The organism is Shinella sedimenti (assembly GCF_022601905.1).
GTDB classification, from domain to species: domain Bacteria; phylum Pseudomonadota; class Alphaproteobacteria; order Rhizobiales; family Rhizobiaceae; genus Shinella; species Shinella sedimenti.
Genome location: NZ_JAKVIN010000009.1, coordinates 57,672 through 112,235, shown reverse-complemented (window position 1 = coordinate 112,235; position 54,564 = coordinate 57,672). Strand labels below are relative to the sequence as shown.

Sequence of the window (54,564 nt, the reverse complement as noted above, 5' to 3'; positions counted from 1 at the left end):
CGAGTAACGTTCCGGCACGGTTTCATCCTGTTTCGGGGCGACGTGAAAAGGGCTTACGTATTGTTTTCGCACGTTAACCAGGTCTCGTAAGGTTAATTCCGCATTTATCGCTGTGCTGCGCTGGCGCGTGTTGTGCCCGCGCGTGGGACCACCGATCTTGAGGGCATGGCCGCCATGAGGGCGGATTGCAATGCGCCTGCGCTGATCGGAGTACCACCATGGCCTCGCTCGACCTCGACCATATCCGCACCATCGTCGTGACGGGTGGCGCCGGCTTTGTCGGCTCCCATGTCGTCGATGACCTTCTGGCCCATTGTCCGATGGCGCGCATCCGCGTGCTCGATGCTTTCACCTATGCCGCAGATATGTCGCATCTCGATGCTGCCCTGCGCTCCGGACGGGTGACGATCCAGCAAGGCGACGTCTGCAATCTCGACCTGGTGACGGAGGTCCTGAAAGGGGCCGATCTGGTGGTGCATGCCGCCGCCGAAAGCCATGTCGAACGCGCCTTTTCCGTTCCCGAGCGCTTCACGCTCGCCAACGCGCTGGGCACGCAGGTGCTGGTGGAGGCCATGGGACGACGCAGCGTACCGCTGATGATCCATATCAGTTCGGCCGAAGTCTATGGATCGGGCGAGAACGCCCCGGCCGGTGAGCGTTCGCCGCTGATGCCCGACAATCCCTATGGCGCCTCCAAGGCCGCGGCCGAGATGCTGATCGCCGGCCTCACCCGCTCGTTCGGCGTCGATATCCGTGTGCTGCGGCCTGTCAATCTGATCGGTACGCGCCAGAACGTGGAGAAGCTGTTGCCGCGCTTCCTGGAACTGGCGGCCGTGGGTCGCCCGCTGCCGGTGCATGGCGACGGCCTGCAACGCCGCAGCTTCCTGCCGATCGCGGATTTCTGCACGGCGCTGCGCACCGTCGTCACGAACGGGGCGGAAAACGCCACCTACAATGTCGCCGGTGAAGATCCCGTCGATATTCTCAACGTCGCGCGCATGGTGCTGGAGACGGTTCAGGACCCGGTCGCCGGCGTGAGCTTCGTTGCCGGCCGCCCGAAGAATGTCAGCCGGCCGCCGCTCGATACGACCGCGCTGAAGGCGCTCGGCTGGCGGGCGAGGGGGTCGCTTCGCGGAGAACTGCCGGCGCTCGCCGCCTGGTATGGCGCGCGCATTCCCGGCGGCGCCCGCCGCCGCCTCGCACAGGTGCCCGACCTGGCACCGCAACGCGTGCAGGTCGTCACGCAGACGGCCGGGTCGGGTCTCTTCCGCTCGCTGGAGCGGCATTGAAAGGGAGGCGGTAGGCAATAGGATTTAGGCAGTAGGGTTTAAGGGGAGTTGTACAAGTCTTTGCCCGACGATTTACACCTACTGCCTAAATCCTATTGCCTACTGCCTACTGCCTACCGCCTAATTCCTCTTTCCCTTGACCCTTCCGGCGCATCGTGGCACCAGTCCGCCAGCTTCTATGAATGTCCGGACATGACCGATGACCTCTGCCGCCCTGCCTGATCACATGAACCCGACCCGCTCCTTTCAGGCGCTGATCCTGACCCTGCATAACTACTGGGCGGACAAGGGTTGCGCGGTGCTCCAGCCCTATGACATGGAAGTGGGTGCGGGAACGTTCCATCCGGCAACCACGCTGCGCGCGCTCGGGCCGCGCCCGTGGCGGGCCGCCTATGTGCAGCCCTCGCGCCGCCCGTCGGATGGCCGCTATGGCGAGAACCCGAATCGCCTCCAGCACTATTACCAGTATCAGGTCATCCTGAAGCCGAACCCGTCGAACCTTCAGGAACTCTATCTCGGCTCGCTCGCCGCCATCGGCCTCGATCCGCTGCTGCATGATGTGCGCTTCGTCGAGGACGACTGGGAGAGCCCGACGCTGGGGGCCTGGGGCCTCGGCTGGGAATGCTGGTGCGACGGCATGGAAGTCTCGCAGTTCACCTATTTTCAGCAGGTCTGCGGCATCGAATGCGCGCCGGTCGCCGGCGAACTGACCTACGGCCTCGAACGCCTCGCCATGTATGTGCAGGGCGTCGACAACGTCTACGACCTGAACTTCAATGGCCGCGAGGGCGACGAGAAGATCACCTATGGCGATGTCTTCCTGCAGGCCGAGCAGGAATATTCCCGCCACAACTTCGAATATGCCGACACGGCCATGCTGCACCGCCACTTCATCGATGCGGAGAAGGAGTGCCAGGCCCTGCTCGCCGCCGGTGCGCCGGGCGATAGCGACGCCCTGCACAAATGCGTGCTGCCGGCCTATGACCAGTGCATCAAGGCTAGCCACGTCTTCAACCTGCTCGATGCCCGCGGTGTGATCTCCGTCACCGAGCGCCAGAGCTATATCCTGCGCGTGCGCACGCTCGCGAAGGCCTGCGGCGAAGCCTTCCTGCTGACGGATGCCGGCGGGGCAAACTGGAACAAGGACGCGGCCTGAGGGTCGGTCTTTCTGTTGCCGGCGCCACCGTACGTCTCCTCCGTCATCCTCGGGCTTGACCCGAGGATGACGACAGAGGGGATACGCCGTCCGGGCGACACCCAAAATGCACTACCTAGCAAAAAGCCATCCGCCAGGCCGGATGGCTTTTTTCTTTGGGCTCAGGCGACGGTCGTGACCTTCACGCCCAGTTCCCAGACCGGCTTGAGCGTCGGGAAGGCGCCGGTCGGCAGCTGGCCGGCATAGGTCTGGAGCGCGCGGCGCACACCCGTCGGCCGGTCGATCGCGGCACCCATCGTGTAGGCGAGGAAGAGAGCGGTGAAGCCGAGGACGTTGAGCGTGAGGGCGAGGGCTTTCATGGCGGCGGCTTCAAGGCTCGGTTGGCGATGAAGCGACTATCGGTCAAAGCGCGGCCGCGCGCGGTTCCCCCGGTGACAAGGCCGCCGGCATTGCCCGCAAGGGGCTTTCCAGCCGCGCTTTCAATGCTAAGGTCGCCGCAAACGCCAAGAAGGAGCGGAGAAGCCCATGATCGGTCTGGCAATTGCGGCGGTGGTCGTCATCTACGCCATCGTCATCTACAACGGCCTCGTGCGCGCGCGGCAGGTGAAGGAAGAGGCCTGGTCGGGCATCGACGTGCAGCTGAAGCGCCGCGCCGATCTCATCCCCAACCTTCTTGAAACCGTGAAAGGCTATGCCGCGCACGAGAAGGAAACGCTGGAGAAGGTTGTGGAACTGCGCAACCGCGCGCAGGCCGTGCCCGCCGGTGATGTCGCCGGCCGCGCCCAGGCCGAGGGGATGCTGAGCCAGGCGCTTGGCCGCGTCTTCGCGCTGGCCGAAGCCTATCCCGACCTCAAGGCCAACCAGAACTTCGCCGAATTGCAGCAGACGCTGGAGACCATCGAAGGCGAGATCCAGATGTCGCGGCGCTACTACAATGGCGCGGCGCGCGATCTCAACGTCAAGGTCGAGAGCTTCCCCTCCAATCTCGTGGCCAGCGTCTTCAAATTCGCCAAGGCGCCCTATTTCGAGATCGACAATCCTGCCGACAGGGCCGTGCCCAGCGTGAAGTTCTGATACCGGAGACCCCCATGACGCGGATCGCGGCTTTCCTGACGTTGTGGCTGTGCCTCCTGGTCGGGAGCGCCGCGCAGGCGGAAGAGTATTTCGACCGCTACCATTCCGACATCACTGTGGCGAAGAATGGCGTCCTGACCGTGACGGAGACGATGCGGGTCCATGCCGAGGGCGATAAAATTCGCCGGGGAATCTATCGCGATTTCCCGCTCACCTTCACCGATGAGGCTGGCCGCGAGCGCGAGGTCGGCTTCAAGGTGCTGAGCGTCGAGCGTGACGGCCAGCCCGAGCCCTATCGCACGGAAAACATCCGCCGGGGCGTACGCATCTATTTCGGCTCGAGCGACAGGCTTCTGTCGCCGGGCTTTCACGAATACCGGCTGACCTACGAGACGACGCGGCAGATCCGCTTCTTCGATACCCACGACGAGCTCTACTGGAACGTGACCGGCACGGAATGGGCCTTCCCGATCCGCGCGGCAAGCGCCATCGTCACGCTGCCGACCGGGGTGAGCGCCGAGGAGTTGACCGTCTTTACCGGCGAGTTCGGCTCTGGCGAGAAGAATGCGCGCGCGGAAAACCGCGGCAACCGCGCGTTGTTCGAAACGACGCGTGCGCTCGCGCCCCACGCGGGGCTGACGATTGCGGTGAAGATGCCGGTCGGCAGTATCGACAAGCCGACGCCAGAGGAGGAACGCGCGCTGTTCTTCCGTGACAACCGCGATCTGTTCCTCTCCTTCGGCGGGTTCGTGCTTGTCATCGGTTATTATCTCTGGGCGTGGCTGTCCGTAGGCCGCGACCCGCCGGAAGGCGTCATGGTGCCACGCTGGGATGCGCCGGAGGGCATTTCGCCCGCACTCGTCAACTATATCGATGGCAAGGGGTTCGGCGGGCAGGGCTGGACGGCCGTCGCCGCCGCCTTCCTCAGCCTTGCCGTCAAGGGTCTCGTCGAGCTGAAGGATCTCAAGAAATCCATCGTCGTCAGCCGCACGGGCAAATCGCCTTCCGGCGCGCTGCCCACCGGCGAGGCCGTACTGTTTGCCGCGCTGCCGGCGGATGGCGGCGATTTCGTCATCGAGAAGGCGAATGGCAAGCGGGTGCAGACGCTCGGCGGCAGTTTCCGCGATGCGATGGAAAAGGAGCACCGCCACAAATATTATCTGGCGAACTGGCCGCAGGTCATCGGCGGCATCCTTCTCTCGCTCGCCTGCCTTGCCGCGCTGCTGATCTTCGGTTCCCTGCCTGAGGAGGGCGGCGCCCTCATCATCCTGCCGGTCTTCGCCGCCGTCTTCGTGTCGATCTTCGCCATGGCGCTCGGGCGCAGCCTTCGGCGGGCGAGAACGCTCGGCGCGCGCATCTTCGCCGTGGCCATGATCGCCTTTGTCAGCTTCGTCTTCCTGACCGTGTTCGGCGGCATAGCGCTTGCCGTCTTCGCCGAGGCGGAGGCGGCCGGCGAGATGCCGCTCTTCGTCGCCGTCGGCGGCATCGTCGTCGCCAATATCGTTTTCTTCTTCCTGATGGGCGCGCCCACACCGCTTGGACGCAGGATGATGGATGGCATCGATGGGCTGCGCCAGTATCTCACGCTGGCCGAGAAGGACCGCATGAACATGGCCGGCGCGCCGGAAATGTCGCCCCGTCATTTCGAGACGCTGCTGCCCTATGCGGTGGCGCTCGGCGTGGAAAAACCCTGGTCGCAGACCTTCGACCGCTGGCTGCTTTCGGCCGCGGCAGCGGGCGCGGCGGCTGCCGCCTACCAGCCCGGCTGGTATCATGGCGATGGTTTCTCATCCGGCAGCTTCTCCGACCGGATGGGTGATTTCGCCGGTTCGATGGCCGGCACCATGCAGTCCTCGCTGCCGGATCCGCCGAAAAGCTCGTCCTCCGGTTTCTCGTCGGGCGGTGGTTTTTCCGGCGGCGGTGGCGGCGGCGGTGGTGGCGGCGGCTGGTAGCTCAGAGGTCCTGATAGTTCAGCGGCGTGACTTCGACCAGACGATGCCCGGGCTTGGCCGTGACGGCGGCTGCGGCGGCAAGACCTGCTTTCGCCTCGCCCGCCACCGTAATGGAGAAGGTGGCCGCCGTGCCGCTGGCAAGTGTCATGACACCGCTGGTCTGCGCTAGCGTGCCCGCCGACACGGCGACCTCGGCCGTGGCCTTGAGCATGCTTGCGGCGGGGATCGAAGCGGTCAGGATGTCGTCGACGGGTTCGAAAGGCTTTTCCGGCAGCAGGCTGCCGAAGGCCCAGACGGCTTTCAGCTCCGCCTTCGTCCTCGGCGCGACATTGACGTCGATGTCGTTCAGCGCGCCCTTCACCCGGTAGGGGCAGCGCCGTTTCGTGCAGTTGGCGGCGGCCGAGAACTGCCAGAGCGCATAGTTGTCCCAGTTGCCCATCGGGAAGCTGCCGGTAATGCCGGGCTTGTAGCGGGCATACCAGAGCGGCAGGCGTGAAAGGATGCGGTAGCGGTCGCGGTTGGCGGCGATATGGAGCGCCGTGATGTGATTGGTGTAGAGCACGGGGTAACGGCCCGTGCGCGTGCGGACATGGCCGGCGAAGACCTGGGCGTCATCGAGCGACATGTAGCGGTCCGGATCGAGCCCCTCAATATCGAGCACCATCATCTCGTCGTCCTGCGGATTGGCATAGTCGAGAAAATGGTTTGCTTGCTCGATCGGGTTGCCCGGGCGGGCAAGGTGATAGGCGCCCCAGAGCAGGCCCTTGGAGCGGGCCAGCAACCGCCGCGTCTCGTAGAGTTCGCGGCTCACGGCATATTTGCGCCACATGGTCTTGCAGTGCGCGAAGGTGTCGCCGCTGTGGTCGCCCTTGCAGCTGTAGCTTTCCGGCAGACCATCAGAGGCCTTCGAGATGAATCCGGCGATACGCTTGTCCGTGAGCATGTCGGACCAGTCGATCTCGTTCAATTCATAGGCGTCGATGACGATGGCATTCTCCGGCTTCTTCCACGGCTCGACGTCGGCGGCCACCGCGGCAAGCGGGAGAGCCGTCGAAAGGAGAAGGGCGGCAAGGCCTGAAAACTGCACGGAATGCATGGACGCTCCTTCGCGAATCGCTGATTTTTCGCGAAGCCCGATGCTGCGGCAGACATGGTTAAGGAACGTTGAAACCGCGGGGCGGGAACAATCGCCGGCCTTTCCCGTTTCGCTGGCAATCGCGCCGGCATGGTATGCCTGGCGATATCAGGGAGAAATGCCATGAGATTGATCAGCAAGTGCCTTGTCGTTGCGCTTTCGGCACTCTTTGCCGCGACGCCCGTCGTGCCGGCGAGTGCGATGCCCTTGCCGGTCGTGAAGGTCCAGCCGGCAGAAACCAGCACCGGCGCCCAGTTGGTCGATCACCGCGCCTATCCGCGCCGCCACTGGCGAGGCAATCGCCACTGGCGCGGCGACCGTCAATGGCGCGGCAATCGCGGCTGGGGTCGCCATCACGGTCGTCACTATCGTGACCGCTGGCATGATCGCCGTCGTTACGGCGGCTACTATCGCCACCGTGACAATGCCTGGGTTCCCCTTGCGATCCTCGGAATGGGAGCCGTCATCGGCAATTCCGTCGCGCGCGACCGGCGCGTCTATTCCGGCGGCCGCAGCCATGTGAGCTGGTGCGCCAACCGCTACCGTTCGTATCGCGCCTACGACAACACGTTCCAGCCCTACAACGGCCCGCGCCGCCAGTGCTATTCGCCCTATCGCTGAGACAGTTCAGCTTGAAGGCATGCAGACAAAGGCTGACCGGCATCCATCGGTCAGCCTTTTCTTTTGCCGATGTGTTCCCTTGTCGCTTGCGTCAAAGATTGACGTTTACGTAAAAATCAATAATCTTCGCGCCAGAAAAGCCGCGCTTCGGCTGAGCGCGCGCAGAGGAGGATAGAGATGTACAAGGCGCCGGTCGAGGAGATTGCGTTCACCCTCAAGCATGTGGCGGGCCTCGCGCCTGCGCTCGACGGCGGCTATCTCGGCGACCTCACTGACGATCTCGTCGATGCCATCCTTGCCGAAGCCGGCCGCTTCGCGAGCGAGGAGATCGCCCCGCTCGGCGCCATCGGCGACATCGAGGGCGCCCGCTTCGCCGATGGCGCGGTGAAGATGCCCGATGGCTGGCCGGCACTCTACAAGGCGTGGGCGGAAGGCGGCTGGAACTCGCTCACGGCCTCGCCGGACTTTGGCGGGCAGGGGCTGCCGCACATGCTGCATGTCGCGGCGCTGGAAATGTGGAACAGCGGCTCCATGGCGTTCGCCATCGGCCCTACGTTGACCATCGGCGCCATCGAGGCCCTGACGGCGCATGGTTCCGACCACCTGAAGAACACCTATCTGCCGAAAATGGTCTCGGGAGAATGGATGGGGTCGATGAACCTCACCGAGCCGCATGCCGGTTCCGACCTCGGCGTCATGAAGACCCGTGCCGAGCGCCGCGACGACGGCACCTATCGCCTGTTCGGCCAGAAGATTTTCATCACCTATGGCGAGCACGATTTCACCGACAATATCGTGCATCTCGTCCTGGCGCGCCTGCCGGATGCGCCGGCCGGCACACGCGGCATCTCGCTGTTCCTAGTGCCAAAGTTTCTGGTCAATGAGGATGGTTCGCTGGGCCCGCGCAACGACGCCTATTGCCATTCCATCGAACACAAGCTCGGCATCCACGGCTCTCCCACCTGCACCATGATCTATGGCGACGGCCGCTTCGGCGAAGAGCCGGGCGCGATCGGCTGGCTAGTCGGCGAGGAGAATCGCGGCCTCGCCTGCATGTTCACCATGATGAACAATGCGCGCCTGGCCGTCGGCATGCAGGGCGTGGCCATCGCCGAAGCCGCCACCCAGAAGGCCATCGCCTATGCGAAGGAGCGCACACAGGGAAAAGCGCCTGGCTGGCAAGGCTCGGGCATGAGCCCGATCATCGAGCACCCCGATGTCGCTCGCATGCTGCTGACCATGAAGGTGCTCACACAGGGCGCGCGGGCCATCACCTATGCCTGCGCCCACGCCGTCGACATGGCCCATGGCGAGGATGCCAGGCATTGGGCGGAACGCGCGAGCCTCCTGACACCCGTCGCCAAGAGCTTCGCCACCGATGCCGGCGTGGACGTGGCCTCGCTCGGCATTCAGGTGCATGGCGGCATGGGCTTCATCGAGGAAACGGGTGCCGCCCGCCTTTACCGCGATGCGCGCATCGCGCCGATCTACGAGGGAACCAACGGCATCCAGGCCATCGATCTCGTGACGCGCAAGCTGCCGCTGTCGGAGGGAAACCACATCCGCGGCTTCATCGCCGAATTGCGGGATATCGCCGCGAAGGCGGCTGCCAGCAACATGCCGGCGCTGGGCGAGACCGGCGAACGGCTTACCGCCAGCATTGCCGACCTGGAAATCGCCACCGAATGGCTGCTCGCCGCGGTCTCCGAGGGCCGGCAGGTCGAGGCGCTCGCCGGCGCCACGCCCTATCAGCGCCTCTTCGGCCTGGTGCTGACTGGCGCCTTCCTCGCCAAGGGCGCGCTTGCCGATGGCGGCGATGGCCGCAACGAGGAGCGCGCGGCGCTCTGCCGCTTTGCGGCGGAGAATGTCATCGGCGAGACTGCCGCGCTGCGCGAGCGGGTGATCGGCGGGGCGCCGAGCCTTGCGGCCGCGCGCGCCGTTCTGGGCTGAGGGGGAAGAGCATGACCGACCATATCCTGATCGAGCGTCCTGAGGCCGCACCGGGGGTGCAGGTGATCCGCTTCAATCGCGCGGACAAGAAGAACGCCATTACCCGCGCCATGTATGAGGCCATGACAGCGGCGCTGAAGGCGGGCGATGCGGACGAGGGCGTGCGCGCCACCGTCTTCCTCGGTTCCGAGGGCTGCTTTTCCGCCGGCAACGACCTCACCGATTTCATGGCCGTCGCGATGGGCGGCGTCATGGCGCGCGAGGCCGTCGATTTTCTCTATGCGCTCGCCACCCACAGCAAGCCGCTCGTGTCTGGTGTGGACGGCCTTGCCATCGGCATCGGCACGACCATCCAACTTCATTGCGACCTGACCTATGCTTCGGACCGCACGCAGTTCCGCACGCCTTTCGTGGACCTGGCGCTGGTGCCGGAAGCAGCCTCCAGCCTGCTTGCGCCGCGCGTGATGGGCCATCAGCGCGCCTTCGCGCTGCTCGCGGCCGGCGATGTTTTCTCCGCAAGCTCGGCTAAGGAGGCAGGCCTCATCTATGCGGTCGTCGAACCCGGTGCCGTCGAACGCGAAACGCTCGCCGCGGCGAGCCGCCTTGCCGCCAAGCCGCCAAAGGCGCTGGCCATTGCCCGCAACCTCGTTCGCGGCGACCGGTCGGATGTGCTCGCGCGCATCGACGAGGAACTCGGCCATTTCTCCGCACAGCTGAAAAGCCCGGAGGCGCGCGCCGCCTTCGAGGCGTTCATGACGCGGCGTTGAGCGGAGTCTATTTCTCCAAGACCGCAATCGCTTCCACATGGGCCGACCAGAGGAACTGGTCGATGGGTGTCACGAGGCGGATCCGGTAGCCGGCGGCGGTGAGGATTGAAAGATCGCGGGCAAGGCTGACGGGATTGCACGACACGGCGATAATGGTCTTCACACCGGAACGGGCAAGTTCCTTGCACTGGTCTTCGGCACCCGCGCGCGGCGGATCGAAGACCACGGCATCGTAGACCTTCAGTTCGGAAGCCATAAGCGGGCGGCGGAAGAGGTCGCGTCGTTCCACCGTCACGGGCTTGAGGCCCTGCGTGTTGCGCGCGGCATGGTCCAGCGCCTTGATCGCCTTTTCCTCGCCTTCCACCGCATGCACCTTGGCCTGGCGCGCGATGCGCAGCGCAAAGGTGCCAGAGCCGGCAAAGAGGTCGGCGACACGCTTGGCCTTGCCGAGCGCGGTCAGCACGAGTTCGGCCATGGCCTCCTCGGCGGGTTTCGTCGCCTGCGTGAAGCCGCCGGATGGCGGGGAGACACGCACGCCGCCGAACTCGATTTCCGGCTTCATCGGCTCGATCAGGATTTCGCCGTCGCTGGTCACGCGCGCGATGCCTCGCAGCGCCAGCACACTTTCGGTCACGGCATGGCGTTCCCGGGTGCCGACCTTCTTTACCCCTTCGAAGGCGAGGTCGAGGCCGGTCAGGGTCTCCAGCACGGTCACGCGGAAAGGCTCGGCCGAGGTGGCGATGGCTGCCGCGACCTGGCGGATCGCATCCAGCCGAGAGACGATGCCGTCGCTGGCGATGGGACAGTGCTCGACGGAAACGATGTGGTGGCTGCCAGCCTGGTTGAAGCCGAGCAGCATGCCCTTTTCCGTCTTGCGCGCGGTAAAGGTGACGCGGCGGCGTTCGCCGGGCGCGGCCGTGACGAGCGGCGCCACATCGGGCGTCAGTCCCTTGGATTTCAGGGCGTTGACAACGAGCGAGCGCTTGAAACCATGATAGAGCGCGTCGCCTGCATGCTGCAGCGTGCAGCCCCCGCAGGTGCCGTTCTTGCCATCAGGGCCGAAATGCACGCAGGCGGGCGCGATCCGCTCCGGAGATGCGACCGACATCGACATGACGGTCCCGTGGTTCTTGACGCGCGCGACCGCGACGGTCTCGCCGGGCAGGGTGAAGGGCACATAGACCGGGCCGGCGGACGTGTCGGTAATGCCGTCGCCGCCGCTGCCGAGCCGCGCAATGGTGAGCGTCTCGGTCGTCATGGCTTCACGCCTCCCAGCAGGAACTCGACATTGCCGTCGCCGCCGGCAATCGGCGAGGGGATGAGACCAAGGCTCTTCCAGCCCATATCCTCCACCAGCCAGCGTTCCAGCTCGGAAGCGACTGCGGGCGCGCTGTCGGGGTCTTTCAGAAGCCCCGCCTTGCTGATCGCGTCGCGGCCCGCTTCGAATTGCGGCTTGACGAGAAGCACGCAGAAAGCGCCGGCTTCCGCGAAGGAGAGTGCCGGCGGCAATGCGAGCTTCAGCGAGATGAAGGACACGTCCGAGACGATGCAGCCGAACGGCCTGTCTTCGATATCGTCGCGGGTCAGCGCACGCGCATTGAGGCCTTCGAGGTTGGTGACACGGCGATCGGCGCGCAGCTTCGGGTGCATCTGGTCGTGGCCGACATCGATGGCGACGACATGGGCGGCACCCCGCTCCAGCAGCACCTGCGTGAACCCGCCGGTCGAAGCGCCGATATCGAGACAGTCGAGGCCGGCTGGGTCGAGGCGGAAATGGTCGAGCGCTGCCGTCAGCTTGAGCGCGGCGCGCGAAACGTAGTCCTGCGCGGGATCATCGATAGCGATGACGGCGGAGGCGGGAAAGCAGGAACTCGGCTTGGTGACGACGCGGCCGTTGACGGTCACGGTGCCGCGCGCGATGGAATCGCGCGCCCGCGAGCGGCTGGGCACGAGGCCGGCATTCAGCAGGAGCTGGTCGAGGCGGATGGTTTCGGTGGGTTCGGACATCGCCTCTCATGACGCCTTGCGCGGCAAGAGGCAAGCCCCGGAATTACAGCCAGATGATACGGCCGGGAAAGGCGCGCGCCGAATCGAGATCGATCAATGCCGAAATACCCTGCACCGCTGCCTGCGGTGGCTCGCGGCGAACGATTACAGGTTCCTCACCGATATCGTGCGACTTGCGGATATCCGGCAGCTTCTTCTGGAGGATGGCGATCGCCGCGGCCTCGATTGCCGGGTCATGTGCAGGCCGCTCGTCGGCCGCGGCCAGCGGCTCATGGCAAAGGGTGGCGGCGAGAGCCGCAAGAAGCGCGTAGCGCATGGAGAAAATCCCTGTCCGGTCTTTTTTGTCTTTGACGGGACGCTAGCAGCCGGAGGTTTCGGAACGGCCAAGGGATGTGGTTACGCGGTTGCAAAACCGCATGGTTGAGAAAAGGTGACGCACGGGAAAGCGTGCGTCACGGTCTCGCCAAGGGCAGGCAGGGGCCGGTCAGCCGGCCGCACCGACCCCGATGGCCTTCTGGCCGAGCGCCTTGAAGACCGTCGAAACGATCCCCGCACGGTCGAGGCCGGCCTTGGCATACATCGCGTCAGGTTTGGCCTGCTCCATCCAGATATCGGGCAGCACCAGCGGGCGCACCTTCAGCCCGTGGTCGAGGAGCCCTTCCATGGCGAGGAACTGCAGCACATGGCTGCCGAAACCGCCCACGGCACCTTCCTCGATGGTGATCAGCACCTCGTGGTGGCGGGCAAGCTGGCGGATCAGGTCATGATCGAGCGGCTTGGCGAAGCGCGCATCGGCAACCGTCGTGGAAAGCCCGGCGGCGTCGAGGTCCTCGGCGGCCAGCAAACAGTCGGCCAGGCGGGTGCCGAAGGAAAGAAGCGCTACCTTGGAGCCCTGCTTGACGAGGCGCCCCTTGCCGATTTCGAGGATCTCGCCCCGCGCCGGCATCTCGACGCCCACGCCCTCGCCACGCGGATAGCGGAAGGAGATCGGGCCGGCGTCATAGGCGGCGGCGGTGCGCACCATGTGCTTCAGCTCCGCCTCGTCGGCGGCCGCCATTACCACGAAGCCCGGAAGCGTCGCGAGATAGGTCGTGTCGAACGAGCCGGCATGGGTCGGCCCGTCGGCGCCGACGAAACCGGCGCGGTCGATGGGAAAGCGCACCGGCAGGCCCTGGATGGCCACGTCGTGCACCACCTGGTCATAACCGCGCTGGAGGAAGGTGGAATAAAGCGCGCAGAACGGCTTGTAGCCCTCGGCGGCAAGGCCGGCGGCGAAGGTCACCGCGTGTTGTTCGGCGATGCCCACGTCGAATGTGCGCATCGGATAGGCGGCGGCCAGCTTGTCGAGGCCGGTGCCGGCAGGCATGGCCGCGGTGACACCGACGATCTTCTCATCGAAGCCTGCTTCCTGCACGAGCGCTTCCGCGAATACCGAGGTATAGGCCGGCGCATTCGGTTTCGCCTTGGCCTGCGCGCCGGTGATCACGTCGAAGGTGTTGACGCCGTGGTACTTATCGGCTGCGGCCTCCGCCGGCGGATAGCCCTTGCCCTTCTGCGTCACGACATGGATCAGCACGGGACCCTTGGCATTGTCGCGCACATTGCGCAGCACCGGCAGCAGGTGATCGAAGGAATGACCGTCGATCGGGCCGATATGGTAGAAGCCCATCTCCTCGAAGAGCGTGCCGCCGGTGACATAGCCGCGCGCATGCTCGACGGCGCGGGTGATCGCACGGTCGACCGTCTTGCCGAGATAGGCCGTCAGCTTCTTGCCGAGTTCGCGGAAGCCCATATAGGTGCGGCCCGAGGCGAGGCGCGCGAGATAGGCGCTCATCGCGCCCGTCGGCGGGGCTATCGACATATCGTTGTCGTTGAGGATCACGATGAGGCGCGCGTCGAGTGCGCCGGCATTGTTCAGCGCCTCATAGGCCATGCCGGCCGACATCGCGCCGTCGCCGATGACGGCAATGACATTGCGATGCTCACCCGCAAGATCAGCCGCGACCGCCATGCCGAGGCCGGCGGAAATCGATGTCGAGGAGTGGGCGGCGCCGAAGGGGTCGTATTCGCTTTCCGCGCGGCGCGTGAAGCCCGACAGGCCGTCTTCCTGACGCAGCGTGCGGATGCGGTCGCGCCGGCCGGTCAGGATCTTGTGCGGGTAACACTGGTGGCCGACATCGAAGATCAGCCGGTCCTTGGGCGTATCGAAAACCTTGTGGATGGCGATGGTGAGTTCCACCACGCCGAGGCCAGCGCCCAGATGCCCGCCGGTGCGCGAGACGGCGTCGATCATGTCCGAACGCAGTTCGCTGGCGAGCTGCGGCAGGTCGCGATCGTCCACGGCCTTCAGGTCTGCGGGGATGCTTACCTGGTCGAGCAGGGGGGTGGCTGGCGTCTGTGTCACTCTCGTGCCTCGTTGTCGCGCCCGCCGGCCAGACCTCCCTCACGGAGGCACGGCCCGGGCGTGCGGCTTTGCAACCGCGCTTGCTTGTCACATGCAGAATGCCGAGCGCGATTTCAACCTTTTCGGCAAGTCTAGATTGGTTTTCGGCGGATTGATACCGCTCAATCCGTCACAGGCGCGGACTCTCTGCACCCATTGGGGCATTTTGCAGACACTGCCCTGCCGCACTCACCGCTTTTTTGCGCTGCGCGCCGCCCGATTGAGCGCGATGGCCGCGCGGACCAGGCCCTTCAGAGCTTCCTCGCGGATCGCGTCGCCCTCGCGCAGATCGATGGCGCGGCGCTTATTGCCCTCCAGGCTGGCGTTGAACAGGCCTTGCGGGTCTTCCAGAGCCGCGCCCTTCGCAAAGGTGAGCTTGACCACGGCCTTGTAGGTCTCGCCCGTGCAGATGATGCCGCCATGTTCCCAGACCGGCACGCCGCGCCATTTCCATTCCTCGACGACGTCAGGGTCGGTCTCGCGGATCAGCTCTCGCACCTTCGCCAGCGTTTCACCGCGCCAGTCCGCCAGTTCGGAAATCCGGCGGTCGATCAGTACGGAAGGCGATTCGGCTCCTTTCTGTTCCTCGGTCATCGCATTGTCCTCGATATGGCGTTACAGGCGCTCGCCGGGAAGCGCGCTTGCCTGGCTAATCCAGGCCGCAAGCTGTCGCTCGTCCAGCGCCTCGCCCTCATGGATATGGAAATAGCGCGTCTCGTTCGTCTTGGAAGACACCGGCGGAACAGGATCGAGCGACGTGCCGCGAAAGAAGGTCAGCTTTATGTATTTCGCAAAGCAGTGATAGCTGAGGAACCAGCCTTTGCCCTCCACGCCATAGAAGGGTGAGTTCCACTTCACCGCCTTGCGGACACCCGGTACGGTCTTTTCGATGAGAGCGTCGAGCTTGCGGCCGATGTCGCTCTTCCAGCCTGGCATGGCCGCGATGTAGGCCTTTACCGGCGCGTCACCTTCTCCCTTGGCGATCTGCGGGTTTCCGCCTGAGAGAAGGACGACCCCTTCCGCATTTGTTGTCTTGTCAGCCATGCATCTCCTCCCGTTGCGCCTGGCACTCTTGCAATCGAATCTGTCAGCCTGCGGGCAGCGGCACGAATTCCTCCTCGTCGCCGGGCACGATGTCGAAACGGCCGGTGCGCCATTCCTCCTTGGCCTGCTCGATGCGCTCCTTCGAGGAGGATACGAAGTTCCACCAGATATAGCGCTTGGAGCCCAGCGCCGCGCCGCCGAACAGCATGATGTGACAGCCCTGCGGGCCGGCTTGCAGCGTGATCGCATCGCCGGCGCGGAAAACCAGAAGCTGGTCGGCCGCAAAGACATCGCCTGCCACGTCGAGCGTGCCCGAAAGCACGTAGACCGCACGCTCCTCCCAGTCCGCGGCAAGCGGCGCCGAAGCGCCCGGAGCAAGCGTCAGGTCCGTATAGAGCGTGTCGGTCGGCACACTGACGGGCGAGGCATGGCCCTCGTAGCGGCCGATGATCGTGCGGCCGGTAATGCCGTCGGCGGAGAAGGCCGGAAGCTCGGCCTTGGTGGTGTGAGCGAAGACCGGAGCGGCCTCTTCCAGATGGTCCGGCAAGGCAAGCCAGGTCTGCAGACCCGAGATCGACTGCGGCCTGCCGCGCAGGTTTTCCGGCGAACGCTCCGAATGCACGATGCCGCGTCCGGCCGTCATCAGGTTCACATCGCCGGGCGCGATGACCATTTCGGTGCCGAGGCTGTCGCGATGCTTGATTTCGCCGTCGAACAGATAGGTAACGGTGGAAAGGCCGATATGCGGGTGCGGCTTCACGTCAATCGCCTCACCGGCGCGCAACAGCGCCGGTCCCATACGGTCGAAGAAGATGAACGGGCCAACGAGCCGGCGCTTGGCCGTCGGCAGGGCGCGCCGCACCTCCAGCCCGCCGATATCGCTGGTGCGCGGAATGATCAGCAGGTCCAGCGCGTCGCAGGCCGGCGCATCACCGGCCTCAGGGTCCTGTCCGGGAAAAAAGCTCATGGCACCCTCCTGTCATCGGTTGTGGCCCGTATGCTAGCGGGCAGGGCGGAGCGTGGATAGGGCTGCGGATGTGGACGGTGTGTCGTCGGCTGGAGATGTCAGGTGTCGTCCGGAAGATTTGCTGCGGCGTTTCGCGCATCAATGATCAAAGCGGGCAACTGTTTGGTTACGATCGACCAGACGACTTCCTCATCGACGCTGTCGTAGGCATGACGAAGGATGTTGCCCAAGTCACGAATGTGCCGCCAGGGGTGGTGTGGCAGAAGCGTCTCGGCGGTGGAACCAAGCTTACTCGCGGCTTCGGATATCCGTTCCAGGCATCTCTCCACCGCATCGCGGATCAGCCTATTGCCACTGAAAGCCTGCCGATCCAGGCCGGCGGTGTAGTCGAGGATGCTTGTAGCATTCTCGACGATATCCAAAAGCCTTGCCTTAGGCCGTTTAGAAGGCAATGACCCGCTCCCGCTCGACATTTTTACGGAGTTTGTCTTTCCGGATCGGCTCGGGAAGAACATCGACCGCGCGCCCGGTGAACTTTTCGATCATGCTTTTGAGATCGGCAAGCACGCCGAAATAACCGAAACCCGATTGCCGGACCGGTTCCGAGAGCTTGATCAGCACGTCGACATCAGACTCCTTCGTATCACCGCCCCGCGCCACCGAACCGAACAGCGAAACGTGCTCCGCCCCCGCCGCCTCAAGTTCGGCACGGTGCTCCACAAGCTTGGCGATGATCTCGTCTCTGGTCATGGCTGAATTCTACCACAAGGCGAAACGACCGTCGAGATTGGCCCTTACGCGCCGTCGAGCGGTTCGGTGCCCTGCGGCTTGCCGGCGCGGTCGAGACGAATCTTCTCGATGCGGTTTTCAGCGGCTGAAAGCAGCGTTTCGCAATGTTTCTTCAGCGCTTCACCGCGCTCATAGATCTCGATGGATCGATCGAGCGGCACGTCGCCGCGCTCGAGCGCCGCGACGATCTTTTCCAGTTCCTCGACGGCCTGCTCGAAGGACAGCGCCGAGACATCGGTGGCGGGGGCAGGGTTGTTCATGGTTAGCCTCTCATCAGGCGAAAGATATGGGTGGCAGCGGATTCGGCAAGGCCCTCGAGGTCGTAGCCGCCTTCCAGCAGGCTGACGACGCGATGATTGGCCGACTTTTCCGAGAGTTCCATCAGTCTTGCCGTCGCCCAGTCGAAATCGTCGGCGACGAGATTGATCTGCGCCAGCGGGTCGCGGTGGTGCGCATCGAAGCCGGCGGAGATGATGATCAGGTCCGGCCTGAAATCGGCGACACGCGGCAGCACGCGCGACTTGAAGGCCTCGCGGAAATGGTCGCTGCCGTCGTTCGGCGAGAGCGGTGCATTGACGATGTTGCCAGCACCCGTCTCATCCTTCGCGCCGGTACCGGGATAGAGCGGCATCTGGTGTGTCGAACAGAACAGCACCGAGGGATCGTTGAAGAAGATATCCTGCGTGCCGTTGCCGTGGTGCACGTCCCAATCCACGATAGCGACACGCTCGGCGCCATGGACCTTCTGCGCATGGCGGGCGGCGATTGCGGCATTGTTGAAGAAGCAGAAGCCCATCGCCTTTTCACGCTCGGCATGGTGGCCGGGGGGACGGGATGCGACGAAGGCATTGTCCGCCTTGCCTGAAAAGACCGCGTCGACAGCCGCCACCGCGCCGCCGACGCCGGTGAGCGCCGCCTGTAGGCTTGCGGGACTGGCATGGGTGTCGGCCTCGAAGTGGTTGATGCCCTCCTCGGGGATCACGTCCATCACCGCGCGCAGATGGCTTTCGGGATGAGCAAGCAGCACGAAATCCTCGTTCGCCTGCGGTGCCTTTTCGCGCACCAGCGGCGCGAAACGCTCATGCTCCAGCGCAAGGTTGAGCGCCCGGATGCGGTCGGACCGCTCCGGGTGGCCCTCGGGCGTGTGATGCTCAAGGAAGATCGGGTTCTCGAAAAGGAACGTCGTCATGGCCGGAAGCTATCCATTGCGGTTGGCGCGGTCCACGGGAAATGGGCCGGTGTCCACGCCTTTTCAACGGTCATGGCGCAAGAAGCACCTTGCCGGTGCGCGCCGGGTCGTCCTCATGAGCAAGTGCAGCGGCGAGCTCCGAGAGCGCGTAGACCCCATCGACAGCGGAACCGAGTATGCCGGCGCGAATGCCCGTAAAGCTGCGTGCGAAGGCGCCTTCGATATCGGCGCGCGGGGCGGCATGCACCCAGTTGCGCAGCCAGAGGAAGGAGAACGCCACCGCCTCGCGCCTTTCCGTCACCAGCGCCGGGTCGAGCTGCGCACCGGAAAGCGCGCCGTACTGGATGAACGCGCCGCCGGCCCTGACCTGCCGGAACAGCTCATTGCCAGCCTCGCCGCCGACCGCATCGAGCACGGCATCGAGATCGGGCGCCACCCTTACGGCGATCTCTCCGGCGAAGGTTTCGGCAAGACGTTCGGCGGTCGCAGCACTGCGCACGAGAGCGACGGGATGGAACCCGGCCTCGGCCAGCAGGACGAGCAGCATGCGACCGATGGCGGATGCTGCGGCGGTCACGCCGACGCGCCGGACGCCAGCCTTGCCGAAATGCGCCTGCACGGCGTCGATAAGCCGGAAGGCCGTGAGCGGGTTCACATAGGCCATGGCGGCCTGATCGTCGGAAAGGTCATCCGGCACGGCAAAGCACCAGTTCGCCGGGCGCACGAGCCGCTGCTGCCAGAGCCCGCTCGCGCCGATCGGCAGCACGCGCTGGCCGATGGACAATCCGGTGACGTCGGTGCCGAGGCTCATGATTTCACCCACGCCCTCGAAGCCCGGCACGAAGGGCAGGACGGTACGGCTGCGATAGGCGCCGGTGACGGGGATGAGATCGGAGGGATTGATCGCCGCGCGATGGATTCGGATTTCCACATCGCCCGGGCCGGGAGCGACGGGATCGGCCTCTTCGAGGTCGATCACTTGCCGGGGGTCGCCGAAGGCTCTAACAACGGCACGAAGCATGGTCTAACCCCGGGATACGACGTGGAACAGGCGGCAGACATCACGGCCAGCGATATCAGGATACCGTTCCGCGATATAGACATGCACGGCCACATGCACAATGCCGCCTATTATGCCCATGCCGAAGTGGCGGTCGCGGGCCTGTGGCGTCACCGGCCCGAAGACGCGGGCGATCCTGTCTATCTCGTGCGCAAGTCCGGCTGCACCTTCCATCGGGGCTTGAAACTGGACGATCTCGCGCGCTTCAAGGTCTCGGTCACGCGCATCGGCGCAACCTCGCTCACCTTTGCCGTGGCTGTTTCATCCGAAGGGCGCCCTGTCGCGGATCTCGAGATCGTCTGGGTCGCCGTCGATCCCGCTGGCCGTCAGCCGGTCAATGTTCCGCAGCCGGTGCGCGACTGGCTGAAGTTATTCCTCGCCTGAGGCCGTCTCCACGTAAAGCCAGTCCGGCCGGCAATCCTCGAAGGAATGGTACTGCGGCGCAAGCGCAGGATCGCGCGGATCGTCGAAGCCGCCGATGAGGAGCGCCACGACCGGATCGTCGTCGAGGGCGCCGAGCGAGCTGCCGCAGGTCGGGCAGAAGGCGCGGCTGGAATAATCCGAGGAACGCCAGGTCGACGGCTTTCCGCCCTTGCCCGTCCATGCCACGCGCTCGGCCGGAAACTCTACCCAGGCGGCGGTCGGTGCGCCGGTATGCTGCTGGCAGAACCGGCAGGAGCAGGTGTGCGGCTTTTCCGCGGGCGCCGTTGCCTCGAAGCGGATCGCGCCGCACAGGCAGCCGCCGGAATAGATCGTCTTGCGCATGTCGGTCCTCATGCCTTCCGGAAAAGCGTGGCGATGCCCATGCCGCCGCCGATGCCCATCATCGCCAAACCCGCGGTGCCTTCGGCGGCATCGCGCATCTGCGCGAAAAGCCGTGTGATGAGAATGGCCCCTGACGCGCCATAGGGATGGCCGAGCGCCAGCGCCCCGCCATCGCGATTGACGGCGGCAGGATCGATGCCGAGGGAATCCAGGCAGGCCAGCACCTGCGCGGCGAAGGCTTCATTAAACTCGAGAAAGGGCACGCTTACGGCATCGAGGCCGGGATTGCGTGCCGCAAGCTTGTGCACGGCCGGCACGGGACCAAGCCCCAGCAGGTTCGGATCGACGCCGACGGTGACGCTGTCCACGATCTCCATGAGAACGGTCAGGCCGAGCGCTCGCGCACCCGCAAGCGACGTGACGAGCACGACCGACGCCCCGTCATTGACCGGGCAGGCATTGCCCGCGGTCACGGTGCCATCCGGCCGGAAGGCGGGTTTCAAGCCGGCAAGTTTTTCAAGCGAGGTGTTTTCGCGCGGGCATTCGTCCCGCGTGACGAGGCCGGCGGGCGTCTCGATCGGCACGATCTCGCCATCGAACCGCCCGGCCTTCCGGGCCGCCACCGCCCGGCGATGGCTTTCGAGCGCGAAGGCATCCTGCCGCGCGCGGCTGATGCCGGCATGGGCGGCGACGTTTTCGGCGGCGATCCCCATGTCGGGGTCGCCAATGGAATCCGGCGCCATACGGGCGCGCGGCACGGGTTCAGGCGCCCCGCCGGGCACCATCGGCGGGCGCAGCCGCAGATGCGCGCGGCTGGTGCTTTCCGTGCCGCCGGCCAGGTAGAAGCGCCCGGCGCCTGCCTGGACGAGCCGTGCAGCCAGCGCGATCGCCTCCAGCCCCGAGCCGCACTGGCGGTCCACCGTCAGGCCGGGCACGGCGACCGGCAGCCCGGCCTCCAGCCCGGCGAGGCGCGCGAGGTTACCGGCACTATTGGCGGCATTGCCGAGGATCACGTCATCCACCGCATCGGGTGCAAGGCCCGTTTCGGTCAGGATCCGGCGGATGAGCGGTGCGGCCAGGCTTGCCGGCTCGATGGCGGCCAGCATGCCATTGATGCGGCCGATCGGTGTGCGCAACGCCGCTGCGACGACGGGGATGCGGTCGGGATCAGAAGAGGCGTTCGAGCGCATCGTTGTCCTCCGCAACCCACTGCCGCACGGTCTTGGCCGCCACCTTGCCGGAGGGCGTGACCGGCATCGTCTGGCACTGCCAGATCCGGCGCGGCTGTTTGTAGCGCGGCAGCACCGCGGCCATGGCGGCCTGCAGGTCTTCTGCCGCAAGACCGGCTTCCGACGGCTCGATCACGGCAACGAGTTCGCTGCCGAGATCGGCGTGGTCGCAGCCGAAGACATGGGCAGCGCGCACGCAGGCAAGGCCAAGCAGGGCCGCTTCCACCTCGGACGGGTAGATGTTGTTGCCGCCTGAAAGCACCATGCCGCCGGACCGGCCGAGCAGGTGCAGCGTGCCATCAGCGTCGAGAAAGCCGAGGTCGCCGACGGTCGCGAGCGCACCGAAACGCTTGAGCCCCGTGCCATCGCCCGCACCGAGATAACCCGTGGCAACCAGCGGGCTTTGCACGAAGATTGTGCCCGTTTCGCCTGCCGTCACGGGAGCGCCGTCCTCATCGAGAACCGAGACAATGACACCTGGAAAGGCATGACCGACGGCCGTCGATGATGCCGCGGCATCCGGTTGCGTGACGGTAATGAAGCCCAGTTCGGAAGCCCCGTAATATTCGCGCAGGTCTGCCTTCGGGAAGTGTTTTCGGCTGAGCACATGGTCGCCCGCGGTCAGCTTGGCGCCCGCCACGGTGATGGCCTCGACGCTCGCAACCGGCGGCCCCTCGCAGAGCCGGCGCAGCATGGTCGGCACCAGAACGAGGCGGCGAACGGTCGCCGTGCGCATCGTCTCGCGGGCGCTGACCGCATCGAAATGCGTGGCCGAATGGAAGGTCGCGCCGCCAAGCAGCGTTTCGGTCATCGCATAGAGCGCAAGCCCATGGGCGAGGGGGCCGGGGGCATAACTGTGGGTTTCGATATCGATGCCGAAGAACGGTGCGCCTGCCGAAAGGCTGATGCGCCATGAGCGGCGGTCGCGGATGATCGGTTTCGGATCGGCCGTGGTGCCGGACGTGAAGACGATGAGGAATGGATCGTCGTCGTGGCCCTCGGGCAGCGGCGGCGCGTCGGTGGTCGCGCATTCGGCGAGGCGCTGCGACCCGCCCGTGCGGGGAGCACTGGCGAGAAGACCGTCGCCTTCCGCCGTCACCAAGGTATCGGGCGCGAGCTTCTCCAGCATCCGGCCGCGCATCGCGTCCGGCAGATGTGGATCGATCAGCGCCACGCAATTGTTGCCGGCCGTTGCGGCAACGAAGGCGGCTGGGAAGAGCAGGTGGTTGCCGCAAACGAGCGCGATCAGGCGTGTCTTGCGGCCGATGACACTCCGGCCTTCCGGGGCAAGCCTCGTGAAGGCGGTATGGCACGTCCGCGCCGTGGCGGCCAGCGCCCCGTAGGAAAGAACCCGGTCCTCCAGATGGAAAGCCGGGTTCTGCGGATTGCGTACGGCGTGTCGTTCGATGGCGCCGGAAAGCGGCATCGGCTCAGGCGCGCTGCGGCAGAAGCGGATAGCCGGCAAGCACCGCGCGGGCGGCAAGCATGGCGACGAACGCCTTGATCAGGTCGCCCGGCAGGAAAACCAGCGATGCGGCAGCCGTTTCGAAAAAGACCTTGCCGCTCATATAGGCGAGCCAGGGCATGCCAAAGAGATAGACGATGCCGATGCCGCCGATCACCGAAGCCACAAGGAAGGAAATGAACTGCGAGAGTTCCGACTGGTCTTCCCTCACGAGGCGTTCGGCGATCAGGCCGCAGACAAACGCACCGACCACCCAGCCGACGATATAGCCGGCGGTCGGTCCGGCAAAGATCGCCAGCCCGCCGCGACCGCCGGAAAGGACCGGAAGACCTATCGCGACGAGCAGGAGTACAAGCAACATGGCGGCGGCACCGCGCCGTGCGCCGAGAATGCAGCCGGCAAGCATGACGCCGAGCGATTGCGCCGTGATCGGCACGGGAATGAAGCCGAGCGTGATCGGCGGCAACAGGCCCAGAACCACCATGATGGCGGCGAAGAGGGCAACAAGCACGATGTCTCTTGTGGTCACGTCTGAATCCCCAAAAACAGTAAAGAGAGGGTTTAGTGCCGCCGAAAACCGCGGGCGTCAATCGCCATGGCGATCGTGTCGGCATCCTTCAATGTCAGGATGATGAGCGGAACGAGCATCGTGAGTGGCCGCACACGCAGGCCGCGCGCCCTGTGCGCGTCGGCAATCTCGCCGTAACGCGCAAAGATCTCGGGTACGAAGCGAATGACGAGACCGACCGCCAGGCTGACATCCGCCGCCCGCACGAAGCCGAACCGTTCGAGCGGGGTGATCAGCCGCGTAATCTCGTCCATGAAGGCGGAAATGCCCGTCGTCGCGGTCACGGCAGCGGCCAGCAGCACCAGTGCCGACAGCCGGCAAAATACGACGAGCGCCTCGTGTACCGTATGGAACAGGTAGTTCGCGAGTGCGACAAGCAGCACCGTGAACAGCACGAAACGCGTGCGGCGGAAGGCCTCTTTAAGCCCGATGCCGGTGGAGAGGTAAAGGAATGCGGCAAGCGCGAGCGCAGGCACGAGAATGCGCAGGTCCGAGATCAGCAGGAGCAGGATCGCGGCTGTGAACAAAAGGATGAGCTTGCCGCGCACCGGCATGCGGTGAAGCGGCGAATTGCCCTCGATGTCGAGCCCGTTCAGCATGTAGCCAGTTTCCGGTAAGCGGCAATGGCGTTCGAAGGCGTGTCATCGGCGGCAAGCCGGCCCTCGTGGAACACCAGCACGCGGTCGAATTCTTCGATGAGTGCGAGGTCGTGGCTGATGACGAGCACCTGCTCGGGCAGGGCGGCGATGGTGCGCTCGATCAGCGCGCGGTTCTTCAGGTCGAGCTGGTTGGTCGGCTCATCGAGGATCAGCAGGTCTGGCCCGGTGACGAGCACGCTGGCGATAGCGCCAAGCTGCGTCTCGCCGCCGGAAAGCTCATGCACACGCCGGCGGGCAAGATGCGAAATGCCGAAGCGGGCGAGGATGGCATCGGTCTTCTCGGCGATTTCCGCCTTGCTCAGCTTGCGGTTCTTCAGCCCGAAGGCAATGTCCTCGGCCAGGATCGGCAAGATCATCTGGTGCTGCGGGTTCTGGAAAATGAAGCCCGTCTTCCCGCGCGCTGCCGCTTCGTCCGCGACGGTATCGAGCCCATCCACCGTCACTGTGCCGGCGGTCGGCTTGACGAGGCCGTTGATCAGCCGCGCCATGGTGGTCTTGCCCGATCCATTAAGGCCGACGACGCCGATGCGTCGCTCAGCCAGCGTGAGCGTCAGCGGCTGGAGCGCAGTGCGCGCGCCATAGGCCACCGTTGCGGCGGAAAAGACGATGTCCAAGAGCAGGTTCCCGGTTCGCGAAAGTCGGCGTGACCTATAACATGGCGGGGCGCAAAGAAAACCGGGTGGAACAAACCGGGAATGTGTGTCTATCATCGCGCATGACGATTCTGCTTTCCAATGCCGAAGCCCGGCGCATCTTCCTTTCGCGGCAGGGGCTGAGCAGCCCGCCCGGCCGTGCGCTTGGCAAGGCGGGGCTGCTGCAGCTCATCCACGATATCGGTTTCGTGCAGGTGGACAGCATCGCGACCGTCGAGCGGGCGCATCACCAGATCCTCTTCTCGCGCAACCAGACGTACCGGCGCGAGCATCTCGCCGAACTCCTGGAGAAGGACGGCGAGCTCTTCGAGCACTGGACGCATGACGCCTCCATCATCCCCAGCGCCTTCTTCCGCTACTGGAAGCATCGTTTCCGCCGTAAGGAAGCGTCCATCCTGGCAAACTGGCGCAAATGGCAGGGCGAGGGTTTCGACGCGACCTTCGAGGAAACCTACCAGCGCATCGCCGAAGGCGGGGCGGTGATGTCGCGCGACCTGAAGGTGGACGATCACAAATCCGGCGGCTGGTGGAACTGGCATCCGAACAAGACGGCGCTCGAATATCTCTGGCACACCGGCAAGCTGGCCATCGCGCGTCGGGAGAATTTCCAGAAGGTCTATGATCTCGCCGAGCGTGTCCTGCCGCAGCATCACCACGAACCCGCCGTCGAGCATGACGTTTTCGTCGACTGGGCCTGCCGCAGCGCGCTGGAACGGCTGGGCTTTGCCACCCACGGCGAAATCGCCGCCTTCTGGGCGCTGGTCACGCCGGAGGAGGCGAAGGCCTGGGTCGATGACAACAGGGCGGAGCTGCGTCAGGTCTCCATCGAGACCGCCGATGGCGGCAAGCCCCGCGCCGCCTATGCCTTCGCGCATTCGGCCGACAGCCTGCGCGATGTGCCAGAGCCGCCCGCACGCCTGCGCGTGCTCTCGCCCTTCGATCCGCTGATCCGGGACCGCAACCGCACGGAGCGTCTTTTCGGCTACTTCTACCGAATCGAAATCTTCGTGCCGGAGCCGAAGCGGCAATATGGCTACTATGTCTTCCCGCTGCTTGAGGGCGACCGCCTCGTCGGCCGCATCGACATGAAGGCCGACCGCAAGGCGGGCGTGCTCTCCGTCCGGCGCATTTGGTGGGAGCCGAAGGTCCGTGGCTCCGCCGGGCGGCTGGAGCGTTTGGAAGCCGAACTGGCACGCGTGGCCCGGTTTGCGGGCGTTGAGAACGTGCGCTATCTGGATGGCTGGCAGGGCGAGGAGACGTAGCACCGCCCGCCGCCGCGCTCTTCTCCGCACTTACGGGGAGAAGGTGCTGGCAGGCGGATGAGGGGGGCCTGCGGCGCTTACGTTGCCGAGCCGCCCTGTGACGTCAGACGTCCGGTCTGGCCGCGGTCGCGCAGGTAGTGATCGGCGATGGCGCAGGCGACCATGGCTTCACCGATCGGCACGGCGCGGATGCCCACGCAGGGATCGTGCCGGCCCTTGGTGCGCACGTCGACATTGTTGCCGTCGGCATCTATGGAGCGGCGCTCGGTGAGGATGGAGGACGTCGGCTTGATCGCGAAGCGCGCCACCACCGGCTGGCCCGTCGAGATGCCGCCGAGGATGCCGCCGGCATGGTTCGAAAGGAAGATCGGATTGCCGTCATTGCCCATGCGCATCTCGTCGGCATTTTCCTCGCCTGTCAGTTCGGCAGAGGCGAAGCCCTCGCCGATCTCCACGCCCTTCACGGCGTTGATCGACATGAGGAGCGAGGCGATGTCCTGGTCGAGCTTGCCGTAGATCGGCGCGCCGATGCCGGCGGGCACGCCCTCGGCCACGACCTCCACGACGGCGCCGACGGAGGAGCCGGCCTTGCGGATGCCGTCCAGATATTCTTCCCAGACGGGAACGATGGCCGGATCGGGCGCGAAGAACGGGTTGTTGCTCACCTCGTTCCAGTCCCAGTTGTTCCGGTCGATCTTGTGCTTGCCGATCTGCACCAGTGCGGCGCGCACGACGAGGCCGGGCACGACCTTGCGGGCAAGGCCGCCGGCTGCAACGCGCGCGGCGGTCTCGCGGGCGGAGGAGCGTCCGCCGCCGCGATAGTCGCGAATGCCGTACTTGACGTCATAGGTGTAGTCGGCATGACCGGGGCGGTAGCGATGGGCGATCTCGCCGTAATCCTTGGAGCGCTGGTCGGTGTTCTCGATCAGCATGGAAACGGGCGTGCCGGTCGTGATCATCGTCTCGCCGTCATCGTCCAGCATCACGCCGGAGAGTACCTTGACGAGGTCGTCTTCGCGGCGCTGCGTCACGAAACGCGACTGGCCGGGCTTGCGCTTGTCGAGCCAGGCCTGGAGTTCCGCAAGGGTGAAGCGGATGCCGGGAGGGCAGCCGTCCACCACGCAGCCGAGTGCTACCCCATGGCTTTCGCCCCATGTGGTGACGCGGAAGAGATGACCGAAAGTGTTGTGCGACATGAGCGGAACCGGACCGATAGGAAAGTGTGCCTTCTCTTAGTGGAAAAGGCACGCCCGGGACAAGGGTTTCACGTCCTTACGATGCCATCTTCCAGCGCATCTCGGTGCCGAAGGCGAGAAACGCGTCGCGCGACAGCGGCTTTGCAAAGGCGTAGCCTTGCAAGAGGTCGCAGCCGAGCATGCTGAGCATCTCGGCATGCTGCATCGTTTCCACGCCTTCCGCGACGATCTCGATGCCGAGCGAGCGGCCGATCTCGATGATCGATCGCACCAGCGCCTGCTCGTTTCGCGACTTGAGGATGGGAGACACGAGCTGCCGGTCGATCTTCAGCCGGTTGGGTTTCAGCTTGAGCAGGCTCACGATGGAGGTGTGCCCGGTGCCGAAGTCGTCGATCTCGATATCGATGCCGAGTGCCTTGATGCGCGCCAGGTTGGAGAGAACCACATCGTCGCTCTCGTCGAGGAAGATGGATTCCACCAGTTCGAAGGACAGCTGGCCGGGTTGGATCGACAGACCCGTGAGGCTTTCGATCAGGCTCTCGTCGCGCAGGCGCCGGGCTGAAACATTGACCGATATCTTCGGCATGACCAGACCCTTGGCCGCCCAGCGCGCACAATCCAGCAGCGCCTTTTCCAGCACGATCCGGTCGAGCGTCGCCATCACGTTGAGGTCTTCGGCGATCTTGAGGAAACGGTCGGGCGTCAGCAGGCCATCGCGCGGATGGTTCCAGCGGATCAGCGCCTCCGCGCCGGCAAGCTTCAGCGTGCCGGCATCGATCTGCGGTTGGTAGTAGGGCACGAACTCGTTGTTCTCGATGCCGGAGAGAATGTCGTCGGCGGTGCGCTTGGTCGAGATGATCTCGGCCTGCAGCGTCTCGGTGAAGAATTCGTGGCGGTTGCGGCCGAGCGCCTTGGCCCGGTAAAGCGCGATATCGGCGTTGACCAGCAGCTTCGCCGTGTCGATGGAATGCCCGGAGGCAAAGGCGATGCCGATGCTGACGCCGAAGCGGCAGAGATGGCCTTCGTAATCGACGGGCTGCTGCATCAGGGCGATGATGCGGCGCGCAAGGCCGCTCAGATAGTTCTCGTCGGTAGCGTCGGAGACCACCACGACGAATTCGTCGCCGCCGATGCGCGCGACGAGGTCGCTCTCGCGCGTGGATATGGTCAGCACCTGCGAGGCATGCACGAGCAGCGCATCGCCGGCGGCATGGCCGAGCGTGTCGTTGATCTGCTTGAAGCGGTCGAGATCGATATGCAGGATGGCGATCTGCGCTCCGTCCGCCGTGCTGTCTCTGGAGATCGCGGTCAGCACGTCATCGAGCTTGCGGCGGTTGCCAAGCCCGGTCAGGGGATCGTGCAGCGCATTGTGCTCGATACGCACCCGCGCCTGTTCGAGCTCGATGTTCTTGGCGTCCGCCTGGGCCTTGGCGGCCTTGAGGTGGTCGCGCAAAACCACGTCCTCGGTCACGTCGAAGGCAAGCCCGATCAGCTTGCGGCTACCGCCATGCCCATGGTGCACCTTGCCGACCGAGCGGATGTGGCGGATTTCGCCGCTGGACAAGACCACGCGTGCCTCGTGCACATAGGGCTGTTCCAGAGCCGTGCACCGGTCGACGTTTTCCACGATCGCATCGCGGTCATCCTGGTGGATCGTGGCGAGCCATGCCTCGCGCGTGACGATGCCGTCGGTAAAGGTGAGGCCGTAGAGTTGGTGCATGCGCACGTCCCAGAAGGTACGCCCGCCGTCCAGATCGGCCTCCCACATGCCGCACTGATAGGAATCGAGCGCCAGGTCTAGGCGCCGCGTGGTCTGCTCCAGCTCGGCATTCTGCCGCTCGGAGCGCTCTTTTGCTTCCTTCAGGCTTTCGGTCATGTACACGTCTTCGGTCACGTCGAAGGCAAGGCCGACCAGTTTGCGCCGGCCGTCCTCGACATGCAGCTTGCCGACAGACTGGACGTAACGGATGTTTCCGTCGGGCAGCAGGATACGGGCGGTGCGCATGTAGGGCAGGTTTCTTTGCGTGCTGTCTGCCACCTTGCGCAGAGCCTCTGCCCGATCGTCCGGGTGAAGCGCTGCCAGCCAGACCGCGTGCGGGATGCGCTCTCCGGTATTCGGGACACCGTAGAGCTGATGCATGCGCTCGTCCCAAAGCGTCAGCCCGTCTTGGAGATCGCTTTCCCAAAGGCCGCATTGATAGGCATCGAGCGCAAGGTCGAGGCGTTGCGTGAGCTTGGCCAGCTCGACGTTCTGCACCTCGGTCTGTTCCTTTGCCGTCTTCAGGGCCTCATTCAGCAGGACATCTTCGCTGACGTCCCAGCAGATGCCGGTCAGCGTTTCGCCGCCGTTGGGGCCGGCGAGGCGCGAGCCGACGCTGCGGATGTGCCGCCATGAGCCGTCCTGCATGCGGATGCGGTACTGCGCGCGGAAATCATTCGCGCCTGCCCGGATCAGGTCCATCTGGGCGTTTGCAGGCCCAATATCATCGGGATGCAACGCGGCGTACCAGAGATCGTCCGTGAGCGCCACGGTCTGGGAGAAGCCATGCAGGCGATGCATCTGGGCGTCCCATTGGCGGACGCCGTTCATGAAGTCGTATTCCCAGATGCCGATCTTGGACGCGTCGAGGGCGATGTCGAGACGCTGGGACAGCGTCTGCACCTGCCGGTCGCGGGCTCTAAGCCGGGCGAGGTTTCGCTGGCGTTCGGAGATGAGGCCGCCGGTCAGGAAGATCGGTACAATGATGACAAGGGCGCTTGCGATAGCGGTGAGGCGGATCTGCGCAAGGTTTTCCGGCGGATGGTGCCAGCCCTGCGTTGGGATCGCTCCCACTTCCCATGTGCCGCCGGGAAAGCTCAGAACCTGCACCACCGGATTGCTCTCGAAAACCTCGGCATTGCCGAAGAACGGATCGTTGATGTTATCAGGCACGCTGATATCGCGGATCGCCAGTTCCATGTCCGTGGCATGCTGTGAGATGCCGTGCCGCACGCGCTGACCTTCGGTGATCAGACCGGCATCGATGAGGAGTTTTCGCTCGTCGATCACGCCGTCGACATAGCCCCACAGGTGCTGCCGCCCGCCAACCTGGGTGAAAACCGGTACGAAGAGGTTGAAGCCTCGGCCACCCTTGGCAAACTCCACGGGGCCGAAGATGCGAGGTTCGCCAAGACCGCGCTCGCTGCGAACCGCATGGCGAAACGAAGGGAAGCGTTTGAAATCGGTGCCGAGATAGCGCTGGTTGCCGCTTGTCGGGAAGGCGTGGCTGACCTTGCCGTCAGGCGCAAGGCCGATGCGGCGGATATGGCCGTTCTGCAGCATTAGCCGGCCGGCCATGGGGTTGAACTGCGCCGCTGCATGGTCGGTCGTGACGGAGATCATGTTCGCGACGCTGCGCAGGGCTGCCGCGTCGCTGTTCATCTCGCTGCGCAGCCGCGCAACCGTCAGCGCCAGATCGCCGGACACCCGCATCTGAAGGTCGTTGCGATAGACCTGCTCGTTCTGTCGTTCATAGAAGACCGTCGCAGCGAGGATGACGCAGCCAGCGATCGCCGCGGGGACGAGCGAAGGGCGCGCCCATTCCGCGATGGATGCAATGCGGTGGCGAATAGAGGCAGTCGATGGCAACGCGCAAGCCCTCGTTTGTCGAGGGAAAATAGGGTGGCTTCCCTTAAGATAGCCTTTATGAGCGGCCGGAAATCCGGGGCTTGCCCGGTCTCGCCAGCACCGGCTGGCTGCGGATGCCTTTAGCACTCAGGATAATAGCGGGGATGACGCTGGCGGGAGCCTTGATTCGCACTCCCTTTCCGGCCATCCATGTCACCCACAGTCAAAAAACGGGCGAATTTCGCCATATTTGGGGAGCATCTGACGTGGCCGGTAAGAAGACTGATTCATTTCCAGGGGTTCGCAGAATGCGTTTGATGATCGCCACGCTCATGGCCATGGCCACCTTCCTTTCGCCACTTGCAGCGTCTGCCGAAAGCGCTGACGTCGAGGCGACAATCACCGGTGTCGACACGAACAGTCTCAGCCTGTCGCTGGATGACGGCAAGAAGTATCAGGCGCCCGAGGAGTTCAACTTCGAGGGCCTTGCGCCGGGCGTGAAGGTCGTGGTGTTCTACACTGAAGTCGACGGCAAGCGCGTCATCAACGACCTTGAGGTCGTTCAGTAAGGCGCCAGCTTACAGCCAGTGCATGCCGGTGGCGTCGATACGCAGGATACGATCCTGATGGATCGGCGTATTCGCCGCCTCTTCCTCACCCATGCCATTGAGCCGGAAGGCCGCGCGGAAAACGCCGCCATGGCTGACGCAGACCGTGGGCTTCGTCACGTCTGTGAGCCATGAGCCGATGCGCCAGCAGAGAATCTCGTAGCTCTCGGCGGTTTCGCCGGGCGGGATGAAGTTCCACTTTGCACGGGCGCGCTCCTCGACACGCTCTGGCGTGCTTTTCTCAAGTTCGGGAAGCGTGAAGCCTTCCCAGTCGCCGAAGGACACTTCGACGAGGCGCGGGTCGGTGCGATAGGCGAGGGGGTCGAGGCCCATGGCGCCGCGCAGTATTTCCATCGTTTCGCGCGTGCGCCCGAGCGGGCTTGCGACGAAATCGAAATCCGAGACGGTGTCGCCGAGTATGCCCCTGAGGGCGAGGCCGTTTCCGGCCGCTTGCTTGCGGCCGGTATCGTTGAGCGGGATGTCCTTCTGGCCTTGCAGCCTGCCCTCTGCGTTCCACGCGGTCTGGCCGTGTCGGATCATGTATATGAGCAAGCTGAAAACCCTGCGTCAGTCCTTGACGACGGAAATGTCGGGCGCGTCCACGGCCTTCATGCCGATGACATGATAGCCGCTGTCGGCATGATGCGTCTCGCCGGTGACCGAGCGCGACAGGTCCGACAGCAGGTAGAGGCCGACATCGCCTACTTCCTCGATGGTGACGGTACGGCGCAGCGGCGCGTTGTACTCGTTCCACTTCAGAATATAGCGGAAGTCGCCGATGCCCGACGCCGCGAGCGTCTTGATCGGGCCGGCCGAGATGGCGTTGACGCGGATGTTCTGCGGGCCGAGATCGACCGCCAGATACTTCACGCTGGCTTCCAGTGCAGCCTTGGCGACACCCATCACATTATAGTTCGGCATGACCTTCTCGGCGCCGTAATAGGTCAGCGTCAGCATTGAGCCGCCATCGGTCATCAGCTTTTCCGCACGTCGGGCGACCGAAGTGAAGGAATAGACCGAGATCTGCATGGTCTTGGCGAAGTTGCCCGGCGTCGTATCGACGTAACGGCCGGTCAACTCGTCCTTGTCGGAGAAGCCGATGGCGTGCACGAGGAAGTCGATCTTGCCCCACATCTTCTCGACATTGGCGAAGACCGCATCGATGGATGCTTCGTCGGACACGTCGCAGTCACCGGCCAGAACGGCGCCGATTTCGGCGGCCAGCGGTTCGACGCGCTTCTTGAGCGCATCGCCCTGATAGGTGAAGGCGATCTCGCCGCCCTGTGCGTGGATGGCCTTGGCGATGCCCCAGGCGATGGAACGGTTGTTGGCAACGCCCATAATGACGCCGCGCTTGCCCTTCATCAGACCAGATGCCTGAACCATGGAATGCCCCCTGAAACTAAAGTCGAGACTGCCTATGGCATAGGCGGCAATGCGGTTCAAGCGCGCACGGGTTCAGGAACTGTTAGCATTCGTAACAATGGGTGCATGTTTCACCCCGGCGTCACAAACCGTTCTAAAGATAGAGACCTTCGCGCTGAGAGCGCATCAGGTCGATCATCCTCGCATCCGGTTTGTCCCAGAGAAGAAGGCGGATTTCGGCAACGAGATCGCCGCGTTCGCCGTTTTCCATGATCAGGCCTTCGCCGGGAATGCGGATGGCCTGGTCCGAGCCGGACCATTCCGGCACCGTCACGGGAAGGGGGCCAAGCGGTCCCTCGATGGTCGTTTCGCAGCCAAGGACGGCATTCTCGATCGTGATGGGCAGGTCGATCTTAAGGTCGAAGCCGTCGACACGGAAGCGGCCCGGCGTGATGCGAACGGTAGCGACGACATCGCCGCGGCGCAGGCCTTCCATGCGGTAGCCGGCCTCCTTGAGGCGGATCACCTGGCCATCCGTCGTGCCGGCGCCGATGGGGATGCGGATCGTCTGTCCTTCCGGCGTTTCGATGGTAGGGCGCACCTTGTTCAGGATGTCCTCGACGGAGACGCTGACATCCGTGACGAGATCGGGCGCCTTTTCCATCTTGGCGCGGCTGCCGCGGATGCGGCGAAGAATTGCGGAGATGAGGGTCGCACCCGGGGCTGCGACTTGTGTGGCGGCGGCCTCGTCGGTCTCGTCGGCGGCCTTGCGGGCGTCCTGCGCCGGCGCGGCATTCGGCTGGGCCTGCTGCTGTTGAGGTTGCGAACGCGGCTGTGCGCCGGCATCGGCCTGTGCGTTTCGCGAATCGACGCCGAAGATGCGGGCGATCATGTCCTCCGCGTCCTCGTTGCTAACGCGCGGTGGCTCGCTGCGTGCCTTGCGCTCCGCCTGCTGGCGGCGCATCTGCTCCATGCGGCGCATTTCCGCCTCGCGCTGCTGGCGGTCGTAGCGGCTGCGCTTGTCGGGATCGCGCAACAGGTCATAGGCGCGGCCGGCCTCGGTGAAGCGCACGGTTGCGAGCGGATCGTCGTGATTCTGGTCGGGATGCACGGCTTTCGCCAGCGAACGCCAGGCCGCCTTGATTTCCTCTTGCCCGGCGCTTCGTTTCACGCCGAGGACCGAATAGGGATCACGCATAACTCATACCCGTTTCCGTTGTGGCGGCCATGGTAGCGGCGAACGTCCTAATCGGCTCTTACGGATCAGGGTTTAGAAAGTGTTATCCCTGGCGGTCGAAGGCCAGGAGCATCCATTCGCCGGAATTGCTCATGCAGGTGCGGCCGGAGAAGTTGGCGATGCCCTGGTAGGAATGTTTCGTGGTCACGAAATCCCGGCAGGTGCGGCCGGCCCGGTCCTGATTCTCGGCGATGGAACTGATGACGCCAGCGCTGCCGGAGGCGGAATTGGCCCACGGGATGGCGTTCCCGCCGGTGCGGGCGAGGTCTGCGGAAGACACGGCATTGCGCACGGTGATTTCGTCGGTCAGACGTTCCGTGTTGCCGTTGGATACGGTGCTGGTGCGCAGCGACGTGTCGACCTTGCTGTCGGAAAACAGGTCAAGGCCGCTCATGCAGCCGGAAAGGACAGTGCCGGACATCATGACGGCAAGAACCCCAAGGCCACGCACCCAGTATCGCTTTGTGTACGGTCGCGTTTTTGTTATGTCTTTCACTCCAGCCTGCCTCATACAGCTAGATAGATCGGCATTGAGTTAAATATGAGTGACAATGCGTTAACAAGCGGTGACTTCACCGAGGAAAACGAACCCTACATCCTTTTCGGCCATTGGCTGGAGGACGCGGGAAAGACCGAGCCCAACGATCCCAATGCGCTCGCGCTTTCCACCGTCGACGCGACGGGCATGCCGAATGTGCGCATGGTCCTGCTCAAGGGCTTCGACGAGCGCGGCTTTGTGTTCTACACCAATTTCGAGAGCCGGAAGGGCGAGGAGCTTCTCTCTGCCCGCAAGGCCGCCATGTGCTTCCACTGGAAATCGCTACGCCGCCAGATCCGCATTCGCGGCGATATCGAGGTGGTGAGCGATGCGGAGGCCGATGAGTATTACGCCTCGCGTCCGCGCGGCAGCCGTATCGGGGCGTGGGCATCCAAGCAGTCCCGGCCGCTGCAAAGCCGCTTCGCGCTTGAGAAGGCGGTAGCGGAATACACTGCGCGCTACGCGATCGGCGAGATCCCGCGCCCGGCGCACTGGTCCGGCTTCCGCCTGAAACCCGTCTCGATCGAGTTCTGGCACGACCGCCCCTTCCGCCTGCACGACCGGGTGGAGTTCCGCCGTACGGAAGACGGCGCGGGATGGACGAAGGTTCGGATGTATCCCTGACGGTCAGCGCCGTATCAGCCGGAAGGGAATGCCCGAGGCCAGCGCGCCCACATATTTCGGCTTCTGGTACAGGCCGTTGAGCGAGATGCGCGGCAGCGATGTCGGGGTGTCGAAGGAGCGTGCCGAAAGCGTGCCGGGTTCCGTCGTCACGGCAACGCGGAAGCCAAGTTCCTTGGCCAGCCGGTGCTCGCGCGGCGAGACGGACTGCCTGTCGCCATAGGGATAGGCGAGGGTGTCCGGCCGACGGCCAATAATGGCGGCGATACGTTCCGCCGAAAGGTCGATCTCCTGTCGCGCCTCGTCGTCGCTCAGGCGGGCCAGCGACCGGTGACTGATTGTATGCGCGCCGATGGAGGCCAGCGGGTTGAGTACGAGGCTCTTCAGCTCGGGCTCGCGCATCACGAGCCGCTCGGTGATCATGAGCGGTTCGATGCCGTTTGCCTTCGCCGTCGCGTCGAGCTGCGCGATCGCCGACGCCTCGTCCGTCTCGGAATGGATGAATCGCGCGAAGCGGTCGAAGGCGGCCTGTTTCTGGAAGGGCGTTGCGAGCGGCAGGGTAACCGGGCCGGGGCCGAAATCGAATTCGAGATGGGATACGGCGCGCAGCAGCTCCGTCAGCGTCTCCCACCAGATGCCGTGCGTCTTGCCCGCAAAGCCCGGGGCGACGAAAACGGTGAACGGCACCCTGTGCTGCGTGAAGACCGGCTGGGCATGCACCGCATTGTTGCGATAGCCGTCGTCGAGCGTGAAGGCGGCGAAACGCTCGCCGGCGCGCGCGATGGCTAGGCGCGCCGGCATGTCGGCAAGTGCCACGAACTGATAGCCTTCCTCCGTCAGATGCCGGATGGCGGTATCGAGGAATTCCGGCGTGATCTCCAGATGCGCATTGGGATCGAAGGTCTGCGGCGTCTTCGGCCGGACATGATGCAGCGTGAAGATCGCCCCCATGCCGCGGGCCGAGGACATCAACCCGACCCGTTCGGCCAGATGCGCGAACTCCAGCCCACCCGTGATGACGGCGCGCTTCAGTTTCTGTCGCATGGCATTTCGGATCGGCATGTCGTTTCGGTCTTTCCGCGTCATTTCGAGCGGTCGTTATCGCACCCGGCCGGTATCCGAGTGGTTAACAGGGGCTTTCCTGTCGCGCACCGGCGGTGCACGTCCGGGCTGGAAGGTGAGGAGGCGAACCACCTCCATGGCAATGGCGAGGATGTTGTCGAACATGTCTTCATGCTCCATGCGTTGAACCTGCATGGATTGTCAGCCCGCTTGCCTGTCGGGCTCAAACGAGTTTATCGTCGACTTCAAATGACTTGAGGTTATGCAATGAAACGCGGACGACTGCCCCTGACGGCATTGCGGAGTTTTGAGGCGGCGGGGCGGCTCAGCAGCTTCACGCTTGCGGCCGATGAGCTTTCGGTGTCGCAGGCCGCCGTGAGCCGGCAGGTCAAGGAGCTGGAGGCAGAGCTCGGCAAGCCGCTGTTCGAACGCCGCCATCGCAGCGTACGGCTGACGGCAGCCGGCCGCAGCCTGCTCGATGTCCTCTCCCGCTCCTTCGATGCCATGGACGCGAGCCTTTCGGAAATCCGTGGTCGACGCGGCGGCGGGCTTCTGGAAATCAGCGCGGAACCTTCGTTTGCCGCCTGCTGGCTGGTCTCGCATCTGGAGGATTTTCGCGCCGGCCATCCCGAGATCGACGTGGCCGTCGATTCCGACATGCGGCTCATCGAATTCCGCACCCACGAAGCGGAAATCGCCATCCGCCATGGCATGGATGCAAAAGTCTGGCCGCGCACGGAAGTCGATCTTGTCGCCGAGGTCGATCTGGTGCCGGTGATCGCGCCAGGGCTCCTGGCATCCGGCCCGCCATTGGGCGAACCTGCCGATCTTCTCGCGCACACCCTGTTGCACGAGGAGAACCGCAGCGTCTGGGAGCGCTGGTTTGCCGCCGCTGGCGTGGAGGGCGTGCCGCTTGGCCGCGCGCAGATATTTGCCGAGGGGAACCTGGTGCTGCAGGCCGTGCTGCGCGGCCACGGCGTCGCGCTGGTCGATCGCTTCCTGGCCGCCGAGGACATTGCCGCCGGCCGCATCGTGCAGCCGTTCGACCTGTCGATCCGCCACGGCGCCTACTGGCTGGTGGCGCGCAGCTTCAAGCGCCTCTCACCGGAAGCGCGCGCCTTCCGGCAGTGGTTGCTCCAGCGGATTGCGGTGCCGGGCGGAATGTGATGAGGGGTGGCTCGAGCAGGTCCTGAAAAATCAGGTCTTCGTCCCGCCCACCGTGATCTGGTCCATCCGAAGATGCGGCTGGCCGACGCCGACCGGCACCCACTGGCCAGCCTTGCCGCAATTGCCGATGCCGGTATCGAGCTTGGTGTCGTTGCCGATCATCGAAACGCGACGCATGGCGTCCGGTCCGTTGCCGATCAGCATGGCGCCCTTGACCGGTGCCGTCACCTTGCCGTTCTCGATGAGATAGGCTTCGGTGCAGCCGAAGACGAATTTGCCCGATGTGATGTCGACCTGCCCGCCGCCGAAGGAAACGGCATAGATGCCATTCTTCACCGAGGCGATGATCTCGTCCGGCGTCTTGTCGCCGGAGAGCATGTAGGTGTTCGTCATGCGCGGCATGGGGCGGTAGGCATAGCCCTGCCGGCGGCCGTTGCCGGTCGCCTTCATGCCCATCAGCCGGGCATTCTGACGGTCCTGCATGTAGCCCACAAGCTTGCCGTCCTCGATCAGCACATTGTAGGCCGAGGGCGTGCCTTCGTCGTCGATGGTGATCGAGCCGCGGCGGTTGTCGATGGTGCCGTCGTCGACGACGGTGACACCCTTGGCTGCGACCTGTTCGCCCATCAGCCCGGCGAAGGCGGAGGTCTTCTTGCGGTTGAAGTCGCCCTCCAGCCCGTGGCCGACGGCTTCATGCAGCATCACGCCCGGCCAGCCGTTGGCAAGCACCACATCCATGGTGCCGGCCGGGGCTTCGACGGCCTCGAGATTGACGAGCGCCTGACGCAGCGCCTCGTCGGCGCCGGCATGCCAGCTTTCCTGGGTCAGGAAGGCGTCGAAAGTGGTGCGTCCGCCGGTGCCGAAGCTGCCGGTCTCCTGGCGGTCGCCGTCACCCACCACGACGGAAATGTTGATGCGCGTCATCGGGCGCACATCGCTGACGCGATGGCCGTCGGCGCGCAGGATGTTGACGACCTGCCAGCTTGCCGCAACCGAGGCCGTGACCTGCCGCACCTTCGGGTCCTTGGCGCGCAGATAGGCGTCGATTTCGGTCAGAAGCGCCACCTTCTCCTCGAAGGTCGGCGCGCCGATCGGATTGTCGGGGCTGTAAAGCTGCCGGTTGGTGCCCTGCGGCGCGGCGGCATAGTCACCGGAATAGCCGCGCGTGACGGCGCCGGCGGCATCGGCCGCGCGCTTCAGCGCCGAAAGGCTCATCTCGCCGGAATGGGCGTAGCCGACGGCGTCGCCGGCAACGGCGCGCAGCCCGAAACCCTGGTCGGTGTTGAAGCTGCCGCCCTTCAGGCGACCGTTGTCGAAGGACAGTGATTCGGCCTGCGCGTGTTCGATGAACAGCTCGCCGTCATCGGCACCCTTGAGCGTTTCCCGGAGCACGGCCTGCACGGTCGCCTCGTCGGCATCGAAGAGGGAGAGTAGGTCGGTGTTCATGGCAGGCTCCGCAAGCAATGGTGGACGGGGCTCATGTAAGTTCCCCGGCGGCGGGCGGCAAGCCCGCCGGCGACAGGCTCACGGCAGCGCGTCGTAGCCTTCGCCAAATCCCTTGAGATCGACAGGGATGCCGATGCCCTCTTCGGGAGACTGGAAGACGATGAACGTCGCCGTCGCACCGGAGCGGAATGTCTTCAGCAGTTCATCCTCCAGCACCACCTCGGCATAGCAGCCATCGGCGAAGCAGCGGACGAAATAGGCCCGGCCGATATCCTTGCCGTCGACATTGAGGCCGAGGCCGTTGGGCAGGAGCACGCCGAGCGGGGCGAGAACGCGCAGGATCTTCGCCTTGCGGTCGGCCGTCTTCAGCACGACGACGGAAAGGCCCAGTTCCGGCCGGTCCTCCGCCAGAACATTCTGCATCAGCGCGCACTGCTCGCCGGATGCGCCGGCCGGCTGGTCACAGACGATGGACCAGGCGCCATGGTTGGATTTCACCGTTCCGGGCTGCTGCGCTGCGGAGAGGGAAGGAAGTGCCGTGGCGCCGAGCGCGAAGACGGCAAGGCCGAACGCCGCCCGTGACAGCCGGGAGAGGGGAGTGAAACCCATGAAAACCTCGGAATCTCGAATCAGTCGGGCTATCTTTGAATAGCCGGCGGCGAAATGAAAAGCCCCGGCCGCTGCTTTCCGATTGATTGAAGGCGGAAATTGGACGCGATCGCGCACTTTCATGCCATCGGCCCGCACTTTATTTAATAGGCAGTGTGCTGTGGCCGCCTTTGCCACGCAAACGGGTAGCCGTTCGAAGCAGGCTCGCCGCTGCCAAACCTTTCATGCTATAGACAAATGTGAAGAAACTGTGGGGAGTGGCCACATCCGTTTGCGTTTGCGCAAAAATGCCGCACGGGGGCATCCCCATGGCGGTTGCGGCGGACATGAAACTATGATTTTAAGCACTCAGTATAGCAGGGATTCTGCGCGTCTGTTTGATCCCGATCAAACGCCTTGGGGAGATACGTTGTGAAAAACAAAGCTTTTGCAGGTCTGGCCGCTCTTGGCTGTCTGCTCTTTGCTTCGACCGCCTTCGCTGATCAGCCGTTCGACTGGCAGAAGGGCCTCCAGCCCGCCGCGACCTCGATCATGGAAGAAATTCGCTGGTTCGAGCAGTACACACTGTGGTTCATCGTTCCGATCACCCTGTTCGTTCTCCTTCTGCTCATCGTCGTCGTCGTCAAGTTCCGCGAAAGCAAGAACCCGGTGCCGTCCAAGACCAGCCACAACACGGCTATCGAGGTCGTCTGGACGCTCGGCCCGGTCGTCATCCTCCTGTTCCTTGCCGTTCCCTCCTTCCAGCTGCTGACCAAGCAGCTCGCTCCCACGGAAGAGCCGGAACTGACCATCAAGGCCACCGGTTTCCAGTGGTACTGGGGTTATGAGTATCAGGTCGGCGACAACCCGCTCTCCTTCGACAGTCTCCTTCTGCATGACAACGATCGCGCCGCCGCCGGCAAGGAAGACAAGTCCGTCTATCCGCGCCTTCTGGCCGTCGACAACGAAGTCGTGGTTCCCGTTGGCAAGCATGTCCGTCTCCTCGTCACCGCCGGTGACGTGATCCACGCTTTCGCCATGCCGTCCTTCGGTGTGAAGATCGATGCCGTGCCGGGCCGCATGAACGAGACCTGGTTCAAGGCCGAGCGCGAAGGCCTGTTCTACGGCCAGTGTTCCGAGCTCTGCGGCAAGGACCATGCGTTCATGCCGATCGCCATCCGCGTCGTTTCGCAGGAAAAGTTCGATACCTGGCTTGCTGCCGCCGCGACGAATGTCGGCGAGGCAAACAAGGCCCTGATGGCGTCTGTCGACGGTGCGGACAAGTCCGTAGACGTCGCCCAGAACGCCGCGCAGTAATACCTAGGGAGTCAGATCCATGGCCGGAACATCCGCTGCCCACGGCGATCATCACGATCACCACGAACACAAGCCGCTTACTTTTTTTCAGCGTTGGTTCCTGTCGACCAACCATAAGGATATCGGCACCCTCTACCTCATCTTCGCGATCTGTGCGGGCATCATCGGCGGCACGCTGTCGATCTTCATGCGCATGGAGCTTCAGGAGCCTGGCATCCAGATCTTCCACGGTCTGGCGCAGATGGTCTACGGCTTCGAGGGCGATGCCGCCATCGACGGCGGCAAGCACATGTTCAACGTCTTCACGACGGCGCACGCGCTCATCATGATCTTCTTCATGGTTATGCCCGCGCTGATCGGCGGCTTCGCCAACTGGATGGTTCCGATCATGATCGGCGCGCCTGACATGGCGTTCCCGCGCATGAACAACATCTCGTTCTGGCTCATCATCCCGGCCTTCCTGCTGGTCTTGCTTTCGATGTTCGTCGAAGGCCCGGCGGGTGCCTATGGCGCGGGGGGCGGCTGGACGATCTATCCGCCATTCTCGACGGCCGGTCAGCCCGGTCCCGCGATGGACCTCGTGATCCTCGGCCTGCACATTGCCGGCGCGTCCTCGATCCTCGGTGCGATCAACTTCATCACCACGATCCTGAACATGCGCGCTCCGGGCATGACGCTGCACAAGATGCCGCTCTTCGCCTGGTCGGTTCTGATCACCGCCTTCCTTCTCCTGCTTTCGCTGCCGGTTCTGGCAGGTGGCATCACCATGCTGCTGACGGACCGCAACTTCGGCACGGCCTTCTTCGCGCCGGAAAACGGCGGTGACCCGATCCTCTTCCAGCACCTGTTCTGGTTCTTCGGTCACCCGGAAGTGTACATCCTGATCCTGCCCGGTTTCGGCATCATCAGTCACATCGTGTCCACCTTCTCGCGCAAGCCGATCTTCGGCTACCTCGGCATGGCCTATGCCATGGTCGCCATCGGCGCCGTCGGCTTCGTCGTGTGGGCCCACCACATGTACACGGTCGGCATGTCGCTCGACACGCAGCGCTACTTCGTGTTCGCCACGATGGTCATCGCCATTCCGACGGGCATCAAGATCTTCTCGTGGATCGCGACGATGTGGGGCGGCTCGATCCGCTTCACGACCCCGATGGTCTGGGCGATCGGCTTCATCTTCCTGTTCACCGTCGGCGGCGTCACGGGCGTTCAGCTCGCCAATGCCGGCCTCGACCGTGCCCTGCACGACACCTACTACGTGGTTGCGCACTTCCACTACGTTCTGTCGCTCGGCGCCGTCTTCGCCATCTTCGCTGCCTGGTACTACTGGTTCCCGAAGATGAGCGGCTACATGTATTCCGAGTTCATCGGCAAGCTGCACTTCTGGGTCATGTTCATTGGCGTGAACCTGGTCTTCTTCCCGCAGCACTTCCTCGGCCTCGCCGGCATGCCGCGCCGTTACATCGACTACCCGGATGCCTTTGCGGGTTGGAACGCGGTGTCGTCCTACGGTTCGTATATTGCGGGCGTCGGCGTGCTGATCTTCCTCTTCGGTGTCTTCGAAGCCTTCGCAAAGAAGCGCGTCGCCGGCGACAATCCGTGGGGCGAGGGTGCAAACACCCTGGAATGGCAGCTGTCTTCGCCGCCGCCGTTCCACCAGTGGGAACAGCTCCCGCGCATCAAGTAAGATCTTGCGATCGGGGCCGCCGGCAACGGCGGCCTCAATACTGGGAAATACCGGCGGAGGCCGGGGCAAGGGCGCTGGCGATGAGCCTCAGCCTGCAACCCAACCTTCGTCATCCTCGGGCTTGGCCGGAGGATTCATCCCGCATCATCCGGCGTGCCGTGGGTGTGGATCCTCGGGTAACGTCCGAGGATGATGGTGGAGAGGGGAAGCCGTGAGGCTGACGCTCTCGGACAAAAGAACGGAAACATCATGGCGGTCATCGAGCATCACGAAACGGTTCCGGGCGGCGGCGAGGTCTACCTCTCCGAAGCGTCGCCGCGTGATTTCTTCGAGCTCCTGAAGCCGCGCGTCATGTCGCTTGTCGTCTTTACGGCCTTTGCGGGCCTCGTCGTCGCGCCCGGCTCGATCAATCCGGTCATCGGCGTCATCGCGATCCTCTGTATCGCCGTGGGTGCCGGTGCATCCGGTGCCCTGAACATGTGGTACGATGCCGATATCGATGCGGTCATGACCCGCACCGCCCAGCGTCCCATTCCGTCCGGCCGCATCCGGCCCGAAGAGGCGCTCGCCTTCGGCCTGACGCTCTCGGCCTTTTCGGTCGGTATTCTCGGCCTGGTGGTCAACTGGCTTGCAGCCGGCTTGCTTGCCTTCACCATCTTTTTCTATGCCGTCGTCTATACGATGTGGCTCAAGCGCTCGACGCCGCAGAACATCGTCATCGGTGGCGCGGCCGGCGCCTTCCCCCCCATGATCGGCTGGGCCTGCGTCACCGGCGGAGTGTCCGTCGAGAGCGTCGTGCTCTTCCTCATCACCTTCCTCTGGACGCCGGCGCATTTCTGGGCGCTCGCGCTGTTCAAGATGCGCGACTACGAGGCCGTCGGCGTGCCGATGCTGCCTAACGTGTCCGGCGAGGCGACGACCAAGGTGCAGATCCTGATCTACGCCGTGCTGACCGCCGTTATCTCGGTCGTCCCGACCTTCCTCGGCTTTGCCAGCCTCGGCTACGGTCTCTTTGCCGCAGCGCTTGGCATTGGCTTCGTGTGGTACTCCATCGGCGTGTTGCGCATGCCGGAGGGGGATCGCGCGATGGTGCCGGCCAAGAAGCTCTTTGCCTTCTCGCTTGTCTATCTGTTCGCGGTGTTCTCCGGCCTCATGCTCGACCACCTGATCGCGTCATTTGGATGGGTGCTGTAATGGAAACCGTAAAGCTCACCGATAGCCAGAAGAAGGCCCGCCGCGGCCGCAACCTCGCGCTCGGCGCCGTTCTTCTCGGCCTCGTCGTCCTGTTCTACATCGTCACGCTGATCAAGTTCGGCGGCGGGATGGCAGGCTGACCATGAGCGAACCGAAGAAGACCGAAAAGAGCGGAATGGGCAACGGCGCCGTCGTCGCCATGTGCTGTTCCTTCGTCATCGGCATGGGCGCGATGGCCTATGCCGCCGTGCCGCTTTACGAGATGTTCTGCAAGGTCACCGGTTACGGCGGCACGACGCAGCGCGTCGAGCAGGCTTCCGATGTCGTTCTCGACCAGAAGATCAAGGTCCGTTTCGATGCAAACGTCGCGCCGGGCCTGCCGTGGACGTTCACGCCGGTCCAGCGCGAGATCGAGCTGAAGATCGGCGAGACCGTGCAGGTGTTCTACAAAGCCCGCAACAATTCTTCCAAGCCGGCGACCGGCCAGGCGACATTCAACGTCACGCCGGAAGCGACCGGGGCCTATTTCAACAAGGTCCAGTGCTTCTGCTTCACCGAGACGACGCTGAAGCCCGGTGAGGAAATGGAAATGCCCGTCGTCTTCTTCGTCGATCCGGAGATCGTCAAGCCGGTGGAGACAAAGGGCGTCCACACGATCACGCTGTCCTATACCTTCTTTCCGCGAGAGGCGTCGAAGCCGGTGGCTGCGGCTGCGGACGTGAAGACGGGCGACGCGAATAACCTTTGAAAGACATGCGTTTCCGGCTATGCCGGGAACGGAACGCGATACATTCGGGGATAAGTCAAATGGCCGATGCGCATCAGAAGAAACACGACTACCACATCATCGACCCCAGCCCGTGGCCGCTGCTCGCATCCATCGGCGCCTTCGTCCTGGCGTTCGGCGGCATCGGTTACATGCGCTACCTGTCGGGCGGTGCATTCCACCTGTTCGGCCTGAACTTCGCCACGCCGTGGGTCTTCTACATCGGCCTGCTGATCACGCTCTACACCATGTATGCGTGGTGGGCCGACACGGTGAAGGAAGCGCATGAGGGGCACCATACCCGCGTCGTGTCGCTGCACCTGCGCTACGGCATGATCATGTTCATCGCTTCGGAAGTGATGTTCTTCGTCGCCTGGTTCTGGGCCTTCTTCGATGCCAGCCTGTTCCCCGGCGAAGCCATTCAGGCCGCCCGAGCGGAATATACCGGTGGCGTCTGGCCGCCGAAGGGCATCGAGGTTCTCGATCCCTGGCACCTGCCGCTCTACAACACCGTCATCCTGCTGCTCTCGGGCACCTGCGTGACCTGGGCGCACCACGCTCTGCTGCACAACGACCGCAAGGGCCTGATCAACGGCCTGGCGCTCACCGTTGCGCTCGGCGTGCTGTTCTCCTTCGTGCAGGCTTACGAATACGCTCACGCACCGTTCGCCTTCAAGGATTCCATCTACGGGGCGACCTTCTTCATGGCGACCGGCTTCCACGGTTTCCACGTTCTGGTCGGCACGATCTTCCTGATCGTCTGCCTCATTCGCGCCATGCGCGGCGACTTCACCCCGAAGCAGCATTTCGGCTTCGAGGCTGCCGCCTGGTACTGGCACTTCGTCGACGTTGTCTGGCTGTTCCTCTTCTTCTCCATCTACATCTGGGGTGGCTGGGGCGCACCGATCGCGCATATGTAAGCGCGACGACGAACAGACCTTCGAAACGGCCGCAGCGATGCGGCCGTTTTGCGTTGCGCCCTTTGTCGCGGACTTTCGATTGGACGCAGGTGGCGGCGGCGATATAGAACCGTCTTGACCGGCCGGCGATTTATGCCGGTGGCAAGACACGGAAGCGATCATGGACGAGGACAAGGCCCTTTACCCACCTGTGGAGCCCTTCAAGGCGGGCGCGCTGGGCTGCTGCCCGCGCTGCGGCCAGGGCAAGCTCTTCGACGGGCTTCTCAAGGTGAAGCCGGCCTGCTCCAATTGCGGCCTCGACTATTCCTTCGCCGATTCGGGCGATGGGCCGGTCGTCTTCGTCATCCTGATCGTCGGTTTCATCGTGGTCGGCGCCGCCCTGTGGACGGAGGTGAATATCAACCCGCCGCTCTGGGTGCATTTCATGCTGTGGATCCCGCTGGTGATCGTGCTGGGCCTTGCGGTAACGCGCATCCTCAAGGGACTGCTGATCGCGCTGCAGTATCGCAATCGCGCCCGTCCCGGTGAGATCGACCGTGGCTGAGGTGCCCACGCATTCCGCGCCAAGGGCCGGCAAGGGTAGAGCGATCCTGACGGGTGTCGCCTTTCTGGCGGCGCTTGCCATTCTTCTTTCGCTCGGCACCTGGCAGGTCGAGCGCCTGCAGTGGAAAGAGAAGCTTCTTGCCGATATCGCCGAACGCCGTGTCGCGCCTCCGGTGGTGTTTGATGAGATCGAGGCGATGGCGGCGCGGGGCGAGGATATCGAATATCGCCCCGTCACGGTTACGGGTGTTTTCGCCAACAACCGGGAACGGCATTTCTTCGCGACCTGGCGGGGCCAGACCGGCTACTATGTCTACACCCCGCTCCAGTTGGCCGATGGCCGGTTTCTCTTCGTCAACCGCGGTTTCGTGCCCTATGAGGCGAAGGAACCGGAAATGCGCAAGCAGGGGCAACTGACCGGCGAGCAGACGGTAACGGGCCTCGCCCGAGGGCGCCTTGCCGAAAAGCCGTCGGCCATCGTGCCGGAAAACGACCTCGCCAAGAACATCTTCTACTGGAAGGATCTCGATGCGATGGCGGCCAGCACCGGCATCGCGGCCGACAGGCTGGTGCCCTTCTTCATCGATGCCGGCGACGCGCCCAATCCAAAGGGCCTGCCGATCGGCGCCGTCACGCAGTTCGACCTGCCGAACAATCACCTGCAATATGCCCTCACATGGTATGGACTTGCCGCAGCGCTGGTAGGCGTGATGCTCTATGCGCGTTTCCGGCGAAAGGGCGATCGCCCGGAGGGCTGAACGCAGCCGGGCGTGGGAACGAAAGGAAAGCGCATGCAGATCCTCGCAACCCTTTTCGTGGCGCTCGTCGCCCTCGAGCACATCTATATCCTTGTGCTCGAAATGTTTCTCTGGACAACGCCGCGGGGCCTGAAGGCCTTCGGCATGACGCCGGCGCAGGCTGAGGCGACGAAGACGCTCGCCGCCAACCAGGGCCTCTATAATGGCTTCCTTGCCGCCGGCCTCGTCTGGTCGTTACTTCACCCCAATCCGGACGTCGCTTTCCAGCTCAAGCTGTTTTTCCTTGGCTGTGTGCTGGTGGCCGGCCTATATGGGGGCGCAACGGCCTCACGGAAAATTTTCGTCATCCAGGCGCTTCCTGCGGCCATCGCCCTTGTTGCCGTCCTCATTGCCGGATAACCGATACGCATGACCGAGAACCGACCGGACTTGACTATCAGGCTTTGCGGCCCGCGCGGCTTTTGCGCGGGCGTGGACCGTGCCATCCAGATCGTCGTGCTGGCGCTGAAGGCCTATGGCGCGCCCGTTTATGTGCGCCACGAGATCGTTCACAACCGCTATGTCGTGGAAGGCCTGGAAGCCAAGGGCGCGATCTTCGTGGAGGAACTCGATGAGATTCCGGCGGAACACCGCCAGCAGCCCGTGGTGTTCTCCGCTCACGGCGTGCCAAAATCCGTGCCGGCGGATGCCGAGGCGCGCAACCTCTTCTATCTCGATGCCACATGCCCGCTCGTGTCCAAGGTCCACAAGCAGGCCATGCGTCACCAGCGGCTCGGCCGTCATGTCGTGCTGATCGGCCATGCCGGCCACCCGGAAGTCATCGGCACGATGGGCCAGCTGCCGAACGGCACCGTCGATCTTATCGAGACCGTCGAGGATGCCGACCGCTACACGCCGCCCGATCCCGACAATCTCGGCTTTGTTACACAGACCACGCTGTCCGTCGATGACACCGCCGGGGTCATCAAGCGCCTGCACGAGCGCTTCCCGAACCTTACGGCGCCGGCTGCAGATTCGATCTGCTACGCCACCACCAATCGGCAGGAAGCCGTGAAGCAGGCGGCACCCGGCTGCGATCTCTTCCTCATCGTCGGTGCGCCCAACTCGTCGAACTCCAAGCGCCTCGTCGAAGTGGCGCTGAGGGCAGGGGCGACGAAGTCCGTGCTCGTCCAGCGCGCATCCGAGATCGACTGGGAGACGATCGGCGATATCCGCACGGTCGGCCTATCGGCCGGCGCGTCCGCGCCCGAGGTCATCGTCAACGAGATCATCGAGGCATTCCGCGCCCGCTACAATGCGGTGGTGGAGCTTGCCGATACGGTGGAGGAAAACGAACACTTCCTCGTCAACCGCGAACTGCGGACAATCGAGCTCACCACCGCCGACATGGCCTTCGTCAATGGGGAATAGGGCTCGTCGGCGTTCATTGCAGCGCGCGTCCCTCCGTTCTCTCCCGTCCTTTCTTCAAGCCTGAGACCCGCCGTGGCCGTCTATACCGATATCACCGAAGACGATCTCTCCAGCTTCCTGACTGCCTATGATGCCGGCACGCTCCTGTCCTACAAGGGCATCGCCGAAGGCGTGGAGAATTCCAACTTCCTGCTGCACACCACGAAGGGCCCCTTCATCCTGACGCTTTACGAAAAGCGCGTGGATCGGGACGACCTGCCGTTTTTCCTCGGCCTGATGCATCACCTGGCGGAGCGCGGGCTCTCCTGCCCGCTGCCGTTGCCGCGCAACGACGGGGCGCTGCTCGGCGAATTGTCCGGCCGTCCGGCCGCAATGATTTCCTTCCTGGAAGGCATGTGGCTGCGCAAGCCCGCCGCAAAACATTGCCGGGAAGTCGGCCGGGCGCTGGCGAAGATGCATCTCGCCGCTGAAGGCTTCCAGATCAGGCGTGAAAATGCGCTTTCCGTCGAAGGCTGGCGGCCGCTCTGGGACAAGTCCGCGGCGCGGGCCGATGAGGTCGAAACCGGGCTTCAGAAGGAAATCGGCCAGGAACTGCATTATCTGGAAGCGCACTGGCCGGATAATCTGCCTGATGGCGTCATTCACGCCGATCTGTTCCCCGACAATGTCTTCTTCATCGGCGACGATCTTTCCGGCCTGATCGACTTCTATTTCGCCTGCAACGACTACCTCGCCTACGATGTCGCCATCTGCTTGAATGCCTGGTGCTTCGAGAAGGACGGCTCCTACAATCTCACAAAGGGCATGGCGCTGCTCGATGGCTACGAGAGCGTTCGCCTGCTCTCCGACGAAGAGGCGGCGGCGCTGCCGCTCCTGGCGCGCGGATCGGCGATGCGCTTCTTCCTGACGCGGCTCTACGACTGGCTGATGACCCCGGCCGGCGCCCTTGTTGTGAAAAAGGACCCGCTGGAATATCTGCGCAAGCTGCGCTTCCACCGCGCGGTCGAAAACCCTGTCGAATACGGTCTCTCCCGATGAAGCATGTCGATATTTTTACGGACGGCGCCTGTTCGGGCAATCCGGGCCCCGGCGGCTGGGGTGCGGTGCTGCGCTATGGCGAGGTCGAAAAGGAATTGAACGGCGGCGAGCCGGACACGACCAACAACCGCATGGAACTGATGGCCGCCACCAATGCGCTGACGGCGCTGAAGGCGCCTTGCGAGGTCGATCTCTACACGGACTCGAAATATGTCATGGACGGCATTTCCAAGTGGATTTTCGGCTGGAAGAAGAACGGCTGGAAGACCGCAGACAAGAAGCCGGTGAAGAACGGTGATCTTTGGCAGGCGCTGGATGCGGCGCGATCGCGCCACAAGGTCGAGTGGCACTGGGTCAAAGGCCATGCCGGCCACCCGGAAAACGAACGCGCCGACGAACTCGCCCGCAAGGGCATGGCGCCGTTCAAGCGATCCTGATCCGTCACGCAGCCGCCGAAGCGATCGCGACGAGCGAGAACCCGCCGAGCACGAGGGCAGCACCCTGATAGGCATGTTGCTTCAGCCGGCGCGGCAGAAGCGAGCCACCCAGAATCCATAGAAGTCCCGCCGTCATCGACAGAGCGATATAGGTGGTGATCCAGACTGGCAGGTTCGCACCTGTGCCCGGTGGAATGAGCACCACGCCAACGACCATCGCCTTGGGATTGAGAATGGTCGTCAAGAGCACCCGCGCGAACGCGCGCCGGGGCGCCTCCGCCGCATCTGTGTTGCGCGCCCGCCAGAGCTGGATGGCGGAAAACAGCAGCCACGCGGCCGCGATCGTCTTCATCACGACAAGCCCGGCCGGCATGTGCGTTACCCATTGTGCGATGAGGGCGAAGAAGGTGACTGCGGCGGCGTAGCCCGCAGCCTCCGCCAGCACCAGTGCCGCACCGCGCCGCATGCCGAAGGCAGCGCCATAGGCGGCAAGCAGCGTGTTGGTGGGGCCGGGGGTGAGAAGCAGAAACAGCGACGTGGTGATGAATGTCAGCGTGACCATGAAGAGGTGACCATGTACCGGGTTACGCTCGCCGGCGCGACCGGATCACGCGCTGCAAGCGATATGCTGACGGCAGGCATAAAGGCGCCCGCATGCGGGCGCCTTGGCATGGATCAAAGCTGTTCGATCATTGCGGCGGCAGCTGAAACGGTTGCCTGGCCGGGGCTTTCCTCGACATTCAGCGTCTTCACCACGCCGTCGTCGACGAGCATGGAATAGCGCTTGGAGCGAACGCCGAGCGTGCCTGCGGAAAGATCGATATCCATGCCCAGCGCCTTTGTGAAGGCGGCATCCCAATCGGCGATGAAGCGCAGCTTGCCCGCACCACCCGTCGAGGTCGCCCACGCGCCCATGACGTGCAGGTCGTTGACGGCGACGACGACGATGTCATCGACGCCCTTGGCGAGGATCGCGTCGCGATTTTCCAGGTAGCCCGGCAGATGGTTCAGCGAGCAGGTGGGCGTGAAGGCGCCCGGAACAGCGAAGAGCACGATGCGCTTGCCGCCGAAAAGTTCGGCGGTCGAGACTTCGGCGGGACCGTCCGGCGTGCGCTCCTTGAGCTTGAGGTCGGGCAGCTTGTCTCCAACGGCAATGGTCACGGCGTCTCTCCTGTCTATATGATGGAAGCGGCCCGCAAGGGCCTGCCGCGGCACTATAGAAGAGGCTCATTCGATGGCAAGCGGGCTTTCCATCGTCCTGTCGCCCACGCGTACCGTCAGCCGGATCGGGTCCTTGTCCAGATCGTAAACCTTCGGCTTGTTGAGCACGGGCACCTCTGCGACGAAGACGCCGCCCTCCCGGCGCACGGGACCTGCGGCGCCGAACTCGAAGGAGGACGAGCCGGAAAGGAAGACATCCGGCAGCGGCCCGTCGGCAGGCGCTTCGAAACGCACGGAGATGCTCTTGTCGTCGGCCGCGAAACGGCCGGAGAGCGGCTTGAAGCCGTCGCCCGCGCCATGGGGAAGGCTGGCCTCGGCATCCGCGATCGCCACTTCCTCCAGCGGACTGGCGAAGGCCTCGCCGCTGGCATCCGCCGTCAGTTCGGCCTGCACGGGCACACAGATTTCCTTGCAAACGCCGAGAAAGACCGTCGCGGTAATCGAGCCGCCGCCCGATTTTGCATCAAGTATCAGCGGCAGTCTGACAGGCGCGTCATAGCCCACGTAATGGGTCTCCTTGTCGCCCAGACGGCGCGGCGCGGGGAAGCCGATCGACTTGAGCTCCGCGCCGCTGATCGAAACCGAGGGAGGAATGCCGCTGCCGCCGGGATCGCGCCAATAGGTCTTCCAGCCATCATGCAGGCGAATGTCGAGCATGGCGCGCACCGTGCCGTCGGCCGCGCGCGGCAGCGTCACGAGGCGCACGTCGCCGCCCGGCGTCTCGAACCAGGGCGAGCTGGCGGCAAGCGCTGGTGAGGTCGCGGAAAGGAGAAGCAGGGCTGCGATTTTCGGGTGTTTCATGAGGCACATTTAACGCCGGCCAAAGTGGCTTTCCAGCGGCAAACGTAGGTGTGGCGATCATAATAGCTTGATCGGCGTGGCACTGCTATGCGCCCTGCGGCGGGCCGACCCATATCGCCGCCCTAAAAGAACACTTTTCATTTGATGGCGAATTGATAGGCTGGGTGCACTATGGCTATGTCGGTTCTGAAAAACAGACGCGAGCGCGGTTTCCTTGACGGTCAGTTCCTGATCGCCATGCCGGGTATGGCCGACGCAAATTTCGCCCGCACCGTGGTCTATATCTGCGCCCATTCCGATGACGGCGCGATGGGCTTCGTCATCAACCGGCCCCAGCAGCTCAGCTTCTCGGATGTGCTGCTGCATCTGGAAATCGCCGATGAGGACGAGCTGATCCGCATGCCCGGCGCCACGCGTGATTTCCCCATCCGCTGCGGCGGGCCGGTGGAGAGCGGCCGCGGCTTCGTGCTGCATTCCGACGATTACCTGTCCGAATCGAGCATTCCCGTCAGCGATGACATCTGCCTGACGGCCACGCTCGATATCGTGCGCGCCATCTCGCATGGGCGAGGGCCCCAGCGCGGCCTGATGATGCTCGGTTACGCCGGCTGGGGGGCAGGACAGATCGAAAACGAGATCGGTGCGAATGGCTGGCTGACCTGCCCGGCACAGGAAGAACTCATCTTCGACACCAATCTCGACAGCAAATACGAGCGGGCGCTCGGCCTCATGGGCATCACCCCCGCCATGCTGTCCACCGAGGCCGGCCACGCCTGAATCGTCTTGGAATTTTAGCGGGCCTGCGGGAACTAGTTGAGACTATCCCCGTTTGTAGAACGCGCCGCTGACGGCGTCTCGAACAAAGGGATAATCGCAATGGGCAGCACGAGCGACAAGATCAAGGGTACGGCAAACGAGCTGACCGGCAAGGCCAAGCAGGCAGCCGGCAAGGCCACGGACAATCCGAAGCTGCGCGCCGAAGGTGCGGCTCAGGAAGGCAAGGGCAAGGCCCAGAAAACCGTGGGCAAGGCCAAGGATGCCGTCAAGGGCGCCGTCGACCGCATGTGATCCGACGGAATGGCGCGGCCATTCCATCATCGAATGATTTTAAGCCCGTGCCGGTTTCCCGGCGCGGGCCTTCTGTAAAAACCATCCCCCGGGATTGCCATGAAGCTCTTTACCTGCGCCACCTGCGGCCAGACCATCTATTTCGACAACCGGTTTTGCGTGCGCTGCGGTTCCGCGCTCGGTTTCCTGGCGCAGGATGTGATGCTCCATGCGCTGGTCCCGGCCGGAGAGGCTATGTGGACCGTTGCAGGGCGTGACGGTGTCTTCCGCTTTTGCGACAACGCCGCCCATGACGTCTGCAACTGGCTCGTGCCCGCCGATGGTCCGCATGCCTTCTGCGAAGCCTGCCGCCACAACCGCATCGTGCCCACCACGGATCCGCAGGGGTTAGAGCGTTGGCGGCGTATCGGCGCAGCACAGCGCCACCTATTCTATTCCATCCTGCGCTGGAGCCTGCCGCGCCCGACCCGCGAGGAGGATCCCGCTGGCGGTCTCGTCTTCGATTTCCTGGCCGACGAAGTGGATATGAACGGCAATGTCGTCAGCGCGGCCATGACGGGCCATGAGGATGGCTTGATCAGCCTGCGGGCGGCGGAGGCCGACGATGCGGTGCGTGAGAGCGTGCGCGTTTCGATGGGCGAACCCTATCGCTCCCTGCTCGGCCATTTCCGCCACGAGATCGGCCATTTCTACTGGACGCAGCTGGTTCGCGACGAGGCTATGGTGGAGGAGGCGCGCCGCCTGTTTGGCGACGAGCGCGAGGATTATGCCGCCGCCCTCCAGCGCAACTATACGGAAGGCCCGCCGCCGGACTGGCCGCAGCACTTCATCAGTACCTATGCTGCCGCGCATCCCGCCGAAGATTTCGCAGAATGCTGGGCGCATTTCTTCCATATCGTCGATACGCTGGAGACGGCCCGCAGCTTCGGCCTCAACACCGATCCGAAGGGCCATGAGGAACTCGAGGCCGAAGTGACCTTCGATCCCTATCGCGCCGCTAATGCCGGGCGTCTCGTCGAATCCTGGATCCCGCTCAGTGTTGCTCTGAATGCCATCCAGCGTTCCATGGGACAGCCTGACAGCTACCCGTTCGTGCTGCCGCCGCCCGTCGTCGACAAGCTGGATTTCATCAACAGGCTGGTAAGAGGCGTCAGGCAGTAAGAATTGTCCAGTGGGGACAGATTTCCCTACCGCCTAATACCTGTCACGCCCGCTTCATCAGCGGAAACCGCTCCTTGAGCAGCCGCTGGACGGAATCGTAGCCGATCGGCGGGCCGAAGAGATAGCTCTGGCCGAACTCGCACCCCATATTGCCGAGTTCGATAGCATCCTCTTCCGACTCGATACCTTCCGCCACCACCTGCATTTCCAGCTCGCGCGCCATCGAGATGACGGAGCGCAGAAGCACGGTGCGCTTGTCGGAGCCGTCGCGCACCAGCGCCTTGTCGATCTTGATCATGTCGAAGGGGAAGCGGGTCAGGTAGGACAGGGACGAATGGCCGGTTCCGAAATCGTCGAGCGCCAGGCCGAGTCCGAGGTCGCGCAGCTTGTTGAGGATCAGGCGCGCCTGTTCTGGATTTTCCATCACGACGGATTCGGTAAGCTCCAGCTTGATCTTCTCGGGCTCGCAGCGCGTGCGGGCCAGCGCGGCGCGCACATCGTTGTAGAGCTCGTTGTTGAGAAGTTGCGAGCTGGAGAGGTTGACCGAAACGAAGATCGGCAGTTCGCCGGTGTGCAGCTGCCAGTCCATGAGGTCGCTCGCCGCCTTGTCGAAGGCGAAGAGGCCGAGCTGGCCGATGAGGTCCGACGCCTCGGCGATGGGAATGAACTCCGCCGGCGAGATATTGCCCCGCTTGGGATGATCCCAGCGCATCAGTGCCTCGAAGCCGGCGATTTCCGCATCATGGAGGCGTACGATCGGCTGG

61 protein-coding genes and 1 pseudogene (2 of these 62 running past the window's edge) are annotated in these 54,564 nt (G+C 64.1%); 28 read left to right on the top strand and 34 right to left on the bottom strand.

All coding sequences use genetic code 11. The annotated features are described in order from the left end of the window. From MKI86_RS20375 to MKI86_RS20365, 3 genes are all read left to right on the top strand, one after another. On the top strand, nucleotides 1-7 hold the final stretch of the coding sequence (locus MKI86_RS20375) for a hypothetical protein (protein ID WP_241604757.1). 185 nt of this gene lie to the left of the window's left edge; only the last 7 of its 192 coding nucleotides appear in the window; its start codon lies beyond the left edge, outside the window; its stop codon occupies nucleotides 5-7. 211 nt (nucleotides 8-218) lie between these two features. Then, nucleotides 219-1,289 carry a dTDP-glucose 4,6-dehydratase gene (locus MKI86_RS20370; protein ID WP_241604754.1) on the top strand — a complete coding sequence of 357 codons (1,071 nt, stop codon included), beginning with the start codon at nucleotides 219-221 and terminating at the stop codon, nucleotides 1,287-1,289. Between the two features lie 199 nt (nucleotides 1,290-1,488). Beyond that, on the top strand, nucleotides 1,489-2,445 hold the full coding sequence (locus MKI86_RS20365; RefSeq protein ID WP_241604752.1) for a glycine--tRNA ligase subunit alpha: 957 nt from the start codon (nucleotides 1,489-1,491) through the stop codon (nucleotides 2,443-2,445). A gap of 161 nt (nucleotides 2,446-2,606) precedes the next feature. Here MKI86_RS20365 and MKI86_RS20360 read toward each other — a convergent pair whose 3' ends face one another. Further along, complete coding sequence (locus tag MKI86_RS20360; RefSeq protein WP_241604750.1) at nucleotides 2,607-2,804, bottom strand: hypothetical protein; 198 nt, start codon at nucleotides 2,802-2,804, stop codon at nucleotides 2,607-2,609. Between the two features lie 166 nt (nucleotides 2,805-2,970). Here MKI86_RS20360 and MKI86_RS20355 point away from each other — a divergent pair, with 166 nt between their 5' ends. Continuing rightward, complete coding sequence (locus tag MKI86_RS20355) at nucleotides 2,971-3,519, top strand: LemA family protein (protein WP_241604748.1); 549 nt, start codon at nucleotides 2,971-2,973, stop codon at nucleotides 3,517-3,519. 14 nt (nucleotides 3,520-3,533) lie between these two features. After that, nucleotides 3,534-5,471, top strand: coding sequence for a DUF2207 domain-containing protein (locus MKI86_RS20350; RefSeq protein WP_241604746.1), 1,938 nt, complete (start codon nucleotides 3,534-3,536; stop codon nucleotides 5,469-5,471). A gap of 1 nt (nucleotide 5,472) precedes the next feature. Here the strand turns inward: MKI86_RS20350 and MKI86_RS20345 are convergent, their stop codons facing one another. Next, nucleotides 5,473-6,567 carry a glycoside hydrolase family 25 protein gene (locus MKI86_RS20345; protein WP_241604745.1) on the bottom strand — a complete coding sequence of 365 codons (1,095 nt, stop codon included), beginning with the start codon at nucleotides 6,565-6,567 and terminating at the stop codon, nucleotides 5,473-5,475. A gap of 162 nt (nucleotides 6,568-6,729) precedes the next feature. Between MKI86_RS20345 and MKI86_RS20340 the strand changes: the two genes are divergently transcribed. The 3 genes from MKI86_RS20340 to MKI86_RS20330 all read left to right on the top strand — a co-directional run bounded on the left by MKI86_RS20340 (nucleotide 6,730) and on the right by MKI86_RS20330 (nucleotide 9,944). Continuing rightward, entirely contained in the window at nucleotides 6,730-7,227 is a 498-nt protein-coding gene (locus MKI86_RS20340; RefSeq protein WP_306424483.1) for a BA14K family protein, read from the top strand. Nucleotides 7,228-7,404: 177 nt separating this feature from the next. Next, nucleotides 7,405-9,177, top strand: a complete 1,773-nt coding sequence (locus MKI86_RS20335) for an acyl-CoA dehydrogenase family protein (RefSeq protein ID WP_241604743.1) — start codon at nucleotides 7,405-7,407, stop codon at nucleotides 9,175-9,177. An 11-nt stretch (nucleotides 9,178-9,188) separates the two neighbouring features. Continuing rightward, complete coding sequence (locus tag MKI86_RS20330) at nucleotides 9,189-9,944, top strand: crotonase/enoyl-CoA hydratase family protein (protein WP_241604741.1); 756 nt, start codon at nucleotides 9,189-9,191, stop codon at nucleotides 9,942-9,944. Nucleotides 9,945-9,951: 7 nt separating this feature from the next. Here MKI86_RS20330 and MKI86_RS20325 read toward each other — a convergent pair whose 3' ends face one another. The 12 genes from MKI86_RS20325 to MKI86_RS20270 form a co-directional block, all read right to left on the bottom strand. Next, nucleotides 9,952-11,202, bottom strand: coding sequence for a class I SAM-dependent RNA methyltransferase (locus MKI86_RS20325; RefSeq protein ID WP_241604739.1), 1,251 nt, complete (start codon nucleotides 11,200-11,202; stop codon nucleotides 9,952-9,954). Next, entirely contained in the window at nucleotides 11,199-11,951 is a 753-nt protein-coding gene (locus MKI86_RS20320) for a TlyA family RNA methyltransferase (protein ID WP_241604737.1), read from the bottom strand. Before MKI86_RS20320 ends, MKI86_RS20325 begins: the two co-directional genes overlap by 4 nt. A 43-nt stretch (nucleotides 11,952-11,994) precedes the next feature. Further along, nucleotides 11,995-12,267, bottom strand: a complete 273-nt coding sequence (locus MKI86_RS20315) for a hypothetical protein (RefSeq protein WP_241604735.1) — start codon at nucleotides 12,265-12,267, stop codon at nucleotides 11,995-11,997. 168 nt (nucleotides 12,268-12,435) lie between these two features. After that, entirely contained in the window at nucleotides 12,436-14,355 is a 1,920-nt protein-coding gene (gene dxs, locus MKI86_RS20310) for a 1-deoxy-D-xylulose-5-phosphate synthase (RefSeq protein ID WP_241604733.1), read from the bottom strand. Nucleotides 14,356-14,583: 228 nt separating this feature from the next. Then, a complete protein-coding gene (locus MKI86_RS20305) occupies nucleotides 14,584-14,988 on the bottom strand; it encodes a DUF1801 domain-containing protein (protein ID WP_241604731.1) in 405 nt (134 codons plus the stop codon). A 21-nt stretch (nucleotides 14,989-15,009) separates the two neighbouring features. Then, complete coding sequence (locus tag MKI86_RS20300; protein ID WP_241604730.1) at nucleotides 15,010-15,438, bottom strand: DUF1801 domain-containing protein; 429 nt, start codon at nucleotides 15,436-15,438, stop codon at nucleotides 15,010-15,012. Nucleotides 15,439-15,481: 43 nt separating this feature from the next. Beyond that, on the bottom strand, nucleotides 15,482-16,405 hold the full coding sequence (locus MKI86_RS20295; RefSeq protein ID WP_241604728.1) for a pirin family protein: 924 nt from the start codon (nucleotides 16,403-16,405) through the stop codon (nucleotides 15,482-15,484). 98 nt (nucleotides 16,406-16,503) lie between these two features. After that, nucleotides 16,504-16,827 carry a HepT-like ribonuclease domain-containing protein gene (locus MKI86_RS20290; RefSeq protein WP_241604726.1) on the bottom strand — a complete coding sequence of 108 codons (324 nt, stop codon included), beginning with the start codon at nucleotides 16,825-16,827 and terminating at the stop codon, nucleotides 16,504-16,506. Between the two features lie 19 nt (nucleotides 16,828-16,846). Further along, nucleotides 16,847-17,155 (bottom strand): nucleotidyltransferase family protein, encoded by a 309-nt coding sequence (locus tag MKI86_RS20285; RefSeq protein WP_241604724.1) that lies wholly within the window; start codon nucleotides 17,153-17,155, stop codon nucleotides 16,847-16,849. Nucleotides 17,156-17,199: 44 nt separating this feature from the next. Next, the gene (locus MKI86_RS20280; protein WP_241604722.1) at nucleotides 17,200-17,454 is read right to left on the bottom strand and encodes an exodeoxyribonuclease VII small subunit; all 255 of its coding nucleotides are present in this window, start codon (nucleotides 17,452-17,454) and stop codon (nucleotides 17,200-17,202) included. A 2-nt stretch (nucleotides 17,455-17,456) separates the two neighbouring features. Continuing rightward, nucleotides 17,457-18,383, bottom strand: coding sequence for a histone deacetylase family protein (locus MKI86_RS20275; protein WP_241604720.1), 927 nt, complete (start codon nucleotides 18,381-18,383; stop codon nucleotides 17,457-17,459). Nucleotides 18,384-18,453: 70 nt separating this feature from the next. Next, a complete protein-coding gene (locus MKI86_RS20270) occupies nucleotides 18,454-19,404 on the bottom strand; it encodes a zinc-dependent alcohol dehydrogenase family protein (protein WP_241604718.1) in 951 nt (316 codons plus the stop codon). A gap of 21 nt (nucleotides 19,405-19,425) precedes the next feature. Between MKI86_RS20270 and MKI86_RS20265 the strand changes: the two genes are divergently transcribed. Further along, entirely contained in the window at nucleotides 19,426-19,827 is a 402-nt protein-coding gene (locus MKI86_RS20265; RefSeq protein ID WP_241604716.1) for an acyl-CoA thioesterase, read from the top strand. Here MKI86_RS20265 and MKI86_RS20260 read toward each other — a convergent pair. From MKI86_RS20260 to MKI86_RS20235, 6 genes are read right to left on the bottom strand one after another with little or no spacing between them, the layout of a single operon-like run. Further along, the gene (locus MKI86_RS20260) at nucleotides 19,813-20,208 is read right to left on the bottom strand and encodes a GFA family protein (protein WP_241604715.1); all 396 of its coding nucleotides are present in this window, start codon (nucleotides 20,206-20,208) and stop codon (nucleotides 19,813-19,815) included. The genes MKI86_RS20265 and MKI86_RS20260 overlap by 15 nt on opposite strands. Nucleotides 20,209-20,216: 8 nt before the next feature. Next, nucleotides 20,217-21,398 (bottom strand): thiolase family protein, encoded by a 1,182-nt coding sequence (locus tag MKI86_RS20255; protein WP_241604713.1) that lies wholly within the window; start codon nucleotides 21,396-21,398, stop codon nucleotides 20,217-20,219. Continuing rightward, nucleotides 21,376-22,863 (bottom strand): class I adenylate-forming enzyme family protein, encoded by a 1,488-nt coding sequence (locus tag MKI86_RS20250; protein ID WP_241605023.1) that lies wholly within the window; start codon nucleotides 22,861-22,863, stop codon nucleotides 21,376-21,378. Before MKI86_RS20250 ends, MKI86_RS20255 begins: the two co-directional genes overlap by 23 nt. A gap of 4 nt (nucleotides 22,864-22,867) precedes the next feature. Next, a complete protein-coding gene (locus tag MKI86_RS20245; RefSeq protein WP_241604711.1) occupies nucleotides 22,868-23,431 on the bottom strand; it encodes a biotin transporter BioY in 564 nt (187 codons plus the stop codon). 32 nt (nucleotides 23,432-23,463) lie between these two features. Next, complete coding sequence (locus tag MKI86_RS20240; RefSeq protein WP_241604709.1) at nucleotides 23,464-24,069, bottom strand: energy-coupling factor transporter transmembrane component T family protein; 606 nt, start codon at nucleotides 24,067-24,069, stop codon at nucleotides 23,464-23,466. After that, nucleotides 24,063-24,743: an energy-coupling factor ABC transporter ATP-binding protein gene (locus MKI86_RS20235; protein ID WP_241604706.1), complete on the bottom strand. Its 681-nt coding sequence runs from the start codon at nucleotides 24,741-24,743 to the stop codon at nucleotides 24,063-24,065. Before MKI86_RS20235 ends, MKI86_RS20240 begins: the two co-directional genes overlap by 7 nt. Nucleotides 24,744-24,844: 101 nt before the next feature. Between MKI86_RS20235 and MKI86_RS20230 the strand changes: the two genes are divergently transcribed. Then, nucleotides 24,845-26,044, top strand: coding sequence for a winged helix-turn-helix domain-containing protein (locus MKI86_RS20230; RefSeq protein WP_241604704.1), 1,200 nt, complete (start codon nucleotides 24,845-24,847; stop codon nucleotides 26,042-26,044). A gap of 77 nt (nucleotides 26,045-26,121) precedes the next feature. Here the strand turns inward: MKI86_RS20230 and aroC are convergent, their stop codons facing one another. Both aroC and MKI86_RS20220 read right to left on the bottom strand, forming a co-directional pair. Then, nucleotides 26,122-27,240, bottom strand: coding sequence for a chorismate synthase (gene aroC / locus MKI86_RS20225; protein ID WP_241604702.1), 1,119 nt, complete (start codon nucleotides 27,238-27,240; stop codon nucleotides 26,122-26,124). Between the two features lie 76 nt (nucleotides 27,241-27,316). Continuing rightward, the gene (locus tag MKI86_RS20220) at nucleotides 27,317-30,868 is read right to left on the bottom strand and encodes a bifunctional diguanylate cyclase/phosphodiesterase (RefSeq protein ID WP_241604701.1); all 3,552 of its coding nucleotides are present in this window, start codon (nucleotides 30,866-30,868) and stop codon (nucleotides 27,317-27,319) included. Between the two features lie 287 nt (nucleotides 30,869-31,155). Here MKI86_RS20220 and MKI86_RS20215 point away from each other — a divergent pair, with 287 nt between their 5' ends. Continuing rightward, nucleotides 31,156-31,416 (top strand): DUF1344 domain-containing protein, encoded by a 261-nt coding sequence (locus MKI86_RS20215; protein WP_241604700.1) that lies wholly within the window; start codon nucleotides 31,156-31,158, stop codon nucleotides 31,414-31,416. A gap of 9 nt (nucleotides 31,417-31,425) precedes the next feature. Here the strand turns inward: MKI86_RS20215 and MKI86_RS20210 are convergent, their stop codons facing one another. From MKI86_RS20210 to MKI86_RS20195, 4 genes are all read right to left on the bottom strand, one after another. Beyond that, nucleotides 31,426-32,007 carry a histidine phosphatase family protein gene (locus MKI86_RS20210; RefSeq protein WP_241604699.1) on the bottom strand — a complete coding sequence of 194 codons (582 nt, stop codon included), beginning with the start codon at nucleotides 32,005-32,007 and terminating at the stop codon, nucleotides 31,426-31,428. A 15-nt stretch (nucleotides 32,008-32,022) separates the two neighbouring features. Next, on the bottom strand, nucleotides 32,023-32,841 hold the full coding sequence (gene fabI, locus MKI86_RS20205) for an enoyl-ACP reductase FabI (RefSeq protein ID WP_241604698.1): 819 nt from the start codon (nucleotides 32,839-32,841) through the stop codon (nucleotides 32,023-32,025). A 133-nt stretch (nucleotides 32,842-32,974) separates the two neighbouring features. After that, the gene (locus tag MKI86_RS20200; RefSeq protein WP_241604697.1) at nucleotides 32,975-34,018 is read right to left on the bottom strand and encodes a DnaJ C-terminal domain-containing protein; all 1,044 of its coding nucleotides are present in this window, start codon (nucleotides 34,016-34,018) and stop codon (nucleotides 32,975-32,977) included. Between the two features lie 82 nt (nucleotides 34,019-34,100). Continuing rightward, nucleotides 34,101-34,508 carry an RT0821/Lpp0805 family surface protein gene (locus MKI86_RS20195; RefSeq protein ID WP_241604696.1) on the bottom strand — a complete coding sequence of 136 codons (408 nt, stop codon included), beginning with the start codon at nucleotides 34,506-34,508 and terminating at the stop codon, nucleotides 34,101-34,103. A 90-nt stretch (nucleotides 34,509-34,598) separates the two neighbouring features. Here MKI86_RS20195 and pdxH point away from each other — a divergent pair, with 90 nt between their 5' ends. After that, on the top strand, nucleotides 34,599-35,219 hold the full coding sequence (pdxH, locus tag MKI86_RS20190) for a pyridoxamine 5'-phosphate oxidase (protein WP_241604695.1): 621 nt from the start codon (nucleotides 34,599-34,601) through the stop codon (nucleotides 35,217-35,219). Between the two features lie 3 nt (nucleotides 35,220-35,222). Here the strand turns inward: pdxH and MKI86_RS20185 are convergent, their stop codons facing one another. After that, nucleotides 35,223-36,260, bottom strand: coding sequence for a polysaccharide deacetylase family protein (locus MKI86_RS20185; RefSeq protein WP_241604694.1), 1,038 nt, complete (start codon nucleotides 36,258-36,260; stop codon nucleotides 35,223-35,225). Between the two features lie 54 nt (nucleotides 36,261-36,314). Beyond that, the gene (locus MKI86_RS23810; RefSeq protein WP_256465752.1) at nucleotides 36,315-36,443 is read right to left on the bottom strand and encodes a hypothetical protein; all 129 of its coding nucleotides are present in this window, start codon (nucleotides 36,441-36,443) and stop codon (nucleotides 36,315-36,317) included. A gap of 102 nt (nucleotides 36,444-36,545) precedes the next feature. Here MKI86_RS23810 and MKI86_RS20180 point away from each other — a divergent pair, with 102 nt between their 5' ends. Further along, nucleotides 36,546-37,445, top strand: a complete 900-nt coding sequence (locus MKI86_RS20180; protein ID WP_241604692.1) for a LysR substrate-binding domain-containing protein — start codon at nucleotides 36,546-36,548, stop codon at nucleotides 37,443-37,445. A 30-nt stretch (nucleotides 37,446-37,475) separates the two neighbouring features. Here the strand turns inward: MKI86_RS20180 and tldD are convergent, their stop codons facing one another. Next, complete coding sequence (gene tldD, locus MKI86_RS20175; RefSeq protein WP_241604689.1) at nucleotides 37,476-38,891, bottom strand: metalloprotease TldD; 1,416 nt, start codon at nucleotides 38,889-38,891, stop codon at nucleotides 37,476-37,478. Nucleotides 38,892-38,969: 78 nt separating this feature from the next. Next, nucleotides 38,970-39,500, bottom strand: coding sequence for an invasion associated locus B family protein (locus tag MKI86_RS20170; RefSeq protein WP_134648882.1), 531 nt, complete (start codon nucleotides 39,498-39,500; stop codon nucleotides 38,970-38,972). A 411-nt stretch (nucleotides 39,501-39,911) separates the two neighbouring features. On the opposite strand from MKI86_RS20170, the gene coxB reads away from it, so the two are divergent. The 12 genes and pseudogenes from coxB to rnhA all read left to right on the top strand — a co-directional run bounded on the left by coxB (nucleotide 39,912) and on the right by rnhA (nucleotide 49,549). Next, nucleotides 39,912-40,796, top strand: coding sequence for a cytochrome c oxidase subunit II (gene coxB, locus MKI86_RS20165; RefSeq protein WP_241604687.1), 885 nt, complete (start codon nucleotides 39,912-39,914; stop codon nucleotides 40,794-40,796). A 19-nt stretch (nucleotides 40,797-40,815) separates the two neighbouring features. Next, nucleotides 40,816-42,483, top strand: coding sequence for a cytochrome c oxidase subunit I (gene ctaD / locus MKI86_RS20160; protein ID WP_134648880.1), 1,668 nt, complete (start codon nucleotides 40,816-40,818; stop codon nucleotides 42,481-42,483). Between the two features lie 249 nt (nucleotides 42,484-42,732). Next, nucleotides 42,733-43,679 (top strand): annotated as a pseudogene (locus MKI86_RS20155) (heme o synthase); the annotation flags it as partial. Further along, on the top strand, nucleotides 43,677-43,817 hold the full coding sequence (locus tag MKI86_RS20150) for a cytochrome c oxidase system small membrane protein (RefSeq protein WP_134648879.1): 141 nt from the start codon (nucleotides 43,677-43,679) through the stop codon (nucleotides 43,815-43,817). The pseudogene MKI86_RS20155 and the gene MKI86_RS20150, both read left to right, overlap by 3 nt. Before the next feature lie 2 nt (nucleotides 43,818-43,819). Continuing rightward, nucleotides 43,820-44,425, top strand: coding sequence for a cytochrome c oxidase assembly protein (locus MKI86_RS20145; protein ID WP_241604683.1), 606 nt, complete (start codon nucleotides 43,820-43,822; stop codon nucleotides 44,423-44,425). Nucleotides 44,426-44,484: 59 nt separating this feature from the next. Then, nucleotides 44,485-45,363, top strand: coding sequence for a cytochrome c oxidase subunit 3 (locus tag MKI86_RS20140; RefSeq protein ID WP_134648877.1), 879 nt, complete (start codon nucleotides 44,485-44,487; stop codon nucleotides 45,361-45,363). A gap of 160 nt (nucleotides 45,364-45,523) precedes the next feature. Further along, nucleotides 45,524-45,907 carry a DUF983 domain-containing protein gene (locus MKI86_RS20135; protein ID WP_241604681.1) on the top strand — a complete coding sequence of 128 codons (384 nt, stop codon included), beginning with the start codon at nucleotides 45,524-45,526 and terminating at the stop codon, nucleotides 45,905-45,907. Nucleotide 45,908: 1 nt separating this feature from the next. After that, a complete protein-coding gene (locus MKI86_RS20130) occupies nucleotides 45,909-46,664 on the top strand; it encodes an SURF1 family protein (RefSeq protein ID WP_370880037.1) in 756 nt (251 codons plus the stop codon). 33 nt (nucleotides 46,665-46,697) lie between these two features. Continuing rightward, entirely contained in the window at nucleotides 46,698-47,063 is a 366-nt protein-coding gene (locus tag MKI86_RS20125) for a DUF1304 domain-containing protein (protein WP_241604677.1), read from the top strand. Nucleotides 47,064-47,072: 9 nt separating this feature from the next. Next, the gene (ispH, locus tag MKI86_RS20120; RefSeq protein WP_241604675.1) at nucleotides 47,073-48,074 is read left to right on the top strand and encodes a 4-hydroxy-3-methylbut-2-enyl diphosphate reductase; all 1,002 of its coding nucleotides are present in this window, start codon (nucleotides 47,073-47,075) and stop codon (nucleotides 48,072-48,074) included. A 72-nt stretch (nucleotides 48,075-48,146) separates the two neighbouring features. Then, nucleotides 48,147-49,112: a homoserine kinase gene (locus tag MKI86_RS20115; RefSeq protein WP_241604673.1), complete on the top strand. Its 966-nt coding sequence runs from the start codon at nucleotides 48,147-48,149 to the stop codon at nucleotides 49,110-49,112. Then, nucleotides 49,109-49,549 (top strand): ribonuclease HI, encoded by a 441-nt coding sequence (gene rnhA / locus MKI86_RS20110; protein WP_241604671.1) that lies wholly within the window; start codon nucleotides 49,109-49,111, stop codon nucleotides 49,547-49,549. Before MKI86_RS20115 ends, rnhA begins: the two co-directional genes overlap by 4 nt. Nucleotides 49,550-49,553: 4 nt before the next feature. Here rnhA and MKI86_RS20105 read toward each other — a convergent pair whose 3' ends face one another. The 3 genes from MKI86_RS20105 to MKI86_RS20095 all read right to left on the bottom strand — a co-directional run bounded on the left by MKI86_RS20105 (nucleotide 49,554) and on the right by MKI86_RS20095 (nucleotide 51,571). Beyond that, the gene (locus MKI86_RS20105) at nucleotides 49,554-50,111 is read right to left on the bottom strand and encodes a LysE family translocator (protein WP_241604670.1); all 558 of its coding nucleotides are present in this window, start codon (nucleotides 50,109-50,111) and stop codon (nucleotides 49,554-49,556) included. Nucleotides 50,112-50,224: 113 nt separating this feature from the next. Beyond that, on the bottom strand, nucleotides 50,225-50,710 hold the full coding sequence (locus MKI86_RS20100; protein ID WP_241604668.1) for a peroxiredoxin: 486 nt from the start codon (nucleotides 50,708-50,710) through the stop codon (nucleotides 50,225-50,227). A gap of 66 nt (nucleotides 50,711-50,776) precedes the next feature. Continuing rightward, complete coding sequence (locus MKI86_RS20095; protein WP_241604666.1) at nucleotides 50,777-51,571, bottom strand: protein-disulfide reductase DsbD domain-containing protein; 795 nt, start codon at nucleotides 51,569-51,571, stop codon at nucleotides 50,777-50,779. A 171-nt stretch (nucleotides 51,572-51,742) separates the two neighbouring features. On the opposite strand from MKI86_RS20095, the gene MKI86_RS20090 reads away from it, so the two are divergent. From MKI86_RS20090 to MKI86_RS20080, 3 genes are all read left to right on the top strand, one after another. Next, the gene (locus MKI86_RS20090) at nucleotides 51,743-52,348 is read left to right on the top strand and encodes a YqgE/AlgH family protein (RefSeq protein WP_241604664.1); all 606 of its coding nucleotides are present in this window, start codon (nucleotides 51,743-51,745) and stop codon (nucleotides 52,346-52,348) included. Nucleotides 52,349-52,447: 99 nt separating this feature from the next. After that, entirely contained in the window at nucleotides 52,448-52,639 is a 192-nt protein-coding gene (locus MKI86_RS20085) for a CsbD family protein (RefSeq protein WP_160870771.1), read from the top strand. Between the two features lie 99 nt (nucleotides 52,640-52,738). Beyond that, the gene (locus MKI86_RS20080; RefSeq protein WP_241604662.1) at nucleotides 52,739-53,800 is read left to right on the top strand and encodes a zinc-binding metallopeptidase family protein; all 1,062 of its coding nucleotides are present in this window, start codon (nucleotides 52,739-52,741) and stop codon (nucleotides 53,798-53,800) included. Nucleotides 53,801-53,843: 43 nt separating this feature from the next. On the opposite strand, the gene MKI86_RS20075 is transcribed toward MKI86_RS20080, so the two are convergent. Then, on the bottom strand, nucleotides 53,844-54,564 hold the final stretch of the coding sequence (locus tag MKI86_RS20075; RefSeq protein ID WP_370880036.1) for an EAL domain-containing protein. 2,123 nt of this gene lie beyond the right edge of the window; only the last 721 of its 2,844 coding nucleotides appear in the window; the start codon falls outside the window, past its right edge; the stop codon is at nucleotides 53,844-53,846.

Coding starts and splice junctions, on each gene's coding strand:
- fabI (WP_241604698.1), bottom strand. CDS start 32,841: ATGGTTCAGGCATCTGGTCTGATGAAGGGCAAGCGCGGCGTCATTATG.
- MKI86_RS20230 (WP_241604704.1), top strand. CDS start 24,845: ATGACGATTCTGCTTTCCAATGCCGAAGCCCGGCGCATCTTCCTTTCG.
- MKI86_RS20105 (WP_241604670.1), bottom strand. CDS start 50,111: ATGGTCACGCTGACATTCATCACCACGTCGCTGTTTCTGCTTCTCACC.
- MKI86_RS20145 (WP_241604683.1), top strand. CDS start 43,820: ATGAGCGAACCGAAGAAGACCGAAAAGAGCGGAATGGGCAACGGCGCC.
- MKI86_RS20200 (WP_241604697.1), bottom strand. CDS start 34,018: ATGCGTGATCCCTATTCGGTCCTCGGCGTGAAACGAAGCGCCGGGCAA.
- MKI86_RS20300 (WP_241604730.1), bottom strand. CDS start 15,438: ATGGCTGACAAGACAACAAATGCGGAAGGGGTCGTCCTTCTCTCAGGC.
- MKI86_RS20255 (WP_241604713.1), bottom strand. CDS start 21,398: ATGCGCTCGAACGCCTCTTCTGATCCCGACCGCATCCCCGTCGTCGCA.
- MKI86_RS20240 (WP_241604709.1), bottom strand. CDS start 24,069: ATGCTGAACGGGCTCGACATCGAGGGCAATTCGCCGCTTCACCGCATG.
- MKI86_RS20270 (WP_241604718.1), bottom strand. CDS start 19,404: ATGCTTCGTGCCGTTGTTAGAGCCTTCGGCGACCCCCGGCAAGTGATC.
- MKI86_RS20340 (WP_306424483.1), top strand. CDS start 6,730: ATGAGATTGATCAGCAAGTGCCTTGTCGTTGCGCTTTCGGCACTCTTT.
- MKI86_RS20370 (WP_241604754.1), top strand. CDS start 219: ATGGCCTCGCTCGACCTCGACCATATCCGCACCATCGTCGTGACGGGT.
- MKI86_RS20335 (WP_241604743.1), top strand. CDS start 7,405: ATGTACAAGGCGCCGGTCGAGGAGATTGCGTTCACCCTCAAGCATGTG.
- MKI86_RS20325 (WP_241604739.1), bottom strand. CDS start 11,202: ATGACGACCGAGACGCTCACCATTGCGCGGCTCGGCAGCGGCGGCGAC.
- MKI86_RS23810 (WP_256465752.1), bottom strand. CDS start 36,443: ATGTTCGACAACATCCTCGCCATTGCCATGGAGGTGGTTCGCCTCCTC.
- MKI86_RS20320 (WP_241604737.1), bottom strand. CDS start 11,951: ATGTCCGAACCCACCGAAACCATCCGCCTCGACCAGCTCCTGCTGAAT.
- MKI86_RS20305 (WP_241604731.1), bottom strand. CDS start 14,988: ATGACCGAGGAACAGAAAGGAGCCGAATCGCCTTCCGTACTGATCGAC.
- MKI86_RS20185 (WP_241604694.1), bottom strand. CDS start 36,260: ATGCGACAGAAACTGAAGCGCGCCGTCATCACGGGTGGGCTGGAGTTC.
- MKI86_RS20125 (WP_241604677.1), top strand. CDS start 46,698: ATGCAGATCCTCGCAACCCTTTTCGTGGCGCTCGTCGCCCTCGAGCAC.
- ctaD (WP_134648880.1), top strand. CDS start 40,816: ATGGCCGGAACATCCGCTGCCCACGGCGATCATCACGATCACCACGAA.
- MKI86_RS20355 (WP_241604748.1), top strand. CDS start 2,971: ATGATCGGTCTGGCAATTGCGGCGGTGGTCGTCATCTACGCCATCGTC.
- tldD (WP_241604689.1), bottom strand. CDS start 38,891: ATGAACACCGACCTACTCTCCCTCTTCGATGCCGACGAGGCGACCGTG.
- MKI86_RS20250 (WP_241605023.1), bottom strand. CDS start 22,863: ATGCCGCTTTCCGGCGCCATCGAACGACACGCCGTACGCAATCCGCAG.
- MKI86_RS20135 (WP_241604681.1), top strand. CDS start 45,524: ATGGACGAGGACAAGGCCCTTTACCCACCTGTGGAGCCCTTCAAGGCG.
- MKI86_RS20150 (WP_134648879.1), top strand. CDS start 43,677: ATGGAAACCGTAAAGCTCACCGATAGCCAGAAGAAGGCCCGCCGCGGC.
- MKI86_RS20170 (WP_134648882.1), bottom strand. CDS start 39,500: ATGGGTTTCACTCCCCTCTCCCGGCTGTCACGGGCGGCGTTCGGCCTT.
- MKI86_RS20360 (WP_241604750.1), bottom strand. CDS start 2,804: ATGAAAGCCCTCGCCCTCACGCTCAACGTCCTCGGCTTCACCGCTCTC.
- MKI86_RS20090 (WP_241604664.1), top strand. CDS start 51,743: ATGGCTATGTCGGTTCTGAAAAACAGACGCGAGCGCGGTTTCCTTGAC.
- MKI86_RS20260 (WP_241604715.1), bottom strand. CDS start 20,208: ATGCGCAAGACGATCTATTCCGGCGGCTGCCTGTGCGGCGCGATCCGC.
- MKI86_RS20280 (WP_241604722.1), bottom strand. CDS start 17,454: ATGAACAACCCTGCCCCCGCCACCGATGTCTCGGCGCTGTCCTTCGAG.
- MKI86_RS20140 (WP_134648877.1), top strand. CDS start 44,485: ATGGCCGATGCGCATCAGAAGAAACACGACTACCACATCATCGACCCC.
- MKI86_RS20350 (WP_241604746.1), top strand. CDS start 3,534: ATGACGCGGATCGCGGCTTTCCTGACGTTGTGGCTGTGCCTCCTGGTC.
- MKI86_RS20330 (WP_241604741.1), top strand. CDS start 9,189: ATGACCGACCATATCCTGATCGAGCGTCCTGAGGCCGCACCGGGGGTG.
- MKI86_RS20285 (WP_241604724.1), bottom strand. CDS start 17,155: ATGACCAGAGACGAGATCATCGCCAAGCTTGTGGAGCACCGTGCCGAA.
- MKI86_RS20215 (WP_241604700.1), top strand. CDS start 31,156: ATGCGTTTGATGATCGCCACGCTCATGGCCATGGCCACCTTCCTTTCG.
- MKI86_RS20080 (WP_241604662.1), top strand. CDS start 52,739: ATGAAGCTCTTTACCTGCGCCACCTGCGGCCAGACCATCTATTTCGAC.
- aroC (WP_241604702.1), bottom strand. CDS start 27,240: ATGTCGCACAACACTTTCGGTCATCTCTTCCGCGTCACCACATGGGGC.
- MKI86_RS20275 (WP_241604720.1), bottom strand. CDS start 18,383: ATGACGACGTTCCTTTTCGAGAACCCGATCTTCCTTGAGCATCACACG.
- MKI86_RS20365 (WP_241604752.1), top strand. CDS start 1,489: ATGACCTCTGCCGCCCTGCCTGATCACATGAACCCGACCCGCTCCTTT.
- MKI86_RS20315 (WP_241604735.1), bottom strand. CDS start 12,267: ATGCGCTACGCGCTTCTTGCGGCTCTCGCCGCCACCCTTTGCCATGAG.
- MKI86_RS20345 (WP_241604745.1), bottom strand. CDS start 6,567: ATGCATTCCGTGCAGTTTTCAGGCCTTGCCGCCCTTCTCCTTTCGACG.
- pdxH (WP_241604695.1), top strand. CDS start 34,599: ATGAGTGACAATGCGTTAACAAGCGGTGACTTCACCGAGGAAAACGAA.
- MKI86_RS20085 (WP_160870771.1), top strand. CDS start 52,448: ATGGGCAGCACGAGCGACAAGATCAAGGGTACGGCAAACGAGCTGACC.
- MKI86_RS20180 (WP_241604692.1), top strand. CDS start 36,546: ATGAAACGCGGACGACTGCCCCTGACGGCATTGCGGAGTTTTGAGGCG.
- MKI86_RS20095 (WP_241604666.1), bottom strand. CDS start 51,571: ATGAAACACCCGAAAATCGCAGCCCTGCTTCTCCTTTCCGCGACCTCA.
- rnhA (WP_241604671.1), top strand. CDS start 49,109: ATGAAGCATGTCGATATTTTTACGGACGGCGCCTGTTCGGGCAATCCG.
- MKI86_RS20295 (WP_241604728.1), bottom strand. CDS start 16,405: ATGAGCTTTTTTCCCGGACAGGACCCTGAGGCCGGTGATGCGCCGGCC.
- ispH (WP_241604675.1), top strand. CDS start 47,073: ATGACCGAGAACCGACCGGACTTGACTATCAGGCTTTGCGGCCCGCGC.